The organism is Phaeobacter sp. A36a-5a, from assembly GCF_037911135.1.
In the GTDB taxonomy this organism is placed as follows: Bacteria; Pseudomonadota; Alphaproteobacteria; order Rhodobacterales; family Rhodobacteraceae; genus Phaeobacter; species Phaeobacter bryozoorum.
Genome location: NZ_JBBLYU010000006.1, coordinates 1 through 57,671, shown reverse-complemented (window position 1 = coordinate 57,671; position 57,671 = coordinate 1). Strand labels below are relative to the sequence as shown.

Genomic DNA, 57,671 nt, shown 5'->3' with positions numbered 1-57,671 from the left:
CCCGGTGACGACCGCCAACCGACATGGTTTCGACACTGTATTCCGGCCCGGGAATAAACGCCTCGGCGATCAGCTCCTCGCGGCCCGCCTGCAACGCATGGGACAATGCGGTCTGAATATCGGTGGAGTCATCAACGAAATGAACCCCCTCGCTGCCGCCGCCCTCGGCCGGTTTGACGATGCTGTCGCCATGGCGCGCCACAAACCCGGCGATCTCCGCCACCGTGCGCACGCGGGCAAAGGGCACATCCTCGATACCCGCCGCCCGCAGCGTCTCGCGCATCCGTCGTTTGTTGCGCGTCAGCCGGACCGTCGGCACCTGGCAATTGCTCGGCAGATCCAGCGCCTCGGCGATATGCGCGGCGGTCAGAAACCCATATTCGGCAAAGGAGAACACCGCATCAAACGGCGTCTTGCGATGCAGAGCGCGGGCCAGCGCGACGCTGGTTTTCACATCCTCGTAATCGGTCACCACCACGGTTTCGGCCTGGTCAAGCAGCAGCTCGGTCAGATGGGACCGGATCTGAAGCGCGCTGTAGCGCAGCCCCATCTCGCCGATACGGACAAAGGTGTGATCGCGACCGCCAATCATCAGGATATTGCGTTGCGGTTCAGACATGGCGTTCCCCGTCATCTGTCATCTGTCATCGTTTGGATTGGATCAGGCGCGGATCGGAACATCTCGCGGTTCATGAACATCGGCGCGATATGCAGCACCGACATGCGCAGCACATGGTTCAGCATCACAAAGGCAGGCTCCAGACCCAGCGCCAGCGCGGTGGCCACCATCACCTCGACCCCACCCGGCACCCAGGACATGAACAGCACCAGGAACGGCTGACCGGTCAGCAGGCTGAACAGCGAGGCCATGGCAACCGTGATCCCAAAGGTGATCGAGGTGACGATCAGCCCTGCGCGCAGGTAGCTTGCGATATCGCTGCGGGTGATATCCTTCAGCCGGATGCCGATCAGCCCGCCCAGCAGCGCCATGGCAAACAACACCAGCGGTTCCGGCACCACGATCGGATCGCTGCCGCGCCAGAGGTTGGTGCCCGCCGCCAGTATCAGACCGGTGACCATATAGGGCGCCGGCATGGCAAAGCGCTCCAGCACCCGCCCCGCCGCATAGGCCGCCGCCGCCAGCAGCAGAAAGATCGCGTAGCCCGCCAGCGTGCCCGCCCCTGTGGCGGCCTCGTCGGGCAATGCGGCGATCTCCTGCGATCCCTCCTGCGGACCGGCGATCAGAAACACCGCAACCAGCAGCGCGATCATCCGCACCATATGGGCAAAGACCATCTTGGCCGAGGTCTTGCCCTCCTCGCCGGTCAGGGTCATCACCGCCGCCATGGCGCCGGGCACCGCCCCAAGGAGGCTCTCGGCGCGGGTCCATTTTTCCACCCGGTACAGCCAGGTGAACCCGGCCGCCAGCTGCGCCGACATGCAGATCAGAAGCCCCGCAAGCACGGTCAGATCGGCCATGCCCTCCAGCATCTCGGCATTCAGCAGCGCCCCGACGCTGGCGCCCAGGATCAGCTGGATCACCACAATGGCCGCCGGCGGTGTCGCCAGCGCCAGACCAAATCGACAGGCCAGCAGCACCAGACCCGCCGCCCCCAGAAGCTGCCCCAGCGGCAGCCCGCTCAGATATCCCAGCGCCGATCCGGCACAGGCCAGCAGCAGGGTGATCGCAAAATTCCGCAGCATCAGCCGACGCTCCGCAGAATATCCGCCGGCGCCAGCGCCGATGCGGTGGCAATGCGTGCCTGATGGTGGATCACGTCAATGTTGTTGACCATATAGAAGGTGCCGCAGGTCAGCTGCCCCAGCGCAAACAGGCCCGGCGATGGCCGCCCGTCGCGGGTCAAAACCCGGCAATCCTCCAGCTGCACCTTGATCCCGCCGGTTGCGTCCCGCTCGGCAAAGCCCTGCGCCAGCAGGCTGCGGATCAGCGGGTTGCTCTCGTCCAGCCCGCGCTGCAGGCCGGTTGCATTGATCACCGCATCCACCTCGGCGATGCCATCGGCAAACTCCATCCGATAGCGGCCATTGCGAAAGCTGACATTGCGCAGCCCGCTGCGATGGCTGAGCGCGCCACTGGCCTGCAACATCGCGATACGGTCGGCATTGGTGCGCGAGATCGGCACCCGCATATTCGACCAGAGCCGGTGGAAATGGCGCAGAAACGCCGCCTTGGCGCGATCCGAAAGACTGGCCCAGAGCTGCGGTATCAGCATATTGGTTTCGGCCAGAATGCTGGACACCAGATCATTGTCGGCACTGTCAACGCCGCGCAGCAGATCGGCAAAGCTGACATCCACCCCCTGATGCTGCATCTCTGCCTCAAACAGCTCCATCACCGCCGACAGCGAAATCCGCCCGCCATCCGGGCCGTTGCGCAGCGCCGCCAGACCGGCCGGCGTCAGATGGTGCAGCGTCACCGGGCGATAGGCCGTCACCGCCTTGGGCAGCCCCGCCCGGCGCGAGGTCATCAGCATCCGTCGGCCATTCACCCCAAGCGCCACATCATAGGCGGTCAGCCGACAGCCCAGAATGCCCACCCGCAAACGGGTCAGCGCCTTCAGGCGGGCCGCCGGATAGGGCGCGCGGAAATAGCCCGGCGTGCCGCCCAGCCCATAGGGGTCGGCCTCCAGATTGGTGCCCAGACACAGGTAAACTGCATCATAATCGGACACGCTGCCCATCCAGCCCAGACGGTAGAGCGCATCGGCGCGCGGGCTGGGGGCAATCGTCTCCACCTCGGCGCCAATCATGCGGATCCGCCCCCCCGCGGTGCGCACCCGACCGCTCAGCGCATCGAACTGGCTTTGCAGGAACCGCCCGAACAGGGCGCGCTGTAGGAAACCATCCTCATCCGCTGCCGCCTCCGTCGCCCCGGTCTGGCGCAGCCAGTCGCGGAAATCATTGCGGCGCGCCAGATACATCAGCTTCAGCGGCCGGTTGAGCAGATTGGTCTCGGCATCCTCCTGATAGGCCACGCCGGGACCAAAACTGCGGCTCTTGTCAAAGACATCCACCGACAGCGCCGACAGATCAGGCAGGGTGGCGACCAGATTCTCCAGGACCGAGACACCGGCATAGCCCGCGCCGAGAACAGCAATTTTCATGTGGTAGATCCTTTGTTGGGCATCAGGCGAACAGGGGCAGGTCTGGATCAGGCCGCGGCGCTGGTCTCCCATTGGCAGGCACTGTGGAACCAATCCTCCAGCTGCCGCAGCCGCGCGCGCAGCTCCGCCTCGCTGTCGCCCTCGACGATGGCGTTCAGGATCTCGGCATTGGTATAGGCCATCTGACCATACTGCCGCCCCGCCACGCCGCTCATCCGATAGGCACGCACGAACTCGAACGGGCAGCGCTCCGGCACCGTGCGCAGCACACCGTCGCGCGGCGGCACGCAGAGCTGGCCAACCAGCCGCACGGGCTCCTGCATCGGCTCAGGCCGTGCCGTGTTCTCAAACCCCGGATCCCGCATCGCCCGCAGATAGGTCATGCGCGGATCCAATCCCCAAGCCTCGGTCATTTCCTGGTTGAAGAACACCCCGCCCAGCCGCGAGGCGATCTCGCCCAGGACAATGGTGCCATCCGGGCTGACAAAGACCTCAAGATGGAACAACAGCGTCGGCGGCGAGGGCATCACCTCTTCGACCAGATGGCGGGAATAGGCCACCAGCCGATCGCGCAGCGGCGTCGTCGGCTCCAGCATATGCAGATCATGTGAACGCCCGCCGAGGAAATCCAGCGCCGAGGTCAGCACCCGCACCGGCGAAATCACAATCGGGCGCCCATCCACATAGAGCCCGTTGACGATATAATGATCCCCGGCGACAAACCGCTCGATCATCGTGTTGTAAAACGTTGTACTGTCCTGCCGCGCCAGCCATCCCGCCAGATCGTCGGCCCCGCGGATCACGCAGACCCCGTTTGATCCGCGCCCGTCGCGGGGCTTCAGAACAACCGGATACCCCCAGCTGTCGATAAATCCGCGGATATCCATCGCATTGCGCACCACCGCCATGTCGCTGACCGGCAGCCCTGCCTCCCGCGCGCGGGTCTTCATCGCGTATTTGTCGCGATAGGCGTCGAGCTGCACCGCAGCATCCGTCGACACGCCGAGGTAGTCATTCACCCGCGCGGCGCGCAGCACGTCAATCTCCGCCAGCGCGACACAGACCGGATCCGCAAGGCCGCGCGCGATCTCGATCGCCGCCAGCTCCACCTCCGCGTTATCATTGAAATTCTGAAAGAAGCGGATATCCAGCCCCTCGGGAAAGCTGTCCATCAACGCCGCTTTGGCACTGGCGCAGGTCAGGATGATGCTGGCTGGCCCAATCGCCTCAACCCAATCGGTAACACTATGCTGTAAAAGGATTTTTGGCGGCGCAAAGAGAATGATATTCATGACACGGCGGGACCTTCGACAAAGTTTCAACAGGTTTCGGCGCAGAATTTTCTTCGCCTTTTACGTGTTTGCACGCAACTTACAGCATGTTTTGTATCCGTCAAGCGGCAGTTTTATGAAACTTACACAACGTTAAGGTGAGCGATTTTCCGCCTTTGTCCTGCCGTGATTTCTTTGGAAATACATGGCCGCGCCGTCCAAACCCATGACGGCATCCCATCGTATACTGCGGCAATCGGACGTGATGCCGCAGCTGCAAAATCGCCTGTCAGCCCCGGCAGGTCGCGCGCCCGTGCTGTGCCTCATTGCTCCCGGTCGCGACAACCGGCCGAGGCTTGATCAGGATCATGGCGGCCGCTGTCACAGATGATCTAATGACGTCAGCCGCGGGCAGATCCGCCCGCCGCATCCCGTCAGGAGGCACGCCATGCAACGCAGAACATCCCTCTTCATCCTCAGCAAAGACACCCGCGACGAGACCATCACCGCCGCCGCCGAGGCCGCCGCCGAACAGGAGGCGCATCTCGCCTGCCTGTTGCTGGAGGCGCTGCCCGGTCCGCCCAGTTTCGCCTTTGGCCACTCCGGTTACGCCGCCCTGGTTGCCTCGGACGGTCCGTTGGAACGCCTGCGGCAGAACAAGGCCGCCGCCAAGAAACGTGTCGACGACATCGAGACGCTGCTGGCCCGCAGCAACTGCCCCGGCGACGTGCAGTTCGCGGTCTGGTCGGGCAATGATATCGGTCTGGTCGCCGCACGGCGGGCGCTGACCTGCGACATTGCCCAGATCGCCGACGATCTGACCGACCCGGATCCCGTGTTCCGCGAAGCCACCTATGGCATCCTGTTCCAGTCCCCGGTGCCGCTGATGCTGAACGGCAGCCCCTTTGCCCACCGCGACCGCATTTTCCTCGCCTGGGACAGCAGCCTGTCAGCGGCGCGCGCCGCCCATGCCGCCCTGCCCTATCTGCGCAAGGCCAGCGAGGTGATCATCGGCTGCATCGACTCCGATCTGTCCCATGGCCGCGATGGCGAGGATCCCGGCACCGATATCGCCGCCTGGCTCAGCCACCATGGCTGCGCCGTCACCCTGTCGCAATTTGCCAGCAACGGGCAGGAAATCGGCACCAGCATCCAGTCGCGGGCGCGCGAAATCGGCGCCGATCTGGTGGTGATGGGGGCTTATGGCCACTCTCGTATGCGTCAGGCGATGTTCGGCGGCACCACGCGCACGATGCTCCAGCAGACAGAGCTGCCGATCTTCCTCGCCCATTAACAGGGGCATCACGCGACAGGCATCACGCAATATGGCCGCGACAGCTCAACGTCGCGGCCATATCACAGCATGGGTCCGGTCAAGCCCTCAGATGTCGGGCGTCAGGTGTCAGGCGACACCCAGATCTTCCGCCGGACCAAAGAACTCATAATGGATCCGCTCCATATCGACATTCGCCGCCCGCAGACCCGCGATGGCCATCGCCATGAATCCCTTTGGCCCACAGATGTAATAGTCCGAAACGGCGGTATTGGTATTCGCCGCCAGCCAGTCCGGGGTGATCCGCCCTTCCACATCATAACGCGCGGCGGCGCGGTCAGCCTCGCTCGGCGTTTCGAGGAAGATCACACTGCGTTTCGCCAACGATTTGCTCAGCCCCTCCATCGCCAGATTATCGCCATCGACCGCCGCGTGCAGATAGGTGGCGCTGCGATCATTCGCGGCCAGGCTCTCCAGCATGGCGACCATAGGCGTCAGCCCGACACCGGCCGACAGCAGCACCACCTCCGCCTCCGCCTGATCCTTCAGATAGAAATCCCCCGCCGGGGCCGCCACGCGCAGGATGGTGCCCTCCGCCGCGACCTCATGCAGCCAGCCGCTGATCACGCCACCCGGCTCCTGCTTGACCGAGATCCGGTAGTATTCCCCGTTCGGCGCGCAGGAGATCGAATAGTTCCGCCGCGCCTTGCCGGTCTCGGGGCTATCGAAATCAAAGGACAGATATTGCCCCGGCTTGTGCCGCAGCACCGCACCGCCATCCACCGGCCGCAGGACAAAGGATTTGACCGAAGCGCTCTCGCGCAGGATCCCGGTGATGGCAAAATCGCGCCAGCCCTCCCAGCCGCCCTCCGCTGCGGCAATCTCCTCATACATCCTGCTTTCCGCCGCGATCAGCAGATCGGCAAGGAACCAATAGGCGGCCCCCCAGGCGTCCAGCACCTCCGGCGTTGCCGCATCGCCCAGCACCGCCTCGATCGCCCCCAGCAGCGCGGTCGCCACATGGGCGTAATGCGCGGGCTTGATCTGCAGGCTGACATGTTTGTTGACGATCCGCTCCACCACGCCGCTCAGCGCGCCCAGATTGTCGATATTGCGGGCGTAGCCCAGGATCGCATTGGCCAGCGCCGCGTGCTGGCTGGACCCGTTCTGCTGATGTGACTGGTTGAACAGGGCGCGGATTTCCGCATCCGCCAACAGGCGCTCATACATCTGCGCAACGATGGCGCCACCATGGGCCTCCAGCGCGGGAACGGTTGCGGTCACAATCGCCTTGGTCTGCTCTGACAGGGGCTGTGCCATGGGTCTGGTCCTTCTCTGCTTTGGCCGGAACCGGGATATCCGGGTGGCCGTGGTAAAACATTCATTTCAGCTGAATGTATATTTCCGCTATACAAACATTCAACCGAAATGAATATTAAACACCGCAGATGCCGCCACCCGGAGCCCGCAATGAAGCTGAAGCTGAAAACCGACTACGCGCTGAGGCTCCTTATTTTGCTGGGCAGCCGGCCCGAGCAGATGTTCGAGATTGAGACATTGAGCCGCATGCACCAGCTGCCGGTCAGTTCCGTGATGAAGATCATCAGCGAGCTGGTCCGCCACGGCTATATCCGCAGCATCCGGGGCCGGTCGGGCGGGGTGCAGATGAACATGGATCCGGCAGCGATTCGCCTCGGCGATGTGGTGCAGGCGATGGGCGAACCGATGGAGATCGTCGATTGCAGCAGCTGCCTGCTGGTCGGCAACTGCCGCCTCAAAGGGGTGCTCTGCGAGGCAGCACAGGCCTTTGCCGAGGTGCTAATGAAATACCGTCTCAGCGATCTGATCGAGGCCCCTGCCCCGGTGCTTGCACCGCTGCTGGCAACCGAAGGCGGCGCTGCCGGCTCCACCCCGACCTGAGCCATGAAACCCCCCCCCGGCATCAGCTGCCGGACGGGGTCGTTTAGCTCATCATCCGTGAAATCGGATGGGGTCAGTGCAGATCGAACCGGTCGGCGTTCATCACCTTGGTCCAGGCTGCGACGAAATCTCTGACGAATTTGTCGCGGTTGTCATCCTGGGCATAGACCTCGGCATAGGCGCGCAGGATGGAATTGGAGCCGAACACCAGATCCACATTGGTGGCGGTCCATTTCACATCGCCGCTCTGGCGATCCGCGACCTCATAGACCTCATCGCCCGCCGCGCGCCAGACATTGCCCATGTCCAGCAGATTGACGAAGAAATCGGTGCTCAGCACGCCTTCGCGGTCGGTAAAGACCCCATGCTTGCGGCCGCCATGGTTGACCCCCAGCACCCGCAGGCCGCCGATCAGAACCGTCATTTCCTTGGCGGTCAGCCCCATCAGATGGGCCCGATCCAGCATCATCTCCACCGCCGAGGCGGCGAAATCGCCCTGCAACCAGTTGCGGAAAGCATCGTGAACCGGCTCCAGCACCGCAAAAGAGGCAACATCGGTCTGCTCGGCGCTGGCATCGCCACGACCGGGGGCAAAGGGCACCTCGGTGGCGAAACCGGCAGCCTCGGCGGCGGCCTCAATCGCCACAGCTCCCCCCAGAACGATCACATCGGCAAGGCTCGCGCCGCTCTTTTCGGCAATCCCTTCATAGGTTTCCAGCACGCGACCCAGACGCTCCGGCTCATTGCCAACCCAGTCCTTCTGCGGCGCCAGACGGATCCGGGCGCCATTGGCCCCACCGCGCAGGTCAGATCCACGGAAGGTCCGCGCGCTGTCCCAGGCGGTGGCGATCATATCGGCCTGCGACAGGCCGCAATCGCGCAGCAGCTGCCTGGTCGCGGCCACATCATAGCCGGTGCTGCCTGCGGGGATATTGTCCTGCCAGATCAGATCCTCCTGCGGCGCCTCCGGGCCGATATACCGGTTGCGCGGCCCCATATCGCGGTGCAGCAGCTTGAACCAGGCGCGGGCAAAGACATCCGCGAAATAGGCCGGATCCTTGTAGAACCGTTCGGAGATCTTGCGGTATTCCGGGTCCTTGATCATCGCCATATCCGCATCGGTCATGATCGGGTTGTGACGGATCGAGGGATCCTCCACATCCACCGGCTTGTCCTCTTCCTTGATGTTGACCGGCTCCCACTGCCAGGCGCCTGCCGGGCTTTTCTTCAGCTCCCAGTCGTAGGTGAACAGCAGGTAGAAATAGCCGTTGTCCCATTTGGTCGGATTGGTGGTCCAGGCGCCTTCGATGCCGCTGGACATGGTGTCGCGCCCATGGCCGGTGCCGTTGCTGTTGCTCCAGCCCAGACCCTGTTCGATCAGGCTGCCGCCTTCGGGATCATTGCCAATCGCATCGGCGCGGCCATTGCCATGCGCCTTGCCGATGGTGTGGCCCCCTGCGGTCAGCGCCACGGTTTCCTCGTCGTTCATCGCCATGCGTTCAAAGGTGATCCGCACATCCTGCGCCGTGCGCAGCGGATCCGGTTCGCCGCCGACACCTTCGGGGTTCACATAGATCAGGCCCATCTGTACGGCCGCCAGCGGATTGGCAAGCGAGTCACGATCCGCGCCATCCTCATAGCGCCCTGCGGCCAGCCATTCCTTTTCCGCGCCCCAGTAGACGTCTTTCTCCGGCGACCAGATATCCTCGCGGCCAAAGGAGAAACCATAGGTCGGCAAGCCAACGGACTCATAAGCAATATTGCCCGCCAGTGCGATCAGATCGGCCCAGGACAGGCTGTTGCCGTATTTCTGTTTGATCGGCCACAGCAGACGGCGCGCCTTGTCCAGATTGACATTGTCCGGCCAGGAGTTCAGCGGTGCAAAGCGCTGGTTGCCGGTGGTCGCCCCACCCCGGCCATCCGCCGCGCGGTAGGTGCCCGCCGAATGCCAGGCCATCCGCACCATCAGACCCGCATAGGTGCCCCAATCGGCGGGCCACCAGCTCTGGCTGTCGGTCATCAGCGCCGTCAGATCCGCCTTCAGCGCCTCAACATCCAGGGATTTCACCGCCTCGCGGTAGTCGAACCCCTCGGGCATCGGGTCGGTCTTGCGGTCGTGCTGGTGCAGGATGTCGAGGTTCAGCGCATTGGGCCACCAATCTGCCACACCGGCGCTGGTGTTGGTGTTGCTTCCGTGCAGAACCGGGCATTTTCCGCCTGTGTTTCCGTCACCTTGCTGCATGTTGTCTCTCCTGGGTCTTGGGTCATGACGCGCCGGCATTCCTCCCTGACAATACGCCGGGACCGGGCCTCTCCGGGCAAAGGCTAGCAGTGGATCGTGATTATAAGAAATGATAAATTAGGATTTCTTATATAGGAAATAGCTATCAGAAATTCTCCGTCCCCTGCTGTCGCCCACCCTAGCACATGCCACCTGAGTCGGGGCGAGAACCTGATCGGCACAGCTTGCCTGCCTGCGTAAAACCGGATTAAAAAACGCAAGATGATAGACGCCCCCTATAACACCAGCCTCACCCTGCGACAGCTGCGCTTCCTTGTGGCGGTTGCGGATGAGCTGAACTTTTCCCGCGCCGCCGCCAGATGCTTTGTCAGCCAGCCGACGCTCAGCGTCGGCCTGCGGGAGCTGGAAGAGCGGCTCGGCGTCACCCTGGCAGAGCGCACCAAACGCTCGGTCATCCTCACCCCGGTCGGCGCCCAGATTGCCGAACGCGCCCGCAAGCTGTTGCAGGACAGCCGCGAGATCGAGGAGCTTGCCGCCGCTCAGGCCCGACCCGAAGGCGGCACCCTGCGGATGGGCGCAATCCCCACCATCGGTCCCTTCCTGATCCCCCGCGCCATGCCTGCGCTGAAATCCAGCTTTCCCGATCTGCAACTCTACCTGCGCGAGGAACTGACCGGCCAGCTGCTGGAAGGCGTCCACAGCGGGCGGCTGGATCTGGTGATCTATGCCGAACCCTATGCCGCCTCCGGGCTGGAAACCCTGCATCTGTTCGACGACGGCTATCACCTTGCCGCGCCGCCGCCCGCCTCTGACCTCAGCGCCGGGGCCGACACCGCCCTTCGCGGGGCCGATCTGGACGGGCGACAGCTGCTGTTGCTCGAACAGGGCCATTGTCTGCATCATCACGCGCTCAGCGCCTTTCCCGATCGCGATATCCAGCGCGACGACAGTTTTGCCGCCACCTCGCTCTCCACCCTGATCTCCATGGTGAGCGAGGGGCTGGGGATCACCCTGCTGCCCGATCTCGCGGTCGATGCCGGGGTTGCGGCGGGACAGGATGTGGTGATGACGCCGCTTGCCGATGCCTGCCCGCGCCGGGTGACCCTCGGCTGGCGGCCAACCAGCGTGCGCGCCGATCTGTTCCGCAAGATCGGCACCGTCCTGCGGCAGGCCCGCGGCTCGCTGACCGGCACATAGAGGGCGGGTAATTCCGCCGCAGCCCTGTCGCCGGATCTTACACCCGCCAGCCAAACCCGCTAGCCTGCCCGCAGCCTCTCCCGCAACCGGTAGAACCATGACCGCAGACAGACCTTCGCCCCGCCTGAGCCGCCGCCGCGCGCTGCAATTGACAGGGGCCGCCGGGATGCTGGCGCCACTGGGGCTGGCGGGCGCACAGCTCACCACCCCGGCCAGGGCGCGGGCCAGCGCCCAACCCACGGCGGTGCCTCTGCCGATCCACATCCAGCGCGCCCGCTATACCATCGCCGATCAGCCCACTGATGACCTGATCTCGACCCGCCCTGACGGGCCGCCGCCGGTCATCCGCATTAAACAGGGTCAGCCCTTTGCCGCGCGGGTCACCAATGCCCTGCCCGATTACACGGCAATGCACTGGCACGGCATCCGGCTGGACAATGCCATGGACGGGGTGCCCTATCTGACGCAGTTCCCCATCGGCGAGGGGGAGAGTTTCGACTACCACTTCACCCCGATGGATGCCGGCACCTATTGGTATCACCCGCATTGCATGACGATGAACCAGATGGCCATGGGGCTGACCGGCGTGCTGGTGGTGGAAGAGGCCGAAGACCCCGGATTTGACGCCGATATTGCCCTGAACCTGCGCGATTTCCGACTGCGCCCCAATGGCGAATGGCTGAAGCTGTGGACTGCGCGCGGGGCGGCGCGGGCGGGCACCTTTGGCACCATCATAACCGCCAATTGGGACAGCGACCCGACCTATGAGGCCCCCACCGGCGGGCTGGCGCGGCTGCGGCTTGCGGCCACCGATACCACGCGGATCTACAAACCCTTTGTGCTGGGTGCCTCCGGTCAGGTGATTGCCGCCGATGGTCACCCGCTGCGCGAGGCCATCGACTGGCCCACCGATAAGGCCCCTGCCCTGCTGTCACCCGGCCAACGTCTGGATATCGCGGTGCAGATGCCCCGCATCGAAGGCGCCTATGTCGATGTGATGACCGACTTTCCCGGCGGACCCCGCCGTCTGGCCCGGATCCGCGCCACCGGTCCCAGCCTTGGCCGCGATCTGGCCGAGCTGTCGCCGCTGCCCGCCAATGACGTGCCTGAGCCGGATCTGACCAAAGCGCGCACCGAGGATCTGGTTTTTGGCTGGACGCCCGAAGGCGGCGCGCAGGAGAACGGTTATTGCGGCTCGCTGGGCTATAGCTTCTGGTCGATCAACCGCAAACCCTGGCCCGGTGACGCTGCCGATCCCGACACCCCCGGCGCCGCCCCGCTGCTGGTGCTCAACCGCGGCGAAAGCGTGATCCTGCGGCTGCGCAATGAAAGCCCCAACGCCCATCCGATCCACCTGCACGGTCTGGTGTTCCGCCCGCTGCGGTCGAACCGGCGCAGCCTGCCGTCCAACTGGACCGATACCGCGCTGCTGCTGAAGGATGAAATCATCGAGGTGGCACTGGTGGCCGACAATCCCGGCGACTGGGCGTTTCACTGCCATGTGATCGAACATCAGAAAACCGGGCTGGCGGGCTATATCCGCGTGCTGGCCTGACCTCCCGGCTCCGCCCCTGCGCCGAGAGGCACGCGCCGGTGTGGTGCGGTCGCCTGATCGCTTGGTCGGGGAACCGCCTCAGCCGTTCAGCAATTGCCGCAGCGACGGCGTGCCGGAGGCATCGGCCCGTGGCACGATCCGGTAGCGCGCGTTGACAAAGCAGAACAGGCCAAACCCCAGAAGACCAAGGCAGAGGGCAATCACCAGCGCCTGACCATAGGCTTTGGATTGCAGCCAGTCAAAGGCCGACCCCAGACCACCCGCCTCGCTGCGGGAGGAATAGGTGGCGGCCTGTACGATCAGCAGGCCGATGATGCCCACTGCAACCCCCTGCCCGGCCAGCCCGATGCGCAGCGCCATGTTCAGATGGCGGGTGACCGGGTTGCCCTGTAGGTGGTCAAGGTAGCCCTGCGTCCAGGCCTTGTGCAGATAGTAGAAGCCGACGGCGATGGTGATCACCCCGATGATCCCCGCCGCCAGCTGACCCATCGGAGAGGCAAACAGCTGCTGTACGACGCCAGTGTCGCCACCGCCCCGGCTGACCCCAACCGCAACAATGATGGCAAGCGCGGCCAGCCCCAGATGCACCAAACCGGTGATGATCATCCCGGCCCTTGCCACCACTCCTTTGAGGTCGCTGCCATAATCTTCAAGATCCCAGATCCCGTCCACGGCCCTCCAGATGGCATAGGCCAGCATCGCCAGCGCGATCACCAGCAGCACCGCGATGCCCCAGCCGCTGCGAAACCGCTGCATCGTCTCGGCGGTGCCCTCCGCCTCTCCGCCATTTAGGATCGACCAGAGCGACAGCCCCGCAACCAGCAGGTAGACCAGCCCGCGCCCGGCGTAGCCCGCCCGCATGATCGGCACGGCCCAGGCGAAATCACGGGCGGAATGATCGGTGGTGCGGTCTGCGGACATGGCGAGGGTTCCTGACTATGGTGCCTGCGGCATGGCAGGTGAAAAATGACAGCGGGCGGTCACGACCCCGGTGCGGCGGGTCGAACAAACGGCGCGACAGATCCGACCGGTGCAGGATCCAGCGCCTGCGCTCCGCCCGCGCGGGCCGGTTGGGTCAGCATCGACAGCAGGATCAGGGCGGCAAGACCCGACAGCAGGACCGCCAGCAGCGTCCGCAGCAGGCTCAGCGCAAAGGGGTTGAATAGAAAATAGACCATGCCGGACCAACGCGGCAGACCGCTGTTGGTTCCCTTGCGCCCCCTGCCGGGACCGCGCTAGCTGTCGAAGGCCTCCGGCTCCAGCTCACGCCAGAAGGCGATGATGGCCGCAGCATTGAGCGCCGAGCGCCAGCCATGCTGACGGAAATGCTCGCGGTCCAGATCGCTCTCCAGCCGCGACAGGAACAGCCGTTTGTCTGCGTCACGCTGGGTCGGGTTTCGCCGCGAAACCAGCGCCTCGACAGTTTCCAGATGCCGCGCCCGGTCCCGGCGGGCTGCGGCGCGGGCGTCAAAGGCGGCGGCCTCTGCGGCGGCCTCCGCCTCGCGTGCCAGACGGGCCTCGCGGATGCGGGCCTCCTCCTCGGCTGTGATCGGCGGCGGGGTTCCGGCCTCTGGTGTCGCGCTGTAATCGCCGTCAATCGCCGCACGCAGATAGCCAAGCCGCGATTTCACCGCCCCCTGCCCGGCCACGTAATCCAGTTTCTGCTGAACGTAATCCGGCCCGTGTTCGGTGATCCACTGCCGCGCCAGACGGTCCGACACGCCCTGCCCGCGCAGCGCCCTATAGACCGGTTGCTGGCGCAGCCCGTCGCTGTCGTCGATCTGGAACATCGCCATCTGCGGATTTTCACGGATCAGGAAACGGATTTCGCTGACCGCGCGGCCTTTCTTGCGGGTCTGCGGCTCGATGATGATGTCGGAGGATTTATTGACCTCGGCCACCGCCGGTTTGATGATCTTGGCGTTGAGATGTTTGAAACTCTCGTAATAGGCGGAGCCATCCACCCCCATCAGCTTGCGAAAGATATCGAGCCCCCACCAGCCGGTCGATCCGGTGCGCACAAAACGATAGCAGTTTTCATAAAGCGCCAGCCCGTGACCGGAGCTGAAATTGCGCTGAATCTTGACGTTGATCAGGGCAAAGATCTTGGGGTCGTGCAGTTTCTTGGCCAGCTCCGGCGAATAGGCATATTCGCAGATCCCATTCTTCAGCTTGGCAAAGCTGAGCAGTGAGGAGACGCCCCATTCCTGATGGCCCTGTTCGTCCAGCATGTCCCATTCGGCAACGGTTTCGGCCAGCGCCCGCAGGCTGGCGCGCAGACTGTCGATATCGTTGGAATTATACCCCACCATCATCGCCAAGGTGCGCGCGTCGATGGTATGGCTGCGCGCCGAGGTCAGCGTGTCATAGGCATTGAGCAGCAGCACATTCGACAGCTTGCGCTGCAACAGCGTCAGCTTGCCGCTGATATGGATCGCGGCGACATTCTTCTTGACCGTTTCGCGGGTCAACGCGCCGGTCAGCCGCTCTGTGTCAAAGCCGGGCTCTGCCATGGAATCACTGCCTGTCATCATGGGCCTCAATTGCGCCATACCCTGCCACAAAAGGAACCTATGCGACAACCGCACATGGGTTCCTTTGTTATTGGGTCGGCCGACATTTGTCTTTGGCACCGGTTCCGGGCAGCGGCCACCGCCACGCCGAAAGGGACCCGTTCACGGGATCAATCGTGGCAAATGACGCCCTGTTGCGAATCGCGGCGATGCCCCATGATCGCATGATCCGACCCACCGTTGCGCCGCAGAGGCCCAGAGCGCGCGCTGGGGGCGCAACAGGAATTTCCGCCAATCAGTGTCAAAAATGGCGCAACAGGCTCTGTTTTATGGCTGTCATTCGGTCTAGCATCGGGCTGGCAACACCTCTGACACCGGACTGCCGATGTGCAGCGCCATCCTGAGAATCGGCGCCTTTTGCCCCGCTTTCAGGCGCCTGTTATCCCGCATACGGGTGCCTTTCATCCCGTGTCCAGGTGCCTCTTGTACCGGATGCGGGTCCCCAAACTGGGGTAACTGACTGTAATTGAATGTTAAACCGGAACCAAAGACTCTAAAGATTCTAAAAAATATAAACGTTTAGCTGTCATCTATTTTTGAGTTTTCCAAGGAAAAGCCGAACGTTTCGCGGCGAAACCGGGCGGAGGTGAATTGAAGCACCTGCAAAAATTGCCCTTGCGGGTCCATATGACCTAGGCAGCCTGCAAGATGTTCCCTATTCTCTGGCATATAAGCGCAAATAGAAAACACGCGCGATAACACGCATCCACATGCACCGAGATCGAGCCGCAACATGACATCGCCTCCCCTGCCCCCGTATTTCAATCTGGATCCCAAACAGGCCGCCGCCAAACTGCCGGATCCGATCCAGACCACACGGTTCGCCAAGGCCGCCGCCATGTGCACCAAAGGGCGCGAGGATCTGGCCCGGCGCGGCTATGCGCCCGACGGCGAAAAACGGCTGCGTAAATTCTCCACCTGGGAGATCACCCGCTATCTGATCCCGGTCGCGCCACAGCATCTGCGCCGGGTGTTGAAGAACCACCCCGACCTGCCGCAGGGCGAGGGTGAAGGCGGCTCCAAATGGTTCACTCTGGAGGAGGTGCTGGCGCTGCGGCGGCATTTTGCCTCCGAAGGGATCTCGACCAAGGAATATCTGCCCTACCGGCCCAAGGGCGTGCCGGCCAAGGTGACGGCGGTAGCCAATTTCAAAGGCGGCGTTGGCAAGACCTCGACGGCGGCGCATCTGGCGATGTCGGCTGCGCTGGATGGCTACAAGGTGCTGGTCATTGATCTGGACAGCCAGGGGTCGATGACCTCAATCCTTGGCGGCAAGGTTGAGGACGAATGGTCCACCGTCTTTCCGCTGATCGCCAAGGATTACGCCAAATCCGTGGTTGCGGAAAACGCCGTGCGCGCCGCCGCCGGAGAGCCGGAACTGCCGCTGGATGAGACATTGAACGAGGCGCTGCGGGTTTCGTCGCGAAACGTCATCCAGAAAACCCATTGGTCGAATATTGATCTGATCGGCGCGCAGCTGAACCTGTATTGGGCGGAATTCCAGATTCCGGTCTGGCGCATGGGGCTGCGCAGCTGGCCGCTGTGGGATGCGCTGAGCAACTTCCTCGAGCAGGAGGGCATTCTGGACGATTACGATATCGTCTTCCTCGATACACCTCCGGCGCTTGGCTATCTGACCATCAACGCGCTGGCGGCGGCGGATATCCTGCTGGTGCCGCTGGGGGCATCGTTTCTGGAGTTCGACTCTACGGGGCGGTTTTTCGACATGCTCTATTCCACCTTCGCCTCCATCGAGGAGGGCGAGAATATGGCACAGCGCGCGGCGGGTTTGCCGGAAATTAAATTTGAATGGGACGTAGTAAGGGCGCTGATCACGCGCTTTGACGCCAGTCAGCAGACGGACATGGCGAATGTGATCCAAGCCTATTTCGGAGATTTCATGAACGCCTACCGTCAGGATGTCACCGCCCTTGTTGGGCAGGCGGGAGAACAGGTGAATGGGATCTACGAAGCAGACTATCGCGACTTCAACCGCGATACCTATGTACGCGGTCGCGAAACCTTTGATCGGACCTATGCGGAGTTCAAGGAGCTGCTCATCGGCAGCTGGTGGCGTGACACCCAGATGGAAGAGGCGGAGTAACATGGCAAAACGCAGACGGCTGAGCGCCCCCGACGCGTCCGAAATCGAAGCCATCGAGGAAGGTTTCGCCGCGAAACCCGGCATCAACCCCTTTGACCCGGCGCCCGGTGGCGTCCCGGCCAGCGCGCCGCCGATTGCCAAGGTCTCGGCCGAGGCGGCACAGCTGCGCGGGATGGCGGCGGTGGCGGACCGGGTCGAGATGGCCCGCGACAAGGCAGACGCCGAACGCTGGCGCGCGGCTGAGACTGCCGGGGAAACCGTGCTGCGCATTCCGCTGGCAGAGATTGACCGCGACTATCTGCGCCGCGACCGGATGCAGATCGACGAGGAGGAGCTGGACGAGCTGATCAGTTCTATCCGCGCCCATGGTCTGCGCAGCCCGGTTGAGGTGATCGCGCTGGACGATGGCTTTGGTCTGGTGTCGGGCTTTCGCCGTCTGGAAGCCTATGCACGGCTGAACCGGAGCGAAGACGGGTTTGCCGAGATCCCCGCGTTTCTGCGGCGAGGCGCGGACAGTGCGGGCGCCTATGTGGCGATGATCGAGGAAAACGAGCTGCGCGCCAATCTGACGCCCTATGAACGCGGGCGCATTGCGGTGCTGGTGGCGGGGCAGGGGGTGTTTGCCTCGGTTGAGGCGGCGGTTGAGGCGCTGTTTGCGGCGGCGTCAAAGGCGAAACGCTCCAAGGTGCGCAGCTTTGCCGCCGTGCATGAGGGGCTGGGCGATCTGCTGCGCTATCCCAATGCGCTGTCGGAGAAGGCCGGGCTGAAACTGGCGGCGGCGCTGCGGTCGGGCGGGCAGGGTGCCCTGCGTGCCGCGCTGGCCGGGGCGGATCCGGCGGATGAGCGGGCGGAATGGCGGCTTCTGGAAACCGCGCTGTCGGATATGGACCCGGTGGCGGAGGCCAAGCCGCGTGGCGGACGCCCCCGGCAGGTCACCCGGCTGGCCGCGCGGCGGCTGCAATCGGGAGGGGACCTGTCGGCTGAGGTGGCGCCGACGGCGGTGCGAATCGACCTCAAGGGCCGCAGCCTCGACCCCGCGCAGGTGGAGGCTTTGCTGGCATTGATCGAGGATACCCTGGACTGAGGGCTGCCCGGAATGGCCGCTCACCCGTCTGTTCTGTTCGCCCCAGCTGTCGACCTCGGCGGCTGGGGTGCTTTTTACGGGGATTAATGGGTAAAACTGTAGGTACCGTCCCGTTTTAACGATAGGTTCAGACATTTTTGGCCAGATGGGTGGCTTGAGGGGTATGCACAGCGGGACGGCACTTGCAGGTACTATTTACATTCACGATGCGGCGCCTGGCGGTATTGCTGTTCTTTGCTCTCGTCGGTGTTCCGACTTTGGCCAGCATGGGGCAGGCCGAACCGATCCGGATGACCTATGAGGAATACCCGCCCTATTCCTTTACCGATATTGACGGATATCCAAAGGGCGTGTCGATCGACCTGATGCGGCATATCGCCAGCGCGGCGGGGCGGGAGGTCGTGTTTCAGCCCAACACAAACCCGGCCGGTATGCTGGATGAGCTGCGTCTGGGCCGGGCGGATGTGACATCGCTTCTGGCGCTGACGCCGGAGCGTTTGAGCGCCGGGCTGGCCACGCGCACGCTTGGATCGTTTGAGATGCGGGCCTTTGTCCGCAAGAGCGATCAGATCTACGAGCTGGATGATCTCGCTGGAATGGATATCGGCGTGGTCAGCGGCAGTTTCGCCGTTGACGGTGCCCGCCAGATCCCCTTCACCGAGATGGTCGAATTTGCCTCGATGGACACCCAGATCCTGCCGTTTCTGACCGGTGAGATTGATGTGGTGGTGTCAGGCCACAACAGTTTCCTGCGGCGGCTGCGTATGGCTGAGGTTGACGACCATGTCCGGGTGCTGTCACCGCCGCTGGTCAGCAGCCCCTATGGGTTCCTGGTGGCGCCGGGGCAGGAGGCGCTGCGCGATGAGCTGGACGCCGCCATCGCCGCAAGTGTTGACGCCAACTTGCTGCGCGATCTGGACAAGAAATGGTTTGGCCAGTCGCGCACGATCTGGGACAATATTCTGGTGCGCTGGGGCCTGCTGATCGGTGCCGTTCTGGTGGCGGTCATCCTGACGCTGGGCTATTGGTTCCATTATTATCGCAACAAATCCAATAAGTTGCTGAGGGATCGCGCTGGCGACCAACTGCTGGTTGAGGCGCTGGATGAGGTGGCTGCGGCCATCGTGATCTATGATCACAACCTGCGGGCGGTGCATTGGAACCATGGGTTTGAACTGATCTTTCCCGGCATGGTGGCGGCCCTGAAAAAGGGCGCGACGATGCAGCAGATGATCATTAAATCCTATATGGATGGCACCATCGAAAACCCCTACACCGATGCGCAGATTGTATCCCTTGTTGATCAGATTGTTGAGGATCTGCAGCGCGGAAGATCCGAGCCACGGACAGTGCGCGCGACGGATGGCCGGGTGTTTCAGGCCCGTGATGTCAAGCTGGGGCCCCGGCATTTTGCCTCCCTGCGGGTGGATGTGACCCGCTTGCAGGAACAGCAGGATCTGATTGCCGCGCAGGCCCGGTCGCTGGAGGTGGTCAATGAGGATCTGCGCACCTTCTCCGCCATTGCGGCACATGATCTGAAGGCGCCTTTGTTCAGCCTGCTCAACCTGATTGATTTCGTGGCCGAGGACATGCAGGAAGCCGGGATAGATCTGCCCGACGGCGTCCGCTCCAACTGGGTTGAAATGGAACGCCTGTCGCAGCGGATGATGCAGCTGGTGCAGGATCTGCTGGTCTATTCCACCACCCATAGCGAGAGCCATCAGGCGGAGGTGATCGAGCCATCGCAGCGCCTGCATGAGGTGCTGGAACTGGCCGGACCGCGCGCCGGTTTCGAGGTGATCATCGAAGCGGGGATGCCGGAACTACAGGTCAATCCGATCGCCTTTGACATGGTGATGCGCAACCTGATCGCCAACGCCTTTCAGCATCACGACCGGGAACGCGGCCATGTGGTGCTGAGCGCGAAAACCGGTCCCGATGCGGTGACGATCTCGGTGCGCGACGATGGCCCGGGCATCCCGGAGGAACACCGCGAGCGGATCTTTGCCCCGTTCCACCGGCTGTCCTCCTCGACCGAAGGCAGCGGGCTGGGGCTGGCGTTTATCAAGAAAACCGTGGAGAGCTGGGGCGGAACCGTGCAGGTTTCGGCGGCCCAGCCTCGTGGTGCGGTCTTTGAGGTGAGTTTTCCTCGCCCCCTCGCGAAGGGTGGCGCCGCGCCGAAGCAGCTTGTCGGCTAGACCTGTTCCTGGCCAGCTGCGCGCTTGGGGTTCATAAATTCAGGCTCTAACAAAGGCATTACAGACCAATCCCTGCGGTTGCATTGACTCTTCTTCCGCGGGCTGGCTACACACGGGCTGACACCTGATCGGCCCGGCCTGCGTGCGGCGGCTGCATTAAGGACAAAATTGGGACAAAACAAAGACAAACACCCCGTTAATTATGGTCTTAAGGGCAACCTTATTGTGACATCGGGGCTGGGGCGGCCTGTTATGGGCCGCGGGTTGTGATCCGGCGACCCCAAGGCGGAGTTTGACGATGACAGAACCGCAGACCATCTCTGGCGTGACCGGCTCCACATCTGGAGGCGGGGCAGGAGATCTGACGGTTGCGCTGCATATCGGGGCGCCGTTTACCGATGAGGATCAGCTGATCTGGTCGCTGCGCCGGGATTCGGCGCGGCTGTTGCAGGATGGCGTGCTGGTGCGCCGACCGGGAACCTATCTGAAAGACCTGACCGATCTGAAGGGCCGCGCCGCAAAGGAGGGGATCAGCGACGAGGCGTGCGAAGACTTTCTCGAGGGGGTACTGCGCGACGCGGATCCGGCGCGGGTGGTGCTGTCGATGTCGGCGATTCTGGGCGTGCCGGCCTGGATGCTGAATGACGGGCGGCTTTATCGCAATGCCGGTGCCAATACCGCCGCGCTGCGGGCGGTGTTTGCCGATCATCGCTGCGAGTTTTTCCTGGGTCTGCGCAATCCGGCGACGCTGGTGCCGGCCGGGTTTGCCGCGCAGTCGCAGAAGGATTGGTACGGGTTTGCCAGGGATACCGACCTGATGGAGCTGCGCTGGTCCGAGGTGGTCGGCGATATCCTGACCGCAAATCCCGATTGCGCGATCACCGTCTGGTGCAATGAGGAAACGCCGGTGGTCTGGCCGCAGGTGCTGGGACATGTCACCGGGTTGGGCGCGGGCTACCGGTTCACCGGTGAGACGGATATTCTGCGTCAGGCGATGACGGAGGAAGGCACCCGGCGGCTGGAGGCCTATCTGGCCGAGCGTCCGAAGCTGTCGGAACAGCAGCGCAATCAGGTGCGCGAGCTGTTCCTGTCCTATTTCCACGCGGAGGATGCGGTGGAAGAGGAAATTGACCTGCCGGGCTGGTCGCAGGGATTCGTCGATGAGATGACAGAGCGCTATTTCGCGGATATTGATCTGATCCGCAGCCTGCCCGGCGTGACCGTTATCGACTGAGCCTTTGGCCTCTGCGAACGGCAGGTCCGGCCCGCTGCGCTGCTCAGCTGTCGTGGGCGGAGGCCCGCATCCGGCCCAAATGTTCGTCCCATCCCTTGTCCAGCGCCAGCAACAGGTCAAAGGCCTCGACCCCCTGTGGCAGGCCGGTGTGGGTCAGCGACAGATTGGTGCCGCCGGGCACCTCCTCTAGCGTCCAAGAGACGGTGCTGGTGCCATCGCCCATCGGCGCGATGGTAAAGCTGTAGTCAAGGCGGGTGAAGGGCTCCGCCAGCAGCACCTCGCCCCACATCAGCCGCTTGCCGCTTTCGGTGCCGAACATCTCATAGGGGCCTTCGACCAGCGGGGTCTGGGGTTTGTGGAACCAGATCGCCAGTTTCTCCGGCTCTGTCAGATAGGCCCAGACCTGGGCCGGGGTGGCCCGCAGATAGATGGATTTGCGCAGGATCGTATCGGTCATTGGATGTCCTTTTCGATTTCGGATTTGAGCGTCGCAAGGCGGTCGTCCCAGAAGGCATCAAAGAAGCCGAACCAGTCGAACACCTGCCGCAGCCCATCCGGGTTGAGGTGATTGAGCCGGGCGCGGCCCTCGGTCTGGACCGAGATCAGATTGCCCTCGTCCAGAATGGTGAGATGTTTCTTCACTGCGGCGCGGGTCATCTGAAAATTCTCCGCAACCTCGGCGATGGTGAGGCTGTCCTGCGCCAGCAGCCGGAGGATCTGGCGGCGTGTCGGATCCGCCAGGGCGCGAAAGGCCAGTTGCTCCGGCGTCTGCTGTGACATGGCGGTATCTGCTCCTTATATGATACCGTTCGGTATCCTTTTAATATGATACCTTATGGTTTCACGTCAAGCCTGATTCTGCGGTATCGCGCCGGACCCCCCCGCTGGTCGGGGGCAAAACCGTGCTGTCCGGCGTCCTGTCCTGCCGGGACGGGCAGTCTGGCGTCCTTTCCGGCCCGGTTGGACGACGGGGCTGCGGGGCTCTGGCTAGGGTCAGGGCGAGGCGGCGGATGGCCTGCCCTCTACAGCCCTGCTGTTGCGCAACCGGAATATCTGACCAGAGAGAGACCCCGCCATGCTCAGACCTTCGTTTCAGTCCCGTTATCTGACCTCTGCGCTGCGGCGGTATCGGCGCGCCGTGCCGCTGCTGCCGGTGGTGTTCTGCATCGCACTGGGGTTTGCCATCGGGGCCACCCCTGCGACCAGCGCCGGAACCGGCAGCGATGACATCCAGCCGCGCGACGGGCATTGGCTGGCGCTGATGCAGTTCCGGTCGGTCAGCGGCTGTTCGGCGACGCTGCGGCGCGAGATCGAGTCCGATGCAAAGGATGAGGTGCTTTATTCCAAGCCCCTGCATTTTTCCAAACCACTGGATCTGAACCAGCTCAATGCGGCCTGGGAGGTAGATATCAACTGGACCCGCACCAGCCCCAACCGCTGGGAAGGGGTGATGACCGAGGTCGAGCGCACCCTGTTCGGCAAGGTCACCACCGTGACCGAGTTGCAGACACGGGTGATTTCGGAGGGGCTGATTGATCAGAAGGCGGTGGCCACGATCAGCTTTCCGCCGCGCATGGTCAGGCAGATCGGTTCAGCCGAGCCTTGCGTGGTCCATGCCGATATCACCCACCGGCTGCGCTGATCCGCAGCTGGCCAGCATCGCCCGCGCCTGTCGAGGGCGCGCCGGGGCGTCCCGAAACCCATACCCAAGACCTAAAACACGATCTGAAAAAGGATAAGACCATGAATTTTTATCGCAGCGCCGCTCTTGTGACCGCGTGTAGTCTGGCGGGCGCATCTGGCGCCGCCGCCGAGGGGCTGTTTTCCAACGGCCAGTTTACCCTCGGGCTGGGGGCGTTTGCCTCCTCCGACCTTTACAAGGGCGAAAGCACCGAAGCCGCCGCCCTGCCGTTTGTGTCCTATGACAGCGACCGGCTGCATCTGGGCTGGGACGGGGTCGCCTATCATATTCTGAACAGCGAGGACCTGCAGGTTTCGGTGCGCGTGGGTGCGGGCGAAAAGCCGGATTACCCGGAGAACAAGCCGCTGTTTGCCGGGCTGAAGCGCAGCACACCGATCGAGGCGGGATTTGACATGACCTATCGTTTTGACGGGTTCTATGTGGCGGGCAGCGCGATGGTGGATGTCTCCAATGAGCATGACGGCTATCACGCGGAGGCCAAATTCGGGACCGAGTTCCAGATGGGCCAGCTGGGTGTCGATATTGGCGCCGGGGCGCGGATGCGCGACGGCAAGCTGAACAACTTCCTTTACGGGGTGTCCGCCAGCGAGGCGAACGCGCAGCGGGCCGCTTATGATGTTGGCTCCACCACCGAGCCGTTTGTGGATATGACCATGGTCTACCCGATCAGCGACACGTTGTCGGTGCTGGGGACGGTGAATTATCAGCTGATCGACAAGAAGGTTCACGACAGCCCGCTGACCAATACCAAGGACAGCTATTCGGTCGGGCTTGGCCTGATCTACAGCTTCTGATCCATGGCGTCTCCGCTTCACTCGAAACCGCAGGGCAGGGCAGGGGCGGCGCGGCGGGAGACCGCGCCGCCAACCGGCCCCGCTGCCGCCGTGCCGCCGCTCTCTGCCGTTACCGGGGCCGCTCAAGCGGCGCCGGTTGAGCTGGTGTTTGTCAGCGATGCCAGGGCGACATGGCCGCCACTGCTGGCGGCGGCGATCTATCTGGGGCTGGTGGTCTGGATGCTGGTCGGGCTGTTCTGGCCCGCCGCCCCGCTGCCGCCGCCCGATGGTGGGAATTCCTCCGTAACAGAGCCTGTTTCTGTCGCTGTGCAGCTGTCACAGGCGGCGCCGGTGACACGGCTGCTGCACGCCGAGGGGCATAGCAGGGCTGACCGGGACGCCACCCTGCGGGCGGAGATGTCGGGCCATGTGGCCACCGTTGCGGTGGCGAAGGGCGCACGGGTTGCGCAGGGGCAGATCCTCGCCACCTTGCAGGCCGGTCCCCAGCAGGCGGCGCTGGCGCGGGCGGAGGCCTCGCAATTGCGGGCCGAACACGAGTACACGCGCGCGGCGGCGCTGCATCAGCGGGGATCGACCACCGATCAGCGGCTGAGCGAGGCGCGCGAGGCGCTGGCCGTGGCCAAGGCGGATCTTGCCGCGGCCCGGCAATCTCTGGCGGAAACGCAGCTGACCGCGCCCTTTGCCGGGCATCTCGAAGCCTTTGACCTCACCCCCGGTGCCTATGTGCAGGAGGGGGCCGAGGTGGCGCGGGTGGTGGCGCTGGATCCGCTGCGGGTGGTGTTTCAGGTGCCCCAGCACCAGCGCGGCTCCCTGACCGAAGGGGCCATCGCGCAGGTCCGGTTTCTGGACGGGCGCAGCGGCGAGGGGCGGCTGAGTTTTCTGGGGCAGAGTGCGGCGGCAGAGACCCGCAGCTTCACCGCCGAGCTGACGCTGGCCAATCCGGCGGAGCGCAGCGCTGCGATCCCGGCCGGGGTCAGCGCCCGGATCGAGGTGCCGCTGGATCAGGTCCAGGCGCATTTCCTGTCACCGGCGCTGCTCTCGCTGGATATGGCAGGGGGGCTGGGCGTCAAATCTGTCGATGACACCGACCGTGTGGTCTTTACCCCGGTGGAGATCGTCCAGTCAGCGCGCGACGGCGCCGGTGTCTGGGTCAGCGGCCTGCCGGATCAGCTGCGGCTGATCACCGTCGGACAGGGTTTTGTCAGCGCAGGCGAACGGGTGCGGCCCGGCGGCGATGGCAACGGCGCGGCGGATCCGTCGTGAACGGCATATTGGCGGTGATCTTTTCCCGCAGCCGCGCGGTGATCCTGATCTTTGCGGCGCTGCTCTGCGCCGGGGCCTATGCCTATGTCAGCATCCCCAAGGAGAGCAATCCCGACATTCCGATCCCATTTGTCTATGTCAGCACCAGCCTGTCGGGGATATCGCCGGGTGACAGTGAGCGGCTGCTGGTCAAGCCGCTGGAAACCGCGCTGAGCGGGCTGGCGGATCTCAAGGAGATGAAAGGTCACGCCTATGAGGGCTATGCCAGCGTGACGCTGGAATTCGAGGCGGGCGCCGACGTGGCAGAGGCGCTGGACCGGGTGCGGGTGGCGGTGGATCAGGCCCGCCCGGACCTGCCGGAGGCCGCCACCGAACCGGTTGTGATCGAGATCAACACGGCGTTGTTTCCGGTGCTGACCACGGTGCTGTCCGGGCCGGTGCCGGAGCGCAGCCTGAACCGGATGGCGCGCGAGCTGAAGGCACGGCTGGAGGCGGTTTCGGGCATTTTGGAGGTGGATATCGGCGGCGGTCGTTCGGATCTGCTGGAGGTGCTGATCGACCCGGTTGCCTTTGCCACCTATGGGCTGTCCTTCGAGGCGCTGGTGGGACAGATCAACCGCAACAATGCGATGATTGCCGCCGGGACCATCGACGGGGCCGCCGGGCGGTTTGTGCTGAAGGTGCCGGGGCTGGTCGATGGGGCGCAGGATCTGATGCAGATGCCGGTGAAGGTTCAGGGCGGTGCGGTGGTGACCCTTGGCGATATCGCGGTGGTGCGGCGGCGGTTCGAGGATCCGCGCAGCTTTGCCCGGATCAACGGCCAGCCGGCGCTGACGCTGGATATCACCAAACGCAGCGGCGCCAATATCATCGAGACGGTGGCTGCGGCAAAGGCGGTGATTGCAGCGGCGCGGCAGGAGTGGCCGCAGAGCGTCAAGATCGACTATCTGCTGGATGAGAGCCGCGAGGTGGAGACCATGCTGGGCGATCTGGAGGCCAATGTGGTGGCGGCCATCGTGCTGGTGATGCTGGTGGTGATCTATGCGCTGGGGCTGCGCGCGGCGCTGCTGGTTGGCCTGTCGATACCGGGGGCGTTCCTGGCTGGTGTGGCGCTGCTCTGGGCGATGGGGATCACGATGAACATCGTTGTGCTGTTCTCGCTGATCCTGGTGGTCGGAATGCTGGTGGACGGCGCCATTGTCACCACTGAACTGGCGGATCGCCATTTGCAGGAGGGCGCGACCCCGGCGCAGGCCTATCGCGCGGCGGCGGGGCGGATGGCGGGGCCGCTGATCTCCTCGACCGCGACCACGCTGAGCGTGTTTGTGCCGCTGCTGTTCTGGACCGGCACCACCGGTGAGTTCATGAAATTCCTGCCGATCACCGTCATCGTGACTCTGGCGGCATCGCTGCTGATGGCGCTGGTGTTCATCCCGGTTCTGGGGGGCGTGATCGCGCGGCGGTCGCCGCAGACGGCGGCGGCGAAACGGGCGTTGTATGCGGCGGAATATGGTGATCCGCGCCTTGGCCGTGGGACGGCGGGGCTATATGCGCGGATGCTGGCGCGCGCACTGCTGTTTCCGGGCACCACCGTTCTGCTGAGCCTTGCGCTGTTGATCGCGACCTTTGGCCTATATGGGACATTCGGCGCGGGGCTGAGCTTTTTCCCCAAGATAGAGCCTGAATTCATGCAGGTTCAGCTGCGCGCACGGGACAATTTTTCGATCCATGAACGCGATGCGCTGGTGCGGGTGGTGGAGGATCAGCTGCTGCGCCGCGATGGGATTGCCAGCGTCTATGCGGTGGCCTCGATGGGCGGGGGCGATGATCTGGACCTTATCGGCACCATTCAGCTGGAGCTGGATCCCTGGGACCAGCGCCCGCCCGCAGCGGAGATTGGCGCCGGGATCCGTGCCGAGGTGGCGGCTCTGCCCGGGGTCGAGGTGCGGGTGGAAACCGAGGATGACGGGCCAAGCGGGGCCAAGCCGCTGGATCTGCATGTCACCGCCCGGGACCCCTCGGCGGCCGAGGCGGCGGTGGCCCGGATCCGCGAGATCATGGGCGGGATTGGCGGGTTCACCGATGTTGCCGACAGCCGCGCCCTGCCGGGGGTGGAATGGCGCATCGAGATCGACCGCGCCGAGGCCGCGCGCTATGGCGCGGATCTCAACCTTGTGGGGCAGGCGGTGCAATTGCTGACCCATGGTGTGACCGTGACCACATTCCGGCCCGATGACGTGGCGGAGTCGGTGGATGTGCGGGTGCGTTTTCCGGCGGCGGACCGCAGCTTTGACCGTTTGCGGCAGCTTCAGGTTCCGACCAGCGCGGGGCTGGTGCCGATTGCCAATTTCACTCGCTTTGCACCGGTGCCGCGCTCCGGCGCGATCGAGCGGCGGGACCAGTCGCGGGTGCTGACGCTCTCGGCCAATGTGGCGCCGGGGCTGCTGGCCGATGCGCAGATCGCGCGGCTGCGTCAGGCGCTGGACCGGGCCGATCTGCCAGACGGCGTAAGCTGGCAGTTCCGGGGCGAGGCAGAGGAGCAGGATGCGGCGATGCGGTTCCTGATCCTTGCCTTTGTGACGGCGGTTGTGCTGATGGCGGTGATCCTGATCGCGCAGTTCAACAGTTTCTATCAGGCGGCGGTGGTGATGTCGGCGATTGTCTTTTCCATCGCGGGGGTGCTCCTTGGGCTGCTGCTGGCGGGGCGGCCGTTTGGTGTGGTGATGGGCGGCATCGGGTTGATTGCGCTGGCGGGCATCGTGGTCAACACCAATATCGTGCTGATCGACACCTATAATGCGCAGCGGCAGGCCGGGCAGTCGCCTCATGAGGCGGCGCTGCGCGCAGGGGCGCTGCGGCTGCGGCCGGTGGTGCTGACGGCGCTGACAACGGTGCTGGGGCTGATGCCGATGGTCCTGGGGATGAAGCTGGATCTGCTTGCGGGCAGCATGGTGTTTGGCGCGCCGTCCAGCCAGTGGTGGACCGAGCTGTCGACAACCATCGCGGGCGGGCTGGTGGCGGCAACGCTGCTGACGCTGCTGGTGACCCCGGCGATGCTGGTGCTGGGCGCGCGCGGGCGCGTCTGGCGGGGTCAGCGGGCGACGGGTGGCTGAGAGCGGCAGCGGCAGGCCACCGGCCAGCTGCTGCCCCGTCGTCGGCGTCAGGTCGATGGGGCGGCGCTGCCGCGGGCGGCACGCAGCGCAGAGGGGGTGGTGTTCATCTCGCGCTTGAAGGCGTTGTAAAAGGACGAACGCGAATTGAACCCGACATCATGGGCGATCACCAAAATGGTCTCATCGCTGTCATGCAGCTGTTTCACCGCATCCTGAATGCGCCATTTGTTGACGTAGTCAAAGAAATTCGACTGAAGCGTCATATTCAGCGTCTGCGAGACGTAGTTGGAGGTGACGCTGATATGTTTGGCCAGATCCCAGAGCGACAGGTTGGGATCGCGGTAGAGCATATCCTTGGTCATGGCGCGTTCGATCTTGGCCGCGATACGGGCCGCGTGATCGTCGGTGAGCGCGGAGCGTTCGTATTTTGCGGTGGCCAGTTCCCGCTCGGCGGGCGGCTGCGTGTCGCCGCGCGGTTTCGGCATCAGCCCCGGCTGCTGGCGCACGCCCCAGACGCCGATCACCCAGGTGATGGCGAGGCTGGACAGGCCATTGGTCAGGTCGGAGGCTTCGCTGAACAGGATGAACAGCTCAAGACCAAAGAGGTCGGCCAGAATCTCGGCGACACTGAGCAGGAGATAGGCGGAGACCGTGGTGGTGATCCACCAGACCCAGGTCAGCTCGCGGTCCTCGGTGGTGGCAAACAGATCCTTCAGGCGCGTGCGATATCGCGACAGCATCCGCATGATCAGCACCAGGTAGATGGCGACCTGGCAGTAAAACAGCACTTCGACCAGCTGGAAGTAGATCAGGATCGCCTGAATATACTGGCTGAGGTCGGCGAACTCCAAATCATTCTGGGCGAACAGGGATTTCGGGATGGTCCAGAACAACACCACCATGCTGATCGCCAGCAGGATGGGCACCGCGTGCCAGAACCTTTGTGTGACCGGGGGGCCGTCATCCTCGGAGGTGAGACCACGCACGTAGAGCCAGAGCAGCAGCGGCTGGGCAAACACGGCGGGCACATGCAGGCTGTTGAAGCGCGCGACAAGATAATCATAGGCGTCATCGGTGACCACCAGATCAAGGATGCCGAGCATTTCGGTAACGGATTGAGTGATGAAGAACAGCGCCAGCGGCACATAGATGCGCTGATGGCGTTGGTGCAGCAGCAGCTGATTGGTGCAGAACAGCGCCATGCCGAGGTGAAAGGCCGACAATGCCAGCAGGTATTTATCGTCCACCATCACGCGCCCGATCCTGAAATTCCCTATCTGGCCTTTAGCAGCGGGCTGCGCTGATGGACAGATCTGCGGGCGGTCTGGCTGTCCTTTCCAGCAGGGAAGAACGCCGGACAGGGGGCAGGGGCGGCTTTTGACCCTAGCGGCCGGGCCTCGCGGAGGGCCGGATCCTGGCAAGCACGCCGATCGCCTCGACCCGGTTGCGGACGTTCAGTTTGCGGTAGATCGAATTGGCGTATTCCGAGACCGTATGGGGCGAAATCTTGCAGATTGCCGCGCATTCCTTGGTGGTCAGCCCCTGGCTGAACAGATAGAGCACCTCGCGTTCGCGCGGGCTGAGCCGGGTCAGCGCCTCCGATTGCGGGGCGATCAGGGACCGGTTGAACGCGGCCTCTGCCGGGGCGTCGGCGGGGGGCTGTTCCGGGGCCGCCGCCGCGGGCTGTCGCAGCTCCTCCATGCGGCGATGGATGAACATGCAGAGAAAGCGCAGGCTGTCGGTCTTGCCCGCGACATGGGCGAGAAAATCGGCCCGGGTCAGACTGGTGCCGATGTTGAAACCGCCGAACCGGTCGGAACCTTGCAGCCGAACCGGGATGGCAATGCCGGCGCGAAACCCGCTCATGACCGAGGCGTCGCGGATGAAGGCGGTTTCCGCAGCGGCCAGATAGGGGTGATCGGCCAGAAACTCCGCCCCGGTGAACTGTGGTTCGTAGCTGTTGCAGCAGTGATCCAGAAACGGATCCCGATGGCTGGGCAGTTGCTGGTAGATATCGGGCAGGTTGGTCTGGATATGTGGATGACTGCGGTCGCCGTCCACGGTCAGGTAGATGGCGTAGTCAAATCCCATCGCAGCAAAGACCTGCAAGCTCTGCGCCCAAAGCTCGGCGATGCTGGTGCAGCGTTCCAGACTGTCGATATCAGTCCAATCCACGACGATACCCCCTAATGTTAAGGGATAACACCTGCGGTGCCGCATTGCTAGCGTGGCCGAGGCGCCGGGGATACGGCCATGTCTCTCCTCGGATATGTTGGGCATGGCTGTGGTCCGGCGCTGGTGGCCTGTTGTGAGTGCGGGGCATCTGAGTGTTTTTGACCGCCGCGGATCCGGTGTGAGGCCGATGCGGGGCGGCGAAGACAGCAAAGCCTGATGGGCCTGGCCGAACGTCGCATTACCGCATGTCGTATTGGCCGGGGGAGGCGCAGGGTGAGGCCGAATTGAGCGATCCTCGCTGCTGCCGGGGCCGTGGCATCGCTTGCCGGGGGGTAAGGCCACGGTCGTCGGCGGCGCCATTTGACCCGTGTCAGCCAGAGGGCGGGCGGTGACTTGATTAGCGCCGCTATTCAGATCATAATAAGCCAAATTTTGATCCGATTAAGGGCGCTTATCACATCATGCCGCATATCTGGCAGTCTCCATCCTGGCCGCGCTTTGGCTATGATCCGGCACATATCGAACCCGAACTGGCCCGCGCCGCCGAGGCGGTGGGCGAGGTGACGGGGCTTGTCCACGGGCTGACCCCGCAGGAGCGCGAGGAGATGCTGCTGCGCCAGATCGTGCAGGAGGCGATGGCCTCCTTTGGAATCGAAGGCGTGGCACTGGATGCCAGCGAGATCGAAGCCTCGGTTGTGGCTTCGCTGCGCCATCGCGACAGGGCGGCGATCTCACGGCGCTCGGATGCGGTGGCGCAGCTGATGCTGGCGGCGCGCCGGGCCGATCAGCCGCTGGACAGCGCGCAGATCCTGACCTGGCACCGGTTGCTGTTCACCGGCATGGAGGTGGAGGACCTCGGCCGCTGGCGGCGCTTTGAGATGGAGATCGTGCGCTCCGCGACGGCGGGTCCGGGGGATGTGCTCTATAAGGCGCCGCCGCCGGATCGGCTGGAGGCGGAGATGGCGCAGTTTCTCGACTGGGTGAATGCCGATCAGGGAATGCCAGTTGCGGTGAAGGCCGCGCTGGCGCATCTGTGGTTTGAATCCATTCACCCGCTGTCAGATGGCAATGGCCGCATTGGCCGCGCCCTGATCGAACATGTGTTTGCCCGCAACCGCGCGTTGCCGTTCTCGCTGTCGCGACAGGTGGAGCGGGACAAGAAAGCCTATTATGCCGCCCTGCAGGCAGGGCGCAAAGAGGGCACGACTGGCATGATTGAGGCCACCGAATTCGTGCTCTGGTTTCTGCGCACGCTGACGCGGGCGGCGGCTTCGGCCCGCGATGAGGCGGGGTTCATCCTGCGCCGCAACCAGTTCTTTCTGCGCTACGGACCGGTGTTGAATGATCGCCAGAGCCATGCGCTGCGTCTGCTGTTTGAGCAGGGGCCGGAGCGGCTGGCGGTGGGGCTGAGCGCCAAATCCTACCGCAAGATCACCAAGACCTCTCCGGCTACCGCGACGCGGGATCTGCGCGCGATGGAGGAGGCCGGTGTGGTCACGCGGATGGACGCGGGCGGGCGCTCCACCGCCTATGCGATCCGGTTCTGACCTCTGGTCAGGTTGTGTGTCTGACCTCCGGTCAGGCAGGAGCCGTTGCGGAGGCCCAGGTCATCGCCTCAAATTCTTCTCGAAAGGCAAAGCGTTTCAGGTGATTGTCGATGATCTGGCGGGCGTGATCCAGCTCTTCGGCAGTGGGGGCGGTGACCTCGGCCAAGAGCCGGTCGGCGCTGGCGGTCAGCGTTGCAGGTCCCATGCCCAGAGCCACGGTGCCCCGGCTGTCGTCATGGGTGACGGCGACCTTATGGGCAAAATGCTTGCACAGCTGTTGCAGGTATTTGGAGGCGTTGGGGGTGTCGAAATGGCCTGTATCCGTAATCATTGGGCTTAATCCTTAGTTTTTCTGTCAGCTTTGCAGGATAGAGATTCCGGGGCGCAGCGCAAGGTGAATTCGCCGCTGCCAGCCATGGTGCGCGGCGGGCCGCAAAATGGGGCGCAAGCCAGATTGCAGGACTTGGCGCATGGTGGATTATCCGGCTGACAAACCCATCCGGCGGCAGTAGAACGGCCCGGCTACGGTGCAGGCAGATGTCGCATCAGCAGGACAGCAGCGGGTCACGGACCGTCACGCTGCTGTCCTGCTGATGCGAAAGACAGGCGACCCACATCTCAGGCGAATTTCAATTCATCCTTGAGAGGGGCGCTATGTTCCGGGCTTTTGAAAACCTTGTCGATCCGTTTGCGGCCTCGCAGAGGGCGGCGCCGCGTGCCGGTCTCTGGCCGTATCTGTGGCAGCAGCTGGCGCCCTATCGCAGATGGCTGCCGCTGATGCTGGTCACTGGCGTGCTGACCGCGCTGATGGAAAGCGGGCTGATCTTCTATGCCGGGCGGCTGGTGGATCTGATGAGCGAGAGTGGCGCTGCGGCGTTCTGGGCCGATCACGGCGGTGAGATGATCCTCGCGCTGGTCTGTGTGCTGCTGCTGCGTCCGACGCTGGTCGGGCTGAACCATCTGCTGCTGGAGCAGACCCTGTCCTCCAACCTGCAGGAACAGGTCCGCTGGCAGGCGCATCAGCATCTTCTGGGGCAATCGGTCGGCTTCTTTCAGCATGATTTCGCCGGGCGGCTCAGCAATCGGGTGATGCAGATGGGACCGGCGGTGCAGGACAGCGTGCATATGATGTTCGAGGCGGTGCTGTTCGCGGTGACCTATATGCTGGGCGCGGTGGTGGTGCTGTCGCAGATCGACGGGCGGCTGGCGGTGCCGCTGCTGATCTGGGTGCTGATTTACGGCGTCTACGTGCGCCATGTCGCCCGCCGTGTCGCGGCGACGGCGGAGAAATGGTCCGATGCGCGCTCCGGGGCGACGGGGCGGATTGTCGATGCCTATGGCAATATCGAAACCGTCAAGCTGTTTGCGCAGGGCGGGCAGGAGCTGGGTTATGCGCTGTCGGCGCTGCGGCGGCTGCGGACGCGTTACCAGCGGTTCATGCGGATGATGACCACGCTGGCCTTTGGCAGCATTGCCATCAACGGCGTGTTGATCCTGATCGTGGTGGCTCCGGCGATCTGGCTGTGGACGGTGGGTCAGGTCAGCGTTGGAGAGGTGGCCGCCGTCGCGGCACTGACCATCCGGCTGAACGGCATGAGCGGCTGGATCCTCTGGGTGACGATCCGCCTGTTTGAAAACATGGGCATCATTTGCGAGGGGCTGCGGTCGCTGGCAACGCCACATGCGGTGGTCGATGCAGCGGCGGCGCCGGCCCTGAAGGTCACGCGGGCGGAGATCCGCGTGGAGGGGCTGCATCACAGCTATGGCAAGGCATCGGAGGATGGCAGCGGGGGTGTGGCGGGGCTTGATCTGACAATCGGGGCCGGGCAGCGGATCGGCATTGCCGGGCCGTCCGGCGCGGGCAAGTCGACGCTGGTGTCGCTGCTGTTGCGGTTTGATGACCCGGACCGGGGGCGCATTCTGATCGACGGCCAGCCGATCGACAGCGTGACACAGGACAGCCTGCGGGCGCAGATTGGCGTGGTGACGCAGACAACCGCGCTGGTTCATCGCTCGGTGCGGGCCAATATCCTATATGGCAATCCCGGCGCCAGCGAGGCGGAGATGGTGATGGCCGCCAAACGCGCCCGTGCCCATGATTTCATTCTGGGGCTGCGCGATCAGGCGGGGCGGACCGGCTATGACGCCCATGTGGGCGAGCGCGGAGTTGCCCTCTCCGGCGGGCAGCGGCAGCGGATTGCGATTGCGCGGGTGGTGCTGAAGAATGCGCCGATCCTGATCCTGGACGAGGCAACCTCGGCGCTGGACAGCGCGGTGGAGGCGGAGATCGAGGAGACATTGCGGGATGTGATGCAGGGCAAGACGGTGATCGCCATTGCGCATCGCCTGTCCACGATTGCGCAGATGGACCGGATTGTCGTCATGGATCAGGGCCGCATCACCGAAGATGGCAGCCATGCCGCGCTGCTGGCGCTGGGGGGCACCTATGCGATGCTGTGGTCGCGGCAGGTGGGCAGCCCCTGCGCGTCGGCGGATTGCTGACGGCAGGCAGAGAACGGCGCGAGGATTGATCCGTGCCGTTCTCTGCCGCGCTGGCTCAGCCGACCGAGCGCGTTTTTTGTCCGGTCGGGGTCAGATCATCGGCGGCAAGCGCCCGGATCTCGGCGATGTCACCCGCAAGCGTCTGAAACACGGCGTCCCCGAACCATTCCAGCGAGGCCTCGCAATCGCCGTCCCGCTGCATTTCGCGCAGCAGGGCGCGGTAGTCATAGGCGCCCTGCATCAGCGGCACCATGCCCGCGCGACAGCCAGCGGCGCTGTAGACATTCGCCGGGGCAAAGACCGGCAGGCGGGTGCGGTCGGAGATGTTCTTCAGGTGGTAATGCGCAATTCTGGGCAGCAGGGTCCGGCGCGCCGTCACCGGATCATCCCCGCCTTCCCAGACGTGGAGCGCGTCGAAATTGATGGCCAGCGCATCGTGGTCGGTGGCGTCGATCAGCGCCACGGTTGAGGCGAGCGTATCGGCCAGCGTGCCGGGATGGGTCTCCACCAGCAGGCGCAGCCCGTGATCGGCAGCGATATCGCAGGCGTGGTGCAGGGCGCGGGTGGTCTGGTCGCGGTCCGCCGCCGGGACCGTGGCGCTGGCCTGCATCCCGGCAAAGGTGCGGATCTTGTCCGCGCCCCAGCCCTGCGCCAGTGCGCAGAGGGCGCGGGTTCGACGGGTCAGCTCCTGATGGTCCTGTAGGGGCAGGTAGTCGCTGATCATCGGGATCGACAGCCCCTGCGCGGCCATCCACTGGGCGTTGTGGATCGCCAGCGGTGACTGATTGCGGGCATGAACGCCCCAAAGCTCAATCCCCTGAAACCCGGTATCCCGCGCCCAGAACGCAATGTCCTTCAGGTCGATCAGCTGATGGCGAAAGGAAATCGTGCAGAGCGAGATCTTCATGCCGGCTCCCCCGTCCTCGCCGCGGCAGATGCGGGCGCCGCTGGTATCTGTGACTGGCACCAGCTCTGGAATTCGGTGTGAAGTGCCTCCTTGATGGCAAACTCCAGCCGGTCCAATGCGTCCAGCGCGGCGATCAGATCCGGCACCAGTGTGCGGTCTCTGGTATGGGCGATTTTCGCGGCAAGGAAATGCAGGCTGCGGAACCCCTCGCAGAGCGCCTCGACCTGATCGCAATTGGCGTCGAACGCGGCAAAGCTGGTGTCCAGCGCGCGCCAGAAGAAGGCAAAGGCGTGTTCATAGGCGTATTTGCGCAGGGACAGCACCGGAAGTTCGCGCAGGGCGATCTCCAGCTCCGGCAGTGCCAGAGGCCTGTCGGGACGGCAGTGATGCGCGATAATGCCGCGCAGGGCGTCCGTCAGCTGGTTGGCGTCCGGGCGGAAGGTCGCGTCGAAATAGGCCACGAGGTCCTGAGGCTCGGGCGCGCGGACGCGTGTGCTGTCGAGGATATAGCCGCCCGCCACGCTGGGCTGTGCCATGGCATTGAGGATGGCGCCGCGCGGCAGATCTCCGCGCCAGCGATAATCCGGGTCGTTCATATGCCAGACCTCGGGGTCGGCGGTCGGCTCGACAATGACGAAATGCGGAAACGGGTCCTGATTGTATTTGGTGTCCCGCTCCGGCAGGTGGAACATGTCGAGCATGACAACCAGCTGGCGGTCGGTGGCCGGGTTGTGGAGCAGTTTTTCAAAGCGGGTCAGGTTGTCGGATTTCGACAGGGCGGGATCGTGCCACTGGCTGACGCGGATGCCATACAGTCGTTCGACCCAGCGGATATAGTGATCCTGCGTCATCTCGGCGCTGTGATAGGCCAGATGCTGATGGGCGGTGATGGCAAAATCGCTGTCCCAGGTGCCAAAATAGAAGGGTCGGAAATCCAGCCCCTCATGCCGCCGGATCGCCGCACAGAGACAGCTGACAAAGCAATGCACGGTGATCTCGCTCGGGTCCTGATTGGCGGGCGCGGTCTCGGGTTCTGCGCTGGGAGGGGTCGGCGGGTCGGGCAGAAGCACATGGATCAGATCGGCGACGGTGACGAAATCCTCCTTGCGGAAATCACGCTCGGGGATGGCCACGCCGTGGTCGGTTTCCAGATGCACCAGCAGGTTGATCAGCACCACGGAGTCGATATGCAGATCGTCGTTCAGCACCGCCTCGGGGCGGAACTGCGCCATATGCGGATTGGCCAGCGGTCCGGCGAGGGTCTGCTGCATTGCGTGCAGCACGCTGTCGAAGGTCATGCGGGCACCTGCTGATCGGCTGTGTGATCGGTGCCGGATGCGTATCTGTTGGCGATGTCGCGGCGGCTGATCTTGCCATTGGCCTGACGCGGCAGGGCGGGGAGGCGGCGCAGGAAGGTTGGTCTCTGGTAGTCGGCCAGCAGATCGGCGCAGTGCGCGCGCAGCTGATCCTCGCTAAGATCCGGGCCGACAAACAGCAGCCCCACCCGCGAACCGGCCTGCGGGTCGGGCAGGCGAAAGGCGACGGCATCCTGCACATCGGGCAGGCTCATCACCGCGCGTTCGACGTCCTGCGGATAGACGTTCAGCCCGGCCACATTGATCATATCGTCCGCACGGGCGGTAAACACCAGCCCGCCATCGGCGGTGAGATAGCCCAGATCGCCGGTTTCGACCCAGTTGGTCGTGGCGGCATCCGTGGTGGCCGGTTCCCCTGTCGTCAGCTGCACGCGGACCGGGCCGGGCGTGCCGGGCGCGCCTGCCTGCAGGTCGAGATGCGGCAGTGGTCGGCCGACATCGCAGGGCGCCCGCAGGTCCTGATTGATGGCGATACAGCCCACTTCGGAACAGCCATATTGCTGGAACAGATGCCGGGTGCGGGCGCGAATGGTGTGGAACCATGGATCGGGCAGCACGGTCCCGGAGGTGACGGCGGCGTTCAGTGTCTCGTCCGGGGGCAGGAGCCTCGCCAGCGTGTGCAGCATCGCAGGCGAGGTATAAAGCACCGGGTCTGGCAGCTCGCGCAGGCGGCGCAGAATGTATTTCGGGTTCACCGCGTCAATGATCACCGGCACATGACCACGGTGCAGCGCCACCAGAACCCCCGGTATCAGCCCGTAGGAATGGGTCACCGGGCAGGCGATCACCGGCGTCATCCCGGCCGCGTGGTCAAAGAAGGCGGCATAGGTGCGGATCTCGGTTGCGATGCTGTCCCAGCTGCGGGTGATCACCTTGGCCGCGCCGGTGGTGCCGGAGCTCATCTGCACCAGAACGCCTGCGCCGGGGCGCGCGCTGGCGGTCTGACCGGGCTGCCGGGGCAGCGGTTGCGGGACAAGATCATCCTCCAGAAACCAGTCGCATCCGGCCTTGGTCGCCATCTGTTTCGCGGCTTCCGCCGGGATATCGGCGTGGATTGGGAAAACGCCGGCCTTGTGGTCCTTCAGGTAGAGCAGGGTTGCGAGGCCGAGGCCGGTGTCGCGCATCCGCAGGGCGTAGCGGTGGTGCAGATCATTGCCAAGCGCCTGTTGCAGTCTTGGGTGCAGCGCGGTTGGGTCAGAAAGGGTGTCGTTCAACACAAACATGGGTCAGCTGTCCTTTGCAGTGGCCAGAGGGTTGTCGATGAGATGGCGGTAGCTGCCGCGTCGGTCGGGGTCGATTTTGCGGGTGATCAGGCTTTCGGCGTGGATCTGGCGCGCAAAGGGAGCGAAGGCCGCCATGCGCTGTTGCTGCCCGTGATCGGCGGCGTAGCGGTCCAGCCGGTCGCGCAGGCGCTGCCAGAACCGGGTCTCCGGCAGGTCGAAATGGCGTTGCAGGAGGTCCGACAGATCCGCGAGGTTGAAGACAAAGAGCGTGTCCATCACCAATTCGCGCAGCCCGTCAGCACAGGAGAGCGCGTGGAACTGATCCGGCTCTGCGCTGGCAAAGGCGGGGTCAATCGCCGCCAGATCGGGGCGTAGCGCGGGCTGGGACAGCAGGGTGTCGACATATTCGACACCATCGTGGAAATCGCGGGCAATGAGGCCGGTCGGCCAGCCGTTGTCATGCTGAAGGATGAGGTTCTGCCCATGGGCTTCCAGCCCGATGCCATGGGCCACCATCAGGTGCCAGACCGGCAGTACCGCCGTTTCAATCAGCTGCGCCAGCCAGCGGTCGCGCCCGTGGGCGGCAATCCAGGGGGCGATCAGCGGCTTGCCGTCCTCTTCTGTCAGGGCCAGCGCGTTGAACGGCATCATCTGATTGTCCGCCAGACCGAGCGAGGCCGGGCTTTGCCGCCAGATCGCGGCCAGATGCCCCTCCAGCGCGGTGCCGCGCCCGGCGATGATGCCGGCATATTCCGGCAGCAGGGTCAGCGGATAGCGATCCTGCAACAGCGGGTCACTGGCGATCACCGCAGCAAGCCAGTCCGATATCAGCGGCGCGATGGTGACGGTTTCGGGGATCAATGTGCGCAGGGACGAGGTGTTGCGCATGGTCATTGCGGTTTTGACATGGGCGCGCTGCGGCTGGTCGGCGTTCGTCAGCGTGCGCACCGATTGGGTCGCCCTGTAGCGGTCGCCGATCTCGCCGAGGGGGATCAGCTGGCCTGCAGCGTGCCAGGCCTGCACCAGCGGATCCTGTGCCAGCTGGTTCCATTGCCAGGGGTGGACCGGCAGCAGGGCAAAGCCCTCGGCGCTGCGCATGGCGGCGAGGCTGCGGATGCGCTCCCATTCCGCCGGTCCCAGCTCGCGGGGCCAGAAATCCGCATCGGGCAGGCGCTGTTGGACCAGCGCGGGGTGCAACAGCAGCCCGATCAGGCGAAAACTCTGCCCTGCCTCAGGCCCGTAGCGGAGATGATCGCGGTCGCTAAAACCGCTGCGCGCCTTGTAACAGGGGTGGTAGGGGTGGCCTTCGTGGATGGCGCGCTCCATATCGGCGATGCCCAGCTGGTGCCGCCGGGGCGGGCGGGGGATCTGCCGGTGGTTGAGATCATCCAGATGGGCGGTGCGGTCAAGGTCGACGCGCAGCGCGGCCAGTGCCGCCGCCGGGGCCGTGAGCGCCGAGAGCACGTCCTCCAGCGCGGCGGGCTGCCAGCCGTGCTCCTGTGCCATCTCGATGCTGCCGGCATCCAGCCGATAACGGCCAAAGGCGCCACAGCGCCCGCTGGCGCGGAACGACCGGTTGCCGAGCTGCCAGCGCAATCCGCGATCGTGCCAGGTGATGTCTTGGGCGCAGCCTTCGCTCAACAGCGCTTCGCATAGCTGGCGCAGCACCCGCAGCGCGCCGCGGGTCTGCCGGGTTTGCGGGTGGGGCTGTGCTTTGCCCAATGGGCATGCGAGGTCATAGACAGGCATCTTGCATCACCTCTCTGGTCTGGCGTTGCGGGGCGGCAATCGGATTGGGGATATCGACAAACAGCCCTTCCTGAGTGTCGGTCTGCAATTCATCCAGATCGTGCAGGCGGGTCAGCAGATTGGCCTTGGTCGCCAGCCGTGGCGCATAGAGCAGCTGCTCCACCAGCGCGCGCGCGGGTCCGGTAAAGCGCGGCCGCAGGCGGTGCAACTCATCGCGCAGCTGTTGCAGCAGCGCGTCTTCGCTAAGCAGCCCGTCGCAGCCCATGCGCCAGATCACCGCAAAGATCTGGTTGACCACAAGGTAGTAGGTCAGGCGGGCGTTGATATGGGTGCGGCTGAACACCAGCGCAGGCACATCGGCGAGGCTGGGCTCGATCTGGCGCAGTGGGGCAAAGGCATCATCGGTGATGAAATAGCCCTGATTGTCGCGGTAGAAGCCCTGCCGGGGCAGCCCCTCGGACAGATCCAGCAAGGCGTTCTGCTGATGCGCCTCAAGGGCGATGCAGTGCCGGTCATAGAGCGTCAGAACCGGGGTGAGCATACAGTCGAGATAGGCGCCGAACCAGCGCGTCGCCGCCTGTCTTCGGGTGCTGCGCTGGCGCGCGGCGAGATCGGCGATCTGCGTGGCCAGCAGCGAGGCACACCCCGGTCGCGGATCGGCCGTAAGCGCGGCGAGGGGGAAGATGCCGGCGCCCGCCTCACCTGCAAAGGGGTTCTTGCGGAAAATCACCTCGAAACCGCTTTCGCGGCGCTCCGGCAGGGTCAGGGTCAGATAGGCCGGATCGTCGATGATCTGAAACTTTGGCAGGCTGGTTGCGATGTTCAGACGCCGCAGCAGCCGCGCCATCGCAACCCCCTGCTGCAATTCACTGGCAAGGGTCACGCGCAGCGAATTGGTCAGCCGCACCGGCACCGAGAATTTGAGCATCCAGGGGCACTCGGCGGCAAAGACCGTCCGCAGGGACGACGTCGGGGTGAAAGCCGGACCGGCAGACCCCAGATCGCGCAGCTGACCGCTGGCCAGCAGGGCCTGAACGGCGGGATCGAGCAGCAGCGCCTGCGCCTGAAGCGGATGGGCCGGGATCAGCTGCTCGCCCGGGTGCAGGCAGAGGCCATCGGTCAGGCCCCCAATATCGCGCAGGATCTGCGACAGCGGCGCGGCGGCGCTGTCCTGGCGGGTGATCTCGGTCCGGGCGGCAAATAGGTGTAGCTGGAACTCTCCTGCATATTCAGGTGCATAGGCCCGCTGCTGCCAATCGGTCAGGCCGTCGCGGCTTTTGGGTGTGGGATGCAGCCAGTGACCAAAGACCAGCGATTGTTCCGCCTGCCGGAACTGGTGCGGGCTGGGGCTCGGCGCGGTGCGCCGCAGCGCGGCTTCGATCTCGGCGTTGCTGTTGAAAATGGCGCGCAGGAACTCTGCCAGTCTGGCCGGATCCGTTGCGCCGGAGCGGTGAAAACACTCCTGCGCGATCAGGCTGATGGTCTGGACCGGTGGCGCCGGCTGCCAATAGGTTTCGCCGCAAAACCGCAGCTGCGCGGCGCCGAATTTCAGCGGGCCGGTCCGGGAGGTATAGCGCAGGCCAAGCCGCAGCACGGCGGGGATATGCGCCAGCGCAATGTCGATCCGGGGCGCGCGATCCGGGGCCGATGACCTGTGGTCGCCGGGCAGCTCGGGGCATTCGCGCAGAAAGCCGTTGAGCAGCGCCTGAAGGCTGGCCGCCAGCGCCGCCTCCGCGGCGGCATCCGGGTGGGGATCGGTCGGTGGGACCGACAGCGGGTCGGGGAACAGGCCTGTCTGATAAACCATCATCGGACCGGCCCCGCCGCCCGCATGGGGCGGTATGGAATTGGGTGCATCTCTTACAGCGCTTCCGCAGCGATGCCAGACAGCGCCACCGAAGAGGGATCCCGGCGGGGTAAGCGGTCTGGCGATGTTACAGGAGAACTGGCGGAATGCTGGCGGCTAAGCGGTGAGGAGACCCCAGCCGCCTTGGCATGATTTCATGCGTTGGTCTTAGGCAATACGGACATGTTTCAAAAGGGTTTTGATCGCCGTAGGTGTGTTTCTGCCGAAGCGGGCGCGCCACAGTCGGGCGCGCCCGAAGGGTGAGGGCCGGAGCGGGGTCAGACCCGCCGCTCAGAAGGAGACATTGGCCACGATGGAGACCGAACGGCCCGGTTCCTTAAGCGTTGCAAAGCCGGGATAATCGCCGCCATAGGTGGCGCGGTCGGCGTATTGACGGTCAAAGACGTTGTTGATCTCGGCGCGGATCGAGACATTGTCATAGGCGGCCGGGCGATATTCGGCAAAGAGGTTCAGCACCTCGTAGCCTTCCAGTTTGGTTGTGGGGTCAACCTCGTTCAGCTTTGGATCATAGTCAAAGGCCGCGTCGATATGACCGCCGACAACCAGGTTCCATTGAGGCAGTTCCTGCTGCACCTCAAGCGCCAGCACCTGTCCGATCGGGGCCCCGGAATCCAGCAGGTAGTAGCCGGAGGCGGGCGCGCCGTTGACGCGGGTTTCGCTGTCGCTGAAGGTCAGCCGGGCAAAGCCGCCCTCCCAGCCATAGGTGGCGCCCAGATTGTAGCCCCGGCTTTCGAAATCATAGCTGGTGACCACCGGGCCTGCGACGTCACGGGTGTCGTCGATCCTGGTCTGGAAAGCTTCTGCGCCAAGGGTCCAGTTGCCGCTCTGCCAGTCGGCGCCGATGACAACATTGCTGGCACGGCGCGGTTTCAGCGCCGAATAATCCCAGTCGCGGAAGAACAGGAAGTTGTCCTCGACCCCGATCCCGCCAAAGACGTTGGAATAGCCCGCCCGCAGGGACAGCGCATCATTGACGCTATAGACGATAGAGAGGTTGCCACTCAGCCCGGAGCTGTCCTGCTGATAGGGGCTGCCGCTCTGGCCGAAGTCCTGGCCGGTAAAATCGTTCCAGTCATAGCGCAGACCGGCGGAGACCTTCAGCCGGTCGCTGGGTTGCAGGCGGGCCTGGGCAAAGACGCCGACGGTCCGGCTTTGTTCCGAGGGGCGATTGCTGCCCCAGAAATCGCCGCTTGCGGTGCTTTTCTGGTCCTGGAAGTCCACCCCGGCGGTGATGGTATCGCTCTCTGACAGGTGGAACCGGTTCTGGAAGGTCGCGGAATAGGTCCGGGTCACACCCACGCTGGTTTCTGTGGTGCCGATGCTGCCGATCTCATTCTCGGAAAATCCGATGGTGGCCGAGGGATCCCAGTTGCCGCCGCCGTTCACATCCTCGTAGCGCAGCGAATAGACCGTGCGTTTGGTGTCGTAGACCGTGCCAAGCGGGTTGAAGGACGCTGTGCCGAAATTGGCGCGGCGGTTGCGCAGGGCGGTGTCCTGCATCTGCTGGCCCGAGAACTCGAACCGGTGGCCTTCGTCGGTCTGATAGGCCAGTTTCAACAGGCCGGCGGTCAGGTCGCTGCGGGTGCCGCCCACCGTGTTGCCGGCGCCATCGGTGTAATCGTCACCGGTCATGCGCTTGCCGTAGAGCAGGATCTCGAACCCGTCTGCCTGCCCGGCCAACGTCAGAGAGCTGCCGAAGGTATCGCCGTTTTCGCCGTAGCTGAGACGTGCTTTGCCGCCAATGGCCTGACCGTCGGTCAGGATGTCCTCGGCGTCGATAGTTTCCATCACCACCCGACCGGCCAGGGCGCCGGGGCCTGCATCGGCCGGGGCCACACCGGGATCGACCCGGACGGATTTCATCAGGCCGGGGTCAAAGGCATTTGCGCTGGCGTGGTGGAACACGCGGTTGTTCTGGGACACGCCGTCGACCTGTACCGCCAGTTTCAGCATGTCGATGCCGTTGACGTAGATCTTCTGCGCCACCGGGATTGCCCCGCCCACCGACACCGAGGCGATTCCGGCAAAAAGGTCTTTCAGATCGCCCATCGCGGCGCGTTCGATTTCCGCATCCGCCACATAGACCGCCGTCGCCCGGTCAGCGGCTTCGCCATCGCTGTCGCGCTGCTTCACAAGGATGGGGTCGAGCGACAGGACAGTGTCGTCCTGCGCGTAACCTGTTGTTGCGGAAAAGAGAGTGAGCGCCGTGCTGCACAGCAGCCCGGTCATGAGGAGGGAGGATTTCTGTGCTGTTTGATGTGCCATGTTAACCCGCGTGATAATGTGCTGATAGCTTGGGGTAACCTGGCTTTGCCCCCGCTGGGGCCTTGGGTCTCATAGTGAGCATTGCGGTACCTTGCAAGCAGCGGTGGCAAAAAATCTTGCCTTACCTGTCTGGCTGTCTGGCTGATGACCGGGCCCCGCAGCGTGCTGTGGACAGACAGCGCAGGCAATGACGTCTGGACTTTTGCCCGGTCCCGGCCTAACAAGCGGGCGATTTTGAGCCAGCCATATCGCCAGCCTTCCTCCATCTGACGGGATTGAACATGGCAAATTGGACGCGATTGCAGCTGACTGCTGCGCTGGTGCTTGGATTGGTCGGCGCTGCTGCCGCCAATGACGACAGGCCGGAGACACCCCTTCTTGACACCGCGCGGGGCGCGCAGGCTGTGCCGTCGCAGCCGCAGGCCCTAGTGGTGCTGGATGTTGCAGCTGCGGATACGCTGGCGGCACTGGATGTGCCGATGGCAGGGCTGCCATCGCGGCTGTATGTCGATTATCTGAACGCCGAGCAGGCGCAGGCGACCCCGGTCGGGACGCTGTTTGAACCGGATTTCGAGGCGATTGCCCTGCTGGGGCCGGATCTGATCATTGCGGGCGGGCGGTCCTCCGCTCAGGTCGATGCGCTTTCGGAGATTGCGCCCACCGTGGACATGACGATCTGGGGCGCGGATCATGTGGATATCGCGCTGTCACGGCTGCGCAGCTATGGCGCGCTGATGGGCCGGAGCGCGCAGGCCGCCACGCTTGAGGCGGCGTTTCTGGCCAAGCTGGAGAGCACCCGCGCCGCGGTTGCCGACCGGGGGCGCGCGCTGATCGTGATGACCAATGGTCCGAAGGTGACAACCTATGGCCGCGAGTCCCGTTTTGGCTGGATTCACAACGCGCTGAACCTGCCCGAAGCGGTGGTCGAGCAACCTGCCGCGGCGACGGCTGAGGCGGCGGAGGCCGCGCCCCATGGCGAGGCGATTTCCTTTGAATATATCGCTGAGGCGAATCCCGACTGGCTGATCGTCGTGGACCGGGCCAGTGCCATCGGGCAGGACAATCAGGCCGCCGCCGCGACGCTGGACAATCCGCTGGTGACCGGGACTGAGGCCTGGAAAAAAGGTCAGGTCATCTATCTGAACTCCGCCAGCATCTACATCGCAGGCGGTGGCATCCAGTCGATGACCGCGACGCTGGAGGATATCCTGGCCGGGTTTGCGCGCGGTGGCTGAAACCGCGGCGCCAGCCCGCGTGTCGGGCGGATCACCGGCGGGGCGGCTGGGCCTGTGTCTGCTGCTGCTGGCGGGTCTGGCGGTGCTGAGTTGCGCGATTGGCGTCACTCAGGTCTCGCCGCTGGCACTGTTTGACGACCCACGGGCGGCGCAGCTGCTGCTGGTCAGCCGCATACCGCGCACGCTGGCGGTGATCCTGACCGGCGCGACGATGGCGGTTGCTGGGGTGATCATGCAGCTGCTGGTGCGCAACCGATTTGTCGAGCCGGGCACCACCGGCACCAATGAGGCGGCGATGCTGGGGCTGCTGGGGGCCACCCTGCTGGCGCCGGCATGGCCGATCTTTGCCAAGATGCTCTGCGCGGCGGTTGCAGCGCTGCTCGGGACGTTGGTCTTTCTGGCGCTGGCCCGGCGCATTCCACCGCAGCGGCCCCTGCTGGTTCCGCTGGTGGGGCTGGTTTATGGCGGCATCCTTGCGGCCTGCGCCAGCTTCGTCGCGTTTCAGGCCGATCTGCTGCAATATCTGGCGATCTGGATGAGTGGCGAGTTTTCCGGCGTCCTGTCAGGGCGTTACGAGCTGTTGTGGCTGGCGGGCGTCCTTGCGGTGCTGGCCTATCTGGTGGCGGATCAATTCACCATTGCCGGTCTGGGAGAGGTCGCCAGCCGGAGCCTCGGTCTGCGCTACCGGCAGGTGCTGGGCTTTGGCGTGGTGGTGGTGTCGCTGGTGTCGGCGCTGGTGATTGTCACCGTGGGCGTGCTGCCCTTTGTCGGGCTGGTGGTGCCCAATCTGGTGTCCCGGATCATGGGCGACAATCTGCGTGAAAGCCTGCCCGTGGTGGCGGCCACCGGCGCCGGGCTGCTGTTGATCTGTGACATGCTGGGGCGGGTCCTGCGGGCGCCCTACGAGATTCCGGCCGGCACGGTGTTCGGGCTGTTCGGAGCGGCGCTGTTCCTCATCATGCTGCTGCGCCGGGGCGCACATGGTTGACCTGTCCTTCTCATGGATCGACCGGCGCCTGTTGCTGCTGGCGGGGCTGCTGATGGGTGCGGCGGTTGGTTTTGTCGGCTGGGGCCTGCCATGGTCTGAGGGCGCCCCATCGCGCTACATCCTTGGGCTGCGCATGACGAAGCTGGCCGGGCTGCTCTGCGTCGGGGCTGCGGTCGGGCTGGCCACTGTGCTGTTCCAGACGCTCAGTCAGAACCGGATCCTGACGCCTTCGATCATGGGGTTCGATGCGCTGTTTCTGCTGACCCAATCGGTGCTGGTTGCGGTTTTCGGCCTTGCGGGGATGGTGCAGCTGTCGGGATTTGCCGGGTTTGCGCTGGACACCGCCGTGATGATGGCGGCGGCGCTGCTGTTGTTTACCAGCCTGCTGCGGCGGACCCGGGGGGACATCCAGCTGCTGATCCTTGTTGGCGTGGTGATTGCGGTATTGCTGCGGACGCTGGCCGGGTTTTTGCAGCGGCTGATGGATCCGTCGGCCTTTGCCGTGGTGCAGGGGCGCATGTTTGCGCAGTTCGGCAGTATCGACCGGACCGCCCTGCTGGCGGCGCTGGTGGTGATCCTGCCGGTTGCCCTGTGGCTGCTGCGCCGCTCGGCGCTGCTGGATGTCGTGGCCTTGGGACGCGATCAGGCCCGCAGTCTGGGGGTGCGGTATGACCGGCTGCATTTGCAGCTGCTCTGCGTGATTGCGGCGCTCGTTTCGGTCTCCACCGCCCTTGTTGGTCCGCTGGCCTTTCTCGGGCTGCTGGTCACCAGCCTTGCCCATAGCCTGATGCAAAGCCATCGCCACGCACTGCTGCTGCCTGCTTCGGCGCTGATTGCGGCGCTGGTTCTGGTGGCGGGGCAGATCCTGTTCGAGCGGCTTTTGGACCTGCAGTCCAGCCTTGCGATCGTGATCGAATTCTGCGGTGGGCTGCTGTTCATCGTGCTGTTGTTGAAAGGAAAACTGAGATGATCACCGTGGCGGGCCTGTCGTTCACACTGGCTGGAAAGACGATCCTGAACGCGGTTGATGCCAGCCTGCCTGCCGGGAAGATCACCGCGCTGATCGGGCCGAACGGGGCGGGGAAATCGACCCTGCTGAAGCTGATTGCGCAGCAGATGCCTGCAAGTGGCGGCGCGATCACCCTGTCGGGCCGCGATCTGCGCGGGATCAGACCGGATCAGCTGGCGCGGCGGATGGCGGTGGTTGGCCAGCAGCTGGAGGTGGCCAGCCGGGTGCGGGTGCGCGATCTGGTCGGCTTTGGGCGCTGGCCGCATAGTCAGGGGCGGCTGACGGCGCAGGATCACGCCGCGATTGACGCCGCGCTGGCGCAGTTCGGGCTTGACGATCTGACCGACCGGTTTCTGGATGAGCTGTCCGGCGGCCAGCGCCAGCGTGCCTTTATCGCGATGGCCTATGCGCAGGACACCGACTGGCTGCTGCTGGATGAGCCGCTCAACAATCTGGATCTGAACCATGCGCGCAACCTGATGGCGCAGCTGCGCCGTCTCGCCGATACCCGTGGCAAAAGCATCGTGATCGTGCTGCATGACCTCAACTATGCGATCAGCTGGGCCGATCATGTGGTGGCGCTGGCTGGGGGGCGCGTCGCCTTTGCCGGTCCGGTTGCCGAGGTTGCGACGGGCGAGACCCTCAGCGCGCTGTACCAGACGCCGGTGGCGCTGTGCGAGATCGAGGGGCGGCGTATCGCCTGCTATCATGGCTGAGGTCGGACTGTTCGCGTGGGATTGACGGCACCGGGGGGGCTGCGGATAGCTTCTGCGCAGACCCTGACATCTGATGGCACGCCCGAATGAAACGTATCTACGAACCTCTGGCCTATACCGATCGCCCGATCCAGACGCGGTACTGGAACCGGTTTCTGCCCGATCCGGCGCCACGATACGCGCCGCTGCGCGATGAGGTGACGGCGGAATTTGCCGTCATCGGTGGCGGCTATACCGGTCTGTCGGCGGCGCTGACCCTGGCCGAAAACGGCGGCGATGTGGTGTTGCTGGATGCCGAACGGCCCGGCTGGGGGGCCTCGGGGCGCAATGGCGGGCTGGTTTCGGTGGGCAGTGCCAAACTGGCCGATGATGCCATTCTGTGCCGCTATGGCGAACCGGATGCGCGCCGGTTCTTTGATGCCGAACGCGCGGCCGTCGATCTGGTGGAGCAGTATCTGGACCGGTACGCGCTGGAGGTGGATCGCCATTCGCGGGGCTATACCTATGTGGCGCATCGCGCGGACCGTCTGGAGGAGCTCCATGCCTATGGGCAGGAGTACACCCGCCGCTATGATCTGCCGTATGAATTTGTACCAAAGGAAGACATGGCGGCGCAGGGGCTGAACAGCCCGGAGTTCCATGGCGCGGTCCATCTGCCTGTGGGGTTTGCGCTGAACCCGATGAAATTCGTGCTTGGCCTGACCCGCGCGGCAGAGGCGGCGGGGGTGCGGATGTATTCGGACACTGCCGTCGAGGCGATTGACACGCCGGGTGACGGCTATCTGCTGCGGGTCGCCGGCGGGCAGGTCCGCGCCAGGCGGCTGCTGATTGCCACCAATGGCTATTCTTCGGACGATCTGCCGGGCGCATTCGCGGGCCGCTATCTGCCGGTTCAGTCCAATATCATGGTGACCCGCCCGCTGAGCGAGGCCGAGATTGCCGACCAGGGCTGGTGGAGTGAGCAGATGGTCTGCGACAGCCGCACGCTTTTGCATTATCTGCGCCTGTTGCCGGATCGTCGGCTGTTGCTGGGGCTGCGCGGATCGGTGCGGGTGAGCGAGGAGAATATCGCCGCCACCAAAGCCCGCGCGCGGGCGGATTTTGACCGGATGTTCCCGGCCTGGCGCCATGTGGAGACGGAGTATTTCTGGTCCGGGCTGATCTGTATGACCCGCAATCTCGTGCCCTTTGCCGGGGCGGTGCCGGGGCTGGATAACGCCTGGGCCGCGCTCGGGTATCATGGCAGCGGCGTCTGTATGGCGCCTTATGCTGGGGCGCTGATCGCCGATCAGGCGCTGGGGCGCAGCCGCCTGCCGCATCCCGATCTGATGCAGCGCCCGCTGCGCCGGTTTGAGCTGGGCCGCTGGCGGCGGATGTCACTGCCGCTGGCCTTTGGCTGGTATCGGATCAAGGACCGGATCTGACCGGACCCCGGCAGCGGCATCAGAGCGGGGCGCTATGCGGCTGGTGGATCCGGCTCTGTCGCAGGCTGTCCGGGGCCGGGCCGCGAAAGGCGCTGCGGCGGATCACGTCCGGCGCATGGCCATAGGTTTCGCGGATGTGCTGGCTGAGGCTCTGGTAGCTGCCAAAGCCGGTGGCGACCGCGACCTGACGCAGGGGTATATCGGTCTGGGTCAAGAGCTGATGGGCGTGTTCGATCCGCAAGGACCGGTAAACGCTGAGCGGCGAGCGTTCAAAATGGCGGGTAAAGCGCCGTTGCAGGCAGCGGGTGGAGACATTCAGCATATCGGCCAGTTCGGCCACCGACAGCGGCGTTTCGATATGGTCCTGCATCACGGTGAGGCATTGGGTGATCAGCCCGTCGCCTGCGGATTTCTGTTCTAGGTTCAGCGCAATACGGCTCTTCTTGGGGCGTTTGCCGGTATCAAGACCGAGGTAATGCGCCATACCATTCGCGGCCAGTCGCCCGCAGTCGGCAGCGATGATATCCAGCAGCATATGCGGGGTGGCAAAACTGCAGATCGCCGAATGCACGGTGCCGGAGGCGGCAGTGGCGGCGCCGTCCTGATCCTGACGCAGGCTGCATTCCCCGGCCGAGGCGAGGAAATTCGGGTGGATCGCCAGATGGTGATCGCCGCCGCGCGCCAGCGCATCCAGCAGGAACACCGCACCGCCGACAAAGGCGCTGCGCTCTGACAGGCGCATCACCTGATTGACGCGGGCGCGTTCCTTGGCATTCAGCTGCCAGCGGCTGTAAATATCGCCCAGAAACACCACGAGCGCGCGGGCGCGGCCGGCAACCGGGCCGCTGGCGAGCATATCCAGACCACAGACTCGCACCCGGTATTGCACCCCGTCCAGCAGATCGTTTGCGACGTCGAAAAGGTCGATGATGATCTGGGCGCGGGATCGTGGCGCGCCGTCGGGAAGGACGACATCAATGTGACGCAGGCCACGGCCACCGGTGCGGGCAATCTCGCTATCGCCGTGGGGCCGGGAATGAAGTGTCATCTGTCTGCCTCGCATACGGTGAGCGGGATGGATCGGCACAGGGGTGCCGCCGGTGAGAACCGGCGACACCTTGGGTCTTGGCGTGGGCTTATTCCGCCGCCTCTGCGTAATCCTCCATCGGAGGGCAGGTGCAGATCAGGTTGCGGTCGCCATAGGCATTGTCGACGCGGTTCACCGCCGGCCAGTATTTATCCACACCGAGGTTGCCCGGAGGGAAGCAGGCCTGTTCGCGGCTGTAGGGGCGATCCCACTCACCGACCAGATCGCGCACGGTGTGTGGTGCGTGCTTCAGCGGGTTGTTTTCGGCGTCGATCTTGCCGTCGATGATGTCCTGCGCCTCCGACCGGATGGACAGCATGGCATCGCAGAAGCGGTCCAGCTCGTCCTTGGGTTCGGATTCCGTCGGCTCCACCATCAGCGTGCCCGCCACCGGCCAGGACATGGTCGGCGCGTGGAAACCGCTGTCGATCAGGCGCTTGGCCACATCATCCACGGTCACGCCGCCCTCGTCATTCAGCGGACGGGTGTCCAGAATGCACTCATGCGCCACCCGACCGGATTCGGAGGTGTAGAGGATCGGATAGGCATCCTTCAGACGTGCCGCGATGTAGTTGGCGTTGAGGATCGCAACCTTCGTCGCCTGCGTGAGGCCAGCGCCCCCCATCAGCAGCACATAAGCCCAGCTGACCGGCAGGATCGAGGGCGAGCCGAAGGGCGCTGCCGAGACAGGACCCACGGCGGTGCCGTATTCCGGGTGACCCGGCAGGTGTTCGGTCAGATGTGCCTTGACGCCGATCGGACCCATGCCGGGGCCGCCACCGCCATGCGGGATGCAGAAGGTCTTGTGCAGGTTCAGGTGGCTGACGTCGCCGCCAATGTCACCCGGACGGGACAGGCCGACCATCGCGTTCATATTTGCACCGTCGATATAGACCTGACCGCCGTGCTCATGGGTGATCTGGCAGACCTCCTGCACGGTGGTCTCGAACACGCCGTGCGTGGACGGGTAGGTGATCATGCAGGCGGCGAGGTGGTCCGAGTGTTTCTCGGCCTTTTCGCGGAAATCCGCGACGTCGATATTGCCTTTGTCATCCGCCTTGATCGGAACCACCTGATAGCCAACCATCTGCGCGGTGGCCGGATTGGTGCCATGGGCGGAGGTCGGGATCAGGCAGACGTTGCGATGACCCTGACCGTTTGCCGCGTGGTAGTTGCGGATGGTCAGAAGGCCTGCATATTCGCCCTGCGCGCCGGAGTTCGGCTGCTGGGAGATCGCATCATAACCGGTGATCTGGCAGAGCTTGTCGTTCAGATCGGCGATCATCTCATGGTAGCCCTGCGCCTGATCTTCGGGAACGAAGGGGTGCAGGTTGCTGAACTCCGGCCAGGTGACCGGGATCATCTCGATGGTTGCGTTCAGCTTCATGGTGCAGGAGCCAAGCGGGATCATCGCACGGTCCAGCGCCAGATCGCGGTCGGCCAGACGGCGCATGTAGCGGGTGATCTCGGCCTCGGCCCGGTTCTTGTGGAAGATCGGGTGGGTGAGATAGGCGCTCTCGCGCAGCATGGCTTCGGGCAGGCGGTACTGCTTGTTGGAGCTGTCGTCCTTGCGGTCGATGCCAAAGGCACCCCAGACGGCCTCGATGGTTTCGGCGCGGGTCTGTTCGTCGAGCGAGATGCCGACCTTGGTTTCGCCGACGCGGCGCAGGTTGATGCCGCGCTGAACAGCGGCTTCCATGACGGTTTTCTGCAGGTGACCCACCTCAACCGTGATGGTGTCAAAGAAGACTTCCGGTTCGACCTTGAACCCGGCCTGTTCCAGACCAGCCGCCATGCGGGCGGTCTTGCGGTGCACGGATTGCGCAATCGCCTTGATGCCATCGGGGCCGTGGTAGACCGCATACATCGACGCGATCACCGCCAGCAGCGCCTGTGCGGTACAGACGTTGGAATTGGCTTTTTCGCGGCGGATGTGCTGTTCGCGGGTTTGCAGCGACAGGCGATAGGCCTTGTTGCCGCGCGCATCGACGGACACGCCGATGATCCGGCCGGGCATGGAGCGCTTCAGCTTGTCGGTGGTCGCCATATAGGCCGCGTGTGGGCCGCCGTAGCCCATCGGAACGCCGAACCGCTGGGTCGAGCCGATGGCGATATCGGCGCCCATTTCACCGGGGGATTTCAGCAGCGCCAGCGACAGGATATCCGCCGCGACAACCGCAACGCCCTTGTTGTCATGCAGGGCGGCGATCTGGTCGCTGAAATCGGTGACATGGCCGTGGGTGCCGGGATACTGGAAGATCGCGCCAAAGACGGCGGCGGCCTCCAGTTCGGAGGGATCGGCGACAACAACGTCGATGCCCAGAGGTTCGGCGCGGGTCTGGATCACGGCGACGGTCTGCGGGTGGCAGTTCTTGTCCACGAAGAAGGCCGCGTTATTCGCCTTGGAGCGCGACCCACGATGGGCCATCGCCATGGCTTCGGCCGCGGCGGTGGCTTCGTCGAGCAGCGAGGCATTGGCCACCGGCAGGCCGGTCAGATCGCTGACCATGGTCTGGAAGTTCAGCAGCGCCTCAAGACGACCCTGCGAAATCTCAGGCTGGTAAGGCGTGTAAGCCGTGTACCAGGCGGGGTTCTCCAGGATGTTGCGCAGGATCGGCGCCGGGGTGGTGGTGCCGTGGTAGCCCTGACCGATCAGCGAGGTCAGCACCTTGTTCTTGCCCGCGATCTCTCGCATGTGGAACAGCGCATCGCGTTCGGTCATCGCCGGCCCCCAGTCCAGCGCCTCTTTCTGGCGGATGGCGGGGGGCACGGTGGCGTCGATCAGCTCATCGAGGGTATTGAAACCGATGGTTTTGAGCATATCGGCCATTTCACGCGGGCTGGGCCCGATGTGGCGGCGATTGGCAAAATCATAAGCTTCGTAATCAGTCAGTTTGAAGGCCATGTGGAGCGCTCCTGTTGCGAGGGGTCGCCTGCCGAGGCTGCGGGAGCCTCCGGCGGGGATATTTAGAGCCAGAAGATGCGGCGGAGCCGGTTGCCGGATCCGCCGCGCAGGATCAGCCGATCAGCGCCTTGTAGCCGTCCAGATCCATCAGATCCTCCAGCTGCGAGGTGTCGGAGAGTTTGATCTTGTAGATCCAGGCCGCGCCTTCGGGGTCTTCGTTCAGGGCGCCGGGGTTGTCGGCCAGAGTCTCGTTGATGGCGGTGATCTCGCCATCGAGCGGGGCGTAGATTTCCGACGCGGCCTTCACCGATTCAATGACGCCGATCTCGCCGCCTTTTTCAAATTCCTCGCCGCTGTCCTGCTGCTCGATGAAGACAACTTCACCCAGCTGCTCGGCGGCATGTTTGGTGATGCCGAGCGTGGCGGTGTCGCCCTCGACGGTGATCCATTCGTGATCTTCGGAATAATAGGTGGTCATCTCGGGTACTCCTGGAGCTTAACGTTTGTAGTTCTGGGTGACGAAGGGCAGCGCGGTGATTTCTGCATCATGGGGCTTGCCACGGATGATCAGCTTGACCTGTTCGCCCGGTTTGCCATGCGGCGCGGCGACATAGCCCATGGCGACCGGGCCGCCGACGGTGGGGCCAAAGCAGCCGGAGGTGATTTCACCGATGGTATTGCCGTCGGCGCATTGGATTTCAACGTGCTGACGGGCGGGCGCGCGACCCGAGGGTTTGATGCCGACCAGTTTCTTCGCGGCCCCCTCGGCCAGCTCTTTCTGGATGCGGGCGGCACCGGGGAAGCCGCCTTCTTCCTTGCGGCGTTTCTGGATCGCCCAGGCCAGCGAGGCCTCGATCGGGGAGGTCGACTGGTCGATGTCATTGCCATAAAGGCAGAGACCGGCCTCCAGACGCAGGGAGTCGCGCGCGCCCAGACCGGCGGGTTCGCAATCGTCATGGGCCAGGAACAGCCTGGTGATGCGTTCGGCGTCAGCCTCGGGGATGGAAATCTCGTAGCCGTCTTCGCCGGTGTACCCGAGGCGGGAAATGCGGCATTCCACGCCGTCGATATCGGCAAGGATGGTTTCCATGAATGTCATCTCGCGGGCGGCGGGGCAAAGGTCGCCCACCACATTTTCGGCTGCCGGGCCCTGAACGGCGACCAGCGCGCGGTCGAAGATCTCGGTCACCTCGACACCGTCGAGATGCGCCTTCATATGGGGGATGTCCTGATGGCGCAGGGCGGCGTTCACCACCACGAAGTAATGATCGCCGGCATTGGAGACGATGAGGTCGTCCATGATGCCGCCATCGTCATTGGTGAAGAAGCCATAGCGTGCCTTGCCTTCCTTGAGGGTGGCAAAGGCCTGCGGGCAGAGCGCCTCCAGCTTTTCGCCGACGTTGTCGCCGCGCAGGATCACCTGGCCCATGTGGCTGACATCGAACAGCGCAGCCTTTTCGCGGCACTGTTTGTGCTCTCCCATGATGCCCATGGGGTACTGGACCGGCATTTCCCAGCCGGCAAAATCCACCATCTTGCCGCCGAGGGCGACATGCAGGTCATAGAGCGGGGTACGTTTCGGCGCGTCGGTCATAGCGTCTTGCCCTTGAATTGATGTGGTTGAAAAGCCGGGGCGCGACGCCTGCCGCGCCCCGATGTCGGTTGGTCTTGATTATTCTGCCGCGCCTTTGCTCGGCTCTTCCGTCTGCCCGTTGGAGGCAAAGAACTCTTTCGTCACCTTGAAGACGACCGGGCTCAGCAGGGCGAGGGCGATCAGGTTCGGGATCGCCATCATCGCGTTCAGCGTATCCGCCAGCAGCCAGATGAAGCCCAGATCCGCCGTGGCCCCGAAGTAGATCGCGACGATCCACAGCACACGGTAGCCGATCAACACCTTGGCACCCAGAAGATAGCCGACGCATTTCTCGCCATAGTAGGACCAGCCCAGAATGGTGGTAAAGGCAAAGATCGACAGCGCGATGGCGATCACATAGCCGCCAAAGCCGGGCAGGGAGGTTTCAAAGGCCAGCGAGGTCAGCGCTGCACCGCTTTCGCCCGAGGTCCAGGCGCCGGAGGCGATGATGGCCAGACCGGTGATGGAACAGACGATGATGGTGTCGATGAACGTGCCCAGCATGGCGATCAGGCCCTGATTTACCGGACCTTTGGTTTCAGCTGCGGCATGGGCGATCGGGGCGGAGCCAAGACCGGCTTCGTTCGAGAACACGCCACGGGCCACACCAAAGCGGATTGCGGCCCAGACAGCGGCCCCGGCAAAGCCGCCTTCAGCGGCCGAGGGGGTGAAAGCATAGGTGAAGACAAGACCCAAGGCATGGCCCAGCTGATCGGCGTTGATGATCAGAACCAGCAGGCCGATGGTGACATAGCTGACAGCCATGAAGGGGACCAGTTTCCCGGCCACCGCACCGATGCGGGTGATGCCGCCAAGGATCACGGCGCCGGTCAGCGCCATCAGCACGATACCGGTGATGGAGGGGTTGAAGCCGAAGTTGGTTTCCAGCACCTGTGCCACACCATTGGCCTGGACACCATTGCCGATGCCGAAGGCGGCGATTGCACCGAACAGCGCAAAGGCAAAGCCGAGCCAGGCCCAGTTCGCGCCAAGACCGTTCTTGATGTAATACATCGGGCCGCCGACATAATTGCCCTGGCTGTCCTGTTCGCGGTATTTTACCGCCAGCACGGCTTCGGAATATTTGGTGGCCATGCCGACCAGTGCGGTCATCCACATCCAGAACAGCGCGCCGGGGCCGCCGAGGAACACGGCGGTGGCAACGCCGGCGATATTGCCGGTGCCGATGGTGGCCGACAGCGCGGTCATCAGCGCGTTAAACGGGGTGATCTGGCCCTCGCCATCTCCGGCCTCGCGGCCCTTGAACAGCAGGGCAAAGCCGGTGCCGATGCGCAGGATGGGCATCAGCTTCAGCCCGATCTGCAAGAACAGGCCAACGCCGAGAATGAGGACCAGCATCAGCGGTCCCCAGACGATCCCGTTGATATAGCCCACAATCGAATTCAAAACTTCCATAATTTTCCTCCCTTTGGGTGGTGGTCCTTGGCCTATGAGTGCCTGTCCCGGCCTTTGCTGCGGTTCGCGACCGATGACAAGTCGATTTCCCGGTCCTGCCCCTCCTGCCGCGACCCACCAGTCGCGGGGCAATCCCGGTCCGAGGGGTGGTCCGTTAGCCGGCACCCCCCGCAAGGCTGTCGCCAAGCTGCCTGTTGCGGGCTTCCTTGAGCGCCGCAAAATCCTCATCCGCGTGAAAGGAAGAGCGGGTCAGAGGTGTCGCCGAGACACCAAGGAACCCTTTGCTTCGGGCCATGCGTTCGATCTGCTCAAACTCCTCCGGGGTGACGAAGCGATCAATCGGATGGTGTTTCGGGGTGGGCTGAAGATACTGTCCCACGGTCAGAAAATCGACGTCCGCAGCGCGCAGATCATCCATCACCTGACGCAGGTCTTCTTGGGTTTCTCCCATGCCGACCATCAGGCCGGATTTGGTAAAAACCTGTGGATTGGCGCGTTTGGCGTCATCCAGCAGCCGCAGCGAGCTGTAATACCGCGCACCGGGGCGGACACGGGGGTAGAGATGTGGGACGGTTTCCAGATTGTGGTTGAACACATCCGGGGCCGCGTCAAAGACGATCTTTGCGGCATCACCCTTGCCCAGAAAATCCGGGGTCAGCACCTCAATCGTGGTGCCGGGGGTCTGGTGGCGCACGGCGCGGATGGTCTGGGCGATATGGGCCGCGCCGCCGTCCTCCAGATCATCGCGATCAACGCTGGTGATCACGACATGGCGCAGCGCCAGTTTCTTGACCGCCTGTGCCACCCGACCGGGCTCAAAGGCGTCCAGCGCATCGGGGCGACCGGTCGAGACATTGCAGAAAGAACAGCCGCGGGTGCAGATCTCGCCCATGATCATCATGGTGGCATGACGTTTGGACCAGCATTCGCCGATATTGGGGCAGGCGGCCTCTTCGCAGACGGTGGTCAGATTGTGATCCCGCATCAGGCGGCGGGTCT

45 protein-coding genes (1 of these 45 running past the window's edge) are annotated in these 57,671 nt (G+C 64.1%); 19 read left to right on the top strand and 26 right to left on the bottom strand.

Annotated elements, in window-relative coordinates:
• The 4 genes in view from WLQ66_RS18370 to WLQ66_RS18355 are tightly spaced (at most 47 nt apart) and all read right to left on the bottom strand, a layout consistent with a single transcriptional unit that may run on beyond the window.
• Positions 1 to 619, bottom strand: the 5' portion of a protein-coding gene (locus WLQ66_RS18370) for an ATP-grasp domain-containing protein (RefSeq protein WP_340547788.1). 569 nt of this gene lie to the left of the window's left edge; the window shows 619 of its 1,188 coding nt (coding positions 1-619); it begins with the start codon at positions 617 to 619; the stop codon falls past the left edge of the window.
• A gap of 11 nt (positions 620 to 630) precedes the next feature.
• Entirely contained in the window at positions 631 to 1,704 is a 1,074-nt protein-coding gene (locus tag WLQ66_RS18365) for an AbrB family transcriptional regulator (RefSeq protein ID WP_340547787.1), read from the bottom strand.
• Complete coding sequence (locus WLQ66_RS18360; RefSeq protein ID WP_340547786.1) at positions 1,704 to 3,125, bottom strand: FAD/NAD(P)-binding protein; 1,422 nt, start codon at positions 3,123 to 3,125, stop codon at positions 1,704 to 1,706. Before WLQ66_RS18360 ends, WLQ66_RS18365 begins: the two co-directional genes overlap by 1 nt.
• Before the next feature lie 47 nt (positions 3,126 to 3,172).
• A complete protein-coding gene (locus WLQ66_RS18355; protein WP_340547785.1) occupies positions 3,173 to 4,417 on the bottom strand; it encodes an ATP-grasp domain-containing protein in 1,245 nt (414 codons plus the stop codon).
• Between the two features lie 427 nt (positions 4,418 to 4,844).
• Here WLQ66_RS18355 and WLQ66_RS18350 point away from each other — a divergent pair, with 427 nt between their 5' ends.
• On the top strand, positions 4,845 to 5,690 hold the full coding sequence (locus WLQ66_RS18350) for a universal stress protein (protein ID WP_340547784.1): 846 nt from the start codon (positions 4,845 to 4,847) through the stop codon (positions 5,688 to 5,690).
• A 108-nt stretch (positions 5,691 to 5,798) separates the two neighbouring features.
• Here the strand turns inward: WLQ66_RS18350 and hmpA are convergent, their stop codons facing one another.
• Positions 5,799 to 6,989, bottom strand: coding sequence for an NO-inducible flavohemoprotein (hmpA, locus tag WLQ66_RS18345; protein ID WP_340547783.1), 1,191 nt, complete (start codon positions 6,987 to 6,989; stop codon positions 5,799 to 5,801).
• 150 nt (positions 6,990 to 7,139) lie between these two features.
• Between hmpA and WLQ66_RS18340 the strand changes: the two genes are divergently transcribed.
• The gene (locus WLQ66_RS18340; protein WP_340547782.1) at positions 7,140 to 7,589 is read left to right on the top strand and encodes an RrF2 family transcriptional regulator; all 450 of its coding nucleotides are present in this window, start codon (positions 7,140 to 7,142) and stop codon (positions 7,587 to 7,589) included.
• Positions 7,590 to 7,662: 73 nt separating this feature from the next.
• Here the strand turns inward: WLQ66_RS18340 and katG are convergent, their stop codons facing one another.
• Positions 7,663 to 9,831, bottom strand: coding sequence for a catalase/peroxidase HPI (gene katG / locus WLQ66_RS18335; RefSeq protein ID WP_340547781.1), 2,169 nt, complete (start codon positions 9,829 to 9,831; stop codon positions 7,663 to 7,665).
• 261 nt (positions 9,832 to 10,092) lie between these two features.
• Between katG and WLQ66_RS18330 the strand changes: the two genes are divergently transcribed.
• Both WLQ66_RS18330 and WLQ66_RS18325 read left to right on the top strand, forming a co-directional pair.
• Entirely contained in the window at positions 10,093 to 11,028 is a 936-nt protein-coding gene (locus WLQ66_RS18330; protein WP_340547780.1) for a hydrogen peroxide-inducible genes activator, read from the top strand.
• A 97-nt stretch (positions 11,029 to 11,125) separates the two neighbouring features.
• The gene (locus WLQ66_RS18325) at positions 11,126 to 12,583 is read left to right on the top strand and encodes a multicopper oxidase family protein (protein WP_340547779.1); all 1,458 of its coding nucleotides are present in this window, start codon (positions 11,126 to 11,128) and stop codon (positions 12,581 to 12,583) included.
• Between the two features lie 78 nt (positions 12,584 to 12,661).
• Here WLQ66_RS18325 and WLQ66_RS18320 read toward each other — a convergent pair whose 3' ends face one another.
• From WLQ66_RS18320 to WLQ66_RS18310, 3 genes are read right to left on the bottom strand one after another with little or no spacing between them, the layout of a single operon-like run.
• Positions 12,662 to 13,504, bottom strand: a complete 843-nt coding sequence (locus tag WLQ66_RS18320) for a DUF1206 domain-containing protein (RefSeq protein ID WP_340547778.1) — start codon at positions 13,502 to 13,504, stop codon at positions 12,662 to 12,664.
• Positions 13,505 to 13,563: 59 nt separating this feature from the next.
• Positions 13,564 to 13,761: a hypothetical protein gene (locus WLQ66_RS18315; RefSeq protein ID WP_340547777.1), complete on the bottom strand. Its 198-nt coding sequence runs from the start codon at positions 13,759 to 13,761 to the stop codon at positions 13,564 to 13,566.
• A gap of 57 nt (positions 13,762 to 13,818) precedes the next feature.
• Positions 13,819 to 15,096, bottom strand: coding sequence for a replication initiation protein (locus WLQ66_RS18310; RefSeq protein WP_340547812.1), 1,278 nt, complete (start codon positions 15,094 to 15,096; stop codon positions 13,819 to 13,821).
• A gap of 793 nt (positions 15,097 to 15,889) precedes the next feature.
• Here WLQ66_RS18310 and WLQ66_RS18305 point away from each other — a divergent pair.
• The 4 genes from WLQ66_RS18305 to WLQ66_RS18290 all read left to right on the top strand — a co-directional run bounded on the left by WLQ66_RS18305 (position 15,890) and on the right by WLQ66_RS18290 (position 21,776).
• Complete coding sequence (locus tag WLQ66_RS18305; RefSeq protein ID WP_340547776.1) at positions 15,890 to 17,260, top strand: AAA family ATPase; 1,371 nt, start codon at positions 15,890 to 15,892, stop codon at positions 17,258 to 17,260.
• Position 17,261: 1 nt separating this feature from the next.
• Positions 17,262 to 18,344: a ParB/RepB/Spo0J family partition protein gene (locus tag WLQ66_RS18300; RefSeq protein WP_340547775.1), complete on the top strand. Its 1,083-nt coding sequence runs from the start codon at positions 17,262 to 17,264 to the stop codon at positions 18,342 to 18,344.
• A gap of 182 nt (positions 18,345 to 18,526) precedes the next feature.
• Positions 18,527 to 20,542: an ATP-binding protein gene (locus tag WLQ66_RS18295; RefSeq protein WP_340547774.1), complete on the top strand. Its 2,016-nt coding sequence runs from the start codon at positions 18,527 to 18,529 to the stop codon at positions 20,540 to 20,542.
• 298 nt (positions 20,543 to 20,840) lie between these two features.
• Positions 20,841 to 21,776 carry a hypothetical protein gene (locus WLQ66_RS18290; protein ID WP_340547773.1) on the top strand — a complete coding sequence of 312 codons (936 nt, stop codon included), beginning with the start codon at positions 20,841 to 20,843 and terminating at the stop codon, positions 21,774 to 21,776.
• 43 nt (positions 21,777 to 21,819) lie between these two features.
• Here WLQ66_RS18290 and WLQ66_RS18285 read toward each other — a convergent pair whose 3' ends face one another.
• Together WLQ66_RS18285 and WLQ66_RS18280 are read right to left on the bottom strand one after the other, a co-directional pair.
• Positions 21,820 to 22,233: an SRPBCC family protein gene (locus tag WLQ66_RS18285; protein ID WP_340547772.1), complete on the bottom strand. Its 414-nt coding sequence runs from the start codon at positions 22,231 to 22,233 to the stop codon at positions 21,820 to 21,822.
• On the bottom strand, positions 22,230 to 22,556 hold the full coding sequence (locus tag WLQ66_RS18280) for an ArsR/SmtB family transcription factor (protein WP_340547771.1): 327 nt from the start codon (positions 22,554 to 22,556) through the stop codon (positions 22,230 to 22,232). The genes WLQ66_RS18285 and WLQ66_RS18280 overlap by 4 nt, the downstream gene beginning before the upstream one ends.
• Positions 22,557 to 22,851: 295 nt before the next feature.
• Here WLQ66_RS18280 and WLQ66_RS18275 point away from each other — a divergent pair, with 295 nt between their 5' ends.
• From WLQ66_RS18275 to WLQ66_RS18260, 4 genes are all read left to right on the top strand, one after another.
• On the top strand, positions 22,852 to 23,418 hold the full coding sequence (locus WLQ66_RS18275) for a hypothetical protein (RefSeq protein ID WP_340547770.1): 567 nt from the start codon (positions 22,852 to 22,854) through the stop codon (positions 23,416 to 23,418).
• Between the two features lie 101 nt (positions 23,419 to 23,519).
• Positions 23,520 to 24,272, top strand: a complete 753-nt coding sequence (locus tag WLQ66_RS18270) for a MipA/OmpV family protein (protein ID WP_340547769.1) — start codon at positions 23,520 to 23,522, stop codon at positions 24,270 to 24,272.
• 3 nt (positions 24,273 to 24,275) lie between these two features.
• Positions 24,276 to 25,535 (top strand): efflux RND transporter periplasmic adaptor subunit, encoded by a 1,260-nt coding sequence (locus tag WLQ66_RS18265; protein WP_340547768.1) that lies wholly within the window; start codon positions 24,276 to 24,278, stop codon positions 25,533 to 25,535.
• Positions 25,532 to 28,648: an efflux RND transporter permease subunit gene (locus WLQ66_RS18260; protein ID WP_340547767.1), complete on the top strand. Its 3,117-nt coding sequence runs from the start codon at positions 25,532 to 25,534 to the stop codon at positions 28,646 to 28,648. Before WLQ66_RS18265 ends, WLQ66_RS18260 begins: the two co-directional genes overlap by 4 nt.
• Positions 28,649 to 28,695: 47 nt before the next feature.
• Here the strand turns inward: WLQ66_RS18260 and WLQ66_RS18255 are convergent, their stop codons facing one another.
• Both WLQ66_RS18255 and WLQ66_RS18250 read right to left on the bottom strand, forming a co-directional pair.
• Positions 28,696 to 29,898, bottom strand: a complete 1,203-nt coding sequence (locus WLQ66_RS18255; RefSeq protein ID WP_340547811.1) for a helix-turn-helix domain-containing protein — start codon at positions 29,896 to 29,898, stop codon at positions 28,696 to 28,698.
• A 133-nt stretch (positions 29,899 to 30,031) separates the two neighbouring features.
• Entirely contained in the window at positions 30,032 to 30,823 is a 792-nt protein-coding gene (locus WLQ66_RS18250) for a helix-turn-helix transcriptional regulator (protein ID WP_340547766.1), read from the bottom strand.
• Positions 30,824 to 31,284: 461 nt separating this feature from the next.
• Between WLQ66_RS18250 and WLQ66_RS18245 the strand changes: the two genes are divergently transcribed.
• Positions 31,285 to 32,370: a Fic family protein gene (locus WLQ66_RS18245; RefSeq protein ID WP_340547765.1), complete on the top strand. Its 1,086-nt coding sequence runs from the start codon at positions 31,285 to 31,287 to the stop codon at positions 32,368 to 32,370.
• Between the two features lie 31 nt (positions 32,371 to 32,401).
• Here WLQ66_RS18245 and WLQ66_RS18240 read toward each other — a convergent pair whose 3' ends face one another.
• Positions 32,402 to 32,701, bottom strand: a complete 300-nt coding sequence (locus WLQ66_RS18240) for a DUF2218 domain-containing protein (RefSeq protein ID WP_340547764.1) — start codon at positions 32,699 to 32,701, stop codon at positions 32,402 to 32,404.
• A gap of 323 nt (positions 32,702 to 33,024) precedes the next feature.
• Here WLQ66_RS18240 and WLQ66_RS18235 point away from each other — a divergent pair, with 323 nt between their 5' ends.
• On the top strand, positions 33,025 to 34,872 hold the full coding sequence (locus WLQ66_RS18235; RefSeq protein ID WP_340547763.1) for an ABC transporter ATP-binding protein: 1,848 nt from the start codon (positions 33,025 to 33,027) through the stop codon (positions 34,870 to 34,872).
• Between the two features lie 55 nt (positions 34,873 to 34,927).
• Here the strand turns inward: WLQ66_RS18235 and WLQ66_RS18230 are convergent, their stop codons facing one another.
• The 6 genes from WLQ66_RS18230 to WLQ66_RS18205 all read right to left on the bottom strand — a co-directional run bounded on the left by WLQ66_RS18230 (position 34,928) and on the right by WLQ66_RS18205 (position 44,259).
• Positions 34,928 to 35,779, bottom strand: a complete 852-nt coding sequence (locus WLQ66_RS18230; protein ID WP_340547762.1) for a sugar phosphate isomerase/epimerase family protein — start codon at positions 35,777 to 35,779, stop codon at positions 34,928 to 34,930.
• Positions 35,776 to 37,077 carry a DUF6005 family protein gene (locus tag WLQ66_RS18225; RefSeq protein WP_340547761.1) on the bottom strand — a complete coding sequence of 434 codons (1,302 nt, stop codon included), beginning with the start codon at positions 37,075 to 37,077 and terminating at the stop codon, positions 35,776 to 35,778. Before WLQ66_RS18225 ends, WLQ66_RS18230 begins: the two co-directional genes overlap by 4 nt.
• Entirely contained in the window at positions 37,074 to 38,378 is a 1,305-nt protein-coding gene (locus WLQ66_RS18220) for an AMP-binding protein (protein ID WP_340547760.1), read from the bottom strand. The genes WLQ66_RS18225 and WLQ66_RS18220 overlap by 4 nt, the downstream gene beginning before the upstream one ends.
• Before the next feature lie 3 nt (positions 38,379 to 38,381).
• A complete protein-coding gene (locus WLQ66_RS18215) occupies positions 38,382 to 40,127 on the bottom strand; it encodes an IucA/IucC family protein (RefSeq protein WP_340547759.1) in 1,746 nt (581 codons plus the stop codon).
• On the bottom strand, positions 40,114 to 41,937 hold the full coding sequence (locus tag WLQ66_RS18210) for an IucA/IucC family protein (protein WP_340547758.1): 1,824 nt from the start codon (positions 41,935 to 41,937) through the stop codon (positions 40,114 to 40,116). The genes WLQ66_RS18215 and WLQ66_RS18210 overlap by 14 nt, the downstream gene beginning before the upstream one ends.
• A gap of 327 nt (positions 41,938 to 42,264) precedes the next feature.
• Positions 42,265 to 44,259 carry a TonB-dependent receptor plug domain-containing protein gene (locus WLQ66_RS18205; protein ID WP_340547757.1) on the bottom strand — a complete coding sequence of 665 codons (1,995 nt, stop codon included), beginning with the start codon at positions 44,257 to 44,259 and terminating at the stop codon, positions 42,265 to 42,267.
• A 281-nt stretch (positions 44,260 to 44,540) separates the two neighbouring features.
• Between WLQ66_RS18205 and WLQ66_RS18200 the strand changes: the two genes are divergently transcribed.
• From WLQ66_RS18200 to WLQ66_RS18180, 5 genes are all read left to right on the top strand, one after another.
• Positions 44,541 to 45,494 carry a siderophore ABC transporter substrate-binding protein gene (locus WLQ66_RS18200; protein WP_340547756.1) on the top strand — a complete coding sequence of 318 codons (954 nt, stop codon included), beginning with the start codon at positions 44,541 to 44,543 and terminating at the stop codon, positions 45,492 to 45,494.
• The gene (locus tag WLQ66_RS18195) at positions 45,487 to 46,482 is read left to right on the top strand and encodes an ABC transporter permease (protein ID WP_374015680.1); all 996 of its coding nucleotides are present in this window, start codon (positions 45,487 to 45,489) and stop codon (positions 46,480 to 46,482) included. The genes WLQ66_RS18200 and WLQ66_RS18195 overlap by 8 nt, the downstream gene beginning before the upstream one ends.
• On the top strand, positions 46,475 to 47,452 hold the full coding sequence (locus WLQ66_RS18190) for an iron chelate uptake ABC transporter family permease subunit (protein WP_340547755.1): 978 nt from the start codon (positions 46,475 to 46,477) through the stop codon (positions 47,450 to 47,452). Before WLQ66_RS18195 ends, WLQ66_RS18190 begins: the two co-directional genes overlap by 8 nt.
• Positions 47,449 to 48,207: an iron ABC transporter ATP-binding protein gene (locus WLQ66_RS18185; protein ID WP_340547754.1), complete on the top strand. Its 759-nt coding sequence runs from the start codon at positions 47,449 to 47,451 to the stop codon at positions 48,205 to 48,207. The genes WLQ66_RS18190 and WLQ66_RS18185 overlap by 4 nt, the downstream gene beginning before the upstream one ends.
• An 86-nt stretch (positions 48,208 to 48,293) precedes the next feature.
• Entirely contained in the window at positions 48,294 to 49,631 is a 1,338-nt protein-coding gene (locus WLQ66_RS18180) for an NAD(P)/FAD-dependent oxidoreductase (RefSeq protein WP_340547753.1), read from the top strand.
• A gap of 19 nt (positions 49,632 to 49,650) precedes the next feature.
• Here the strand turns inward: WLQ66_RS18180 and WLQ66_RS18175 are convergent, their stop codons facing one another.
• The 6 genes from WLQ66_RS18175 to lipA all read right to left on the bottom strand — a co-directional run.
• Positions 49,651 to 50,679, bottom strand: a complete 1,029-nt coding sequence (locus WLQ66_RS18175) for a helix-turn-helix domain-containing protein (protein ID WP_340547752.1) — start codon at positions 50,677 to 50,679, stop codon at positions 49,651 to 49,653.
• A gap of 88 nt (positions 50,680 to 50,767) precedes the next feature.
• Complete coding sequence (gene gcvP, locus WLQ66_RS18170) at positions 50,768 to 53,623, bottom strand: aminomethyl-transferring glycine dehydrogenase (RefSeq protein ID WP_340547751.1); 2,856 nt, start codon at positions 53,621 to 53,623, stop codon at positions 50,768 to 50,770.
• A gap of 112 nt (positions 53,624 to 53,735) precedes the next feature.
• A complete protein-coding gene (gene gcvH / locus WLQ66_RS18165) occupies positions 53,736 to 54,101 on the bottom strand; it encodes a glycine cleavage system protein GcvH (protein WP_340547750.1) in 366 nt (121 codons plus the stop codon).
• 18 nt (positions 54,102 to 54,119) lie between these two features.
• A complete protein-coding gene (gcvT, locus tag WLQ66_RS18160) occupies positions 54,120 to 55,217 on the bottom strand; it encodes a glycine cleavage system aminomethyltransferase GcvT (RefSeq protein WP_340547749.1) in 1,098 nt (365 codons plus the stop codon).
• Positions 55,218 to 55,295: 78 nt separating this feature from the next.
• Entirely contained in the window at positions 55,296 to 56,672 is a 1,377-nt protein-coding gene (locus WLQ66_RS18155) for an alanine/glycine:cation symporter family protein (RefSeq protein ID WP_340547748.1), read from the bottom strand.
• Positions 56,673 to 56,826: 154 nt separating this feature from the next.
• Positions 56,827 to 57,671: lipoyl synthase (gene lipA / locus WLQ66_RS18150; RefSeq protein ID WP_340547747.1), on the bottom strand; the 845-nt coding region annotated here is incomplete at its 5' end.

Bases quoted from the DNA above. Each gene is read 5' to 3' on its own strand.
- WLQ66_RS18365 (WP_340547787.1), bottom strand. From the start codon at position 1,704: ATGCTGCGGAATTTTGCGATCACCCTGCTGCTGGCCTGTGCCGGATCG.
- WLQ66_RS18360 (WP_340547786.1), bottom strand. From the start codon at position 3,125: ATGAAAATTGCTGTTCTCGGCGCGGGCTATGCCGGTGTCTCGGTCCTG.
- WLQ66_RS18355 (WP_340547785.1), bottom strand. From the start codon at position 4,417: ATGAATATCATTCTCTTTGCGCCGCCAAAAATCCTTTTACAGCATAGT.
- WLQ66_RS18350 (WP_340547784.1), top strand. From the start codon at position 4,845: ATGCAACGCAGAACATCCCTCTTCATCCTCAGCAAAGACACCCGCGAC.
- hmpA (WP_340547783.1), bottom strand. From the start codon at position 6,989: ATGGCACAGCCCCTGTCAGAGCAGACCAAGGCGATTGTGACCGCAACC.
- WLQ66_RS18340 (WP_340547782.1), top strand. From the start codon at position 7,140: ATGAAGCTGAAGCTGAAAACCGACTACGCGCTGAGGCTCCTTATTTTG.
- katG (WP_340547781.1), bottom strand. From the start codon at position 9,831: ATGCAGCAAGGTGACGGAAACACAGGCGGAAAATGCCCGGTTCTGCAC.
- WLQ66_RS18330 (WP_340547780.1), top strand. From the start codon at position 10,093: ATGATAGACGCCCCCTATAACACCAGCCTCACCCTGCGACAGCTGCGC.
- WLQ66_RS18325 (WP_340547779.1), top strand. From the start codon at position 11,126: ATGACCGCAGACAGACCTTCGCCCCGCCTGAGCCGCCGCCGCGCGCTG.
- WLQ66_RS18320 (WP_340547778.1), bottom strand. From the start codon at position 13,504: ATGTCCGCAGACCGCACCACCGATCATTCCGCCCGTGATTTCGCCTGG.
- WLQ66_RS18315 (WP_340547777.1), bottom strand. From the start codon at position 13,761: ATGGTCTATTTTCTATTCAACCCCTTTGCGCTGAGCCTGCTGCGGACG.
- WLQ66_RS18310 (WP_340547812.1), bottom strand. From the start codon at position 15,096: ATGGCAGAGCCCGGCTTTGACACAGAGCGGCTGACCGGCGCGTTGACC.
- WLQ66_RS18305 (WP_340547776.1), top strand. From the start codon at position 15,890: ATGACATCGCCTCCCCTGCCCCCGTATTTCAATCTGGATCCCAAACAG.
- WLQ66_RS18300 (WP_340547775.1), top strand. From the start codon at position 17,262: ATGGCAAAACGCAGACGGCTGAGCGCCCCCGACGCGTCCGAAATCGAA.
- WLQ66_RS18290 (WP_340547773.1), top strand. From the start codon at position 20,841: ATGACAGAACCGCAGACCATCTCTGGCGTGACCGGCTCCACATCTGGA.
- WLQ66_RS18285 (WP_340547772.1), bottom strand. From the start codon at position 22,233: ATGACCGATACGATCCTGCGCAAATCCATCTATCTGCGGGCCACCCCG.
- WLQ66_RS18280 (WP_340547771.1), bottom strand. From the start codon at position 22,556: ATGTCACAGCAGACGCCGGAGCAACTGGCCTTTCGCGCCCTGGCGGAT.
- WLQ66_RS18275 (WP_340547770.1), top strand. From the start codon at position 22,852: ATGCTCAGACCTTCGTTTCAGTCCCGTTATCTGACCTCTGCGCTGCGG.
- WLQ66_RS18270 (WP_340547769.1), top strand. From the start codon at position 23,520: ATGAATTTTTATCGCAGCGCCGCTCTTGTGACCGCGTGTAGTCTGGCG.
- WLQ66_RS18265 (WP_340547768.1), top strand. From the start codon at position 24,276: ATGGCGTCTCCGCTTCACTCGAAACCGCAGGGCAGGGCAGGGGCGGCG.
- WLQ66_RS18255 (WP_340547811.1), bottom strand. From the start codon at position 29,898: ATGGTGGACGATAAATACCTGCTGGCATTGTCGGCCTTTCACCTCGGC.
- WLQ66_RS18245 (WP_340547765.1), top strand. From the start codon at position 31,285: ATGCCGCATATCTGGCAGTCTCCATCCTGGCCGCGCTTTGGCTATGAT.
- WLQ66_RS18240 (WP_340547764.1), bottom strand. From the start codon at position 32,701: ATGATTACGGATACAGGCCATTTCGACACCCCCAACGCCTCCAAATAC.
- WLQ66_RS18235 (WP_340547763.1), top strand. From the start codon at position 33,025: ATGTTCCGGGCTTTTGAAAACCTTGTCGATCCGTTTGCGGCCTCGCAG.
- WLQ66_RS18230 (WP_340547762.1), bottom strand. From the start codon at position 35,779: ATGAAGATCTCGCTCTGCACGATTTCCTTTCGCCATCAGCTGATCGAC.
- WLQ66_RS18225 (WP_340547761.1), bottom strand. From the start codon at position 37,077: ATGACCTTCGACAGCGTGCTGCACGCAATGCAGCAGACCCTCGCCGGA.
- WLQ66_RS18220 (WP_340547760.1), bottom strand. From the start codon at position 38,378: ATGTTTGTGTTGAACGACACCCTTTCTGACCCAACCGCGCTGCACCCA.
- WLQ66_RS18215 (WP_340547759.1), bottom strand. From the start codon at position 40,127: ATGCCTGTCTATGACCTCGCATGCCCATTGGGCAAAGCACAGCCCCAC.
- WLQ66_RS18210 (WP_340547758.1), bottom strand. From the start codon at position 41,937: ATGATGGTTTATCAGACAGGCCTGTTCCCCGACCCGCTGTCGGTCCCA.
- WLQ66_RS18205 (WP_340547757.1), bottom strand. From the start codon at position 44,259: ATGGCACATCAAACAGCACAGAAATCCTCCCTCCTCATGACCGGGCTG.
- WLQ66_RS18200 (WP_340547756.1), top strand. From the start codon at position 44,541: ATGGCAAATTGGACGCGATTGCAGCTGACTGCTGCGCTGGTGCTTGGA.
- WLQ66_RS18190 (WP_340547755.1), top strand. From the start codon at position 46,475: ATGGTTGACCTGTCCTTCTCATGGATCGACCGGCGCCTGTTGCTGCTG.
- WLQ66_RS18185 (WP_340547754.1), top strand. From the start codon at position 47,449: ATGATCACCGTGGCGGGCCTGTCGTTCACACTGGCTGGAAAGACGATC.
- WLQ66_RS18180 (WP_340547753.1), top strand. From the start codon at position 48,294: ATGAAACGTATCTACGAACCTCTGGCCTATACCGATCGCCCGATCCAG.
- WLQ66_RS18175 (WP_340547752.1), bottom strand. From the start codon at position 50,679: ATGACACTTCATTCCCGGCCCCACGGCGATAGCGAGATTGCCCGCACC.
- gcvP (WP_340547751.1), bottom strand. From the start codon at position 53,623: ATGGCCTTCAAACTGACTGATTACGAAGCTTATGATTTTGCCAATCGC.
- gcvH (WP_340547750.1), bottom strand. From the start codon at position 54,101: ATGACCACCTATTATTCCGAAGATCACGAATGGATCACCGTCGAGGGC.
- gcvT (WP_340547749.1), bottom strand. From the start codon at position 55,217: ATGACCGACGCGCCGAAACGTACCCCGCTCTATGACCTGCATGTCGCC.
- WLQ66_RS18155 (WP_340547748.1), bottom strand. From the start codon at position 56,672: ATGGAAGTTTTGAATTCGATTGTGGGCTATATCAACGGGATCGTCTGG.